The sequence below is a fragment of the Pseudoalteromonas luteoviolacea H33-S genome (assembly GCF_001625695.1).
Lineage (GTDB): Bacteria > Pseudomonadota > Gammaproteobacteria > Enterobacterales > Alteromonadaceae > Pseudoalteromonas > Pseudoalteromonas luteoviolacea_B.
Map to the genome: position 1 here is coordinate 57,672 of NZ_AUXY01000058.1, position 57,671 is coordinate 115,342.

Annotated in this window: 49 protein-coding genes (2 of these 49 cut by a window edge); 30 read left to right on the forward strand and 19 right to left on the reverse strand. The window is 41.5% G+C overall.

The window, feature by feature from the left end:
* Together N477_RS06920 and N477_RS06925 are read left to right on the forward strand one after the other, a co-directional pair.
* Positions 1-586 carry the 3' portion of a M23 family metallopeptidase gene (locus tag N477_RS06920; RefSeq protein WP_063361777.1) on the forward strand. It extends 530 nt beyond the left edge of the window, so only the last 586 of its 1,116 coding nucleotides appear in the window; its start codon lies beyond the left edge, outside the window; its stop codon occupies positions 584-586.
* Positions 576-962 carry a bactofilin family protein gene (locus tag N477_RS06925; RefSeq protein ID WP_063361778.1) on the forward strand — a complete coding sequence of 129 codons (387 nt, stop codon included), beginning with the start codon at positions 576-578 and terminating at the stop codon, positions 960-962. The genes N477_RS06920 and N477_RS06925 overlap by 11 nt, the downstream gene beginning before the upstream one ends.
* Here the strand turns inward: N477_RS06925 and N477_RS06930 are convergent.
* Entirely contained in the window at positions 959-1,426 is a 468-nt protein-coding gene (locus N477_RS06930) for a hotdog fold domain-containing protein (RefSeq protein ID WP_063361779.1), read from the reverse strand. The genes N477_RS06925 and N477_RS06930 overlap by 4 nt on opposite strands.
* 293 nt (positions 1,427-1,719) lie before the next feature.
* Here N477_RS06930 and N477_RS06935 point away from each other — a divergent pair, with 293 nt between their 5' ends.
* From N477_RS06935 to N477_RS06945, 3 genes are all read left to right on the forward strand, one after another.
* A complete protein-coding gene (locus N477_RS06935) occupies positions 1,720-2,898 on the forward strand; it encodes a multidrug effflux MFS transporter (RefSeq protein WP_063361780.1) in 1,179 nt (392 codons plus the stop codon).
* A 253-nt stretch (positions 2,899-3,151) separates the two neighbouring features.
* On the forward strand, positions 3,152-3,790 hold the full coding sequence (locus N477_RS06940) for a LysE family translocator (protein ID WP_063361781.1): 639 nt from the start codon (positions 3,152-3,154) through the stop codon (positions 3,788-3,790).
* Positions 3,791-3,798: 8 nt separating this feature from the next.
* A complete protein-coding gene (locus N477_RS06945; protein ID WP_063361782.1) occupies positions 3,799-4,257 on the forward strand; it encodes a methylglyoxal synthase in 459 nt (152 codons plus the stop codon).
* Here N477_RS06945 and yegD read toward each other — a convergent pair.
* The 6 genes from yegD to sixA form a co-directional block, all read right to left on the reverse strand.
* Entirely contained in the window at positions 4,254-5,615 is a 1,362-nt protein-coding gene (gene yegD / locus N477_RS06950) for a molecular chaperone (protein ID WP_063361783.1), read from the reverse strand. The two genes, N477_RS06945 and yegD, sit on opposite strands and share 4 nt — an antisense overlap.
* Positions 5,616-5,689: 74 nt before the next feature.
* The gene (locus tag N477_RS06955) at positions 5,690-6,532 is read right to left on the reverse strand and encodes a DNA ligase (RefSeq protein ID WP_063361784.1); all 843 of its coding nucleotides are present in this window, start codon (positions 6,530-6,532) and stop codon (positions 5,690-5,692) included.
* Positions 6,533-6,644: 112 nt separating this feature from the next.
* A complete protein-coding gene (locus N477_RS06960; protein WP_063361785.1) occupies positions 6,645-7,298 on the reverse strand; it encodes an HAD family hydrolase in 654 nt (217 codons plus the stop codon).
* Between the two features lie 23 nt (positions 7,299-7,321).
* Positions 7,322-7,621 carry a hypothetical protein gene (locus tag N477_RS06965; RefSeq protein WP_063361786.1) on the reverse strand — a complete coding sequence of 100 codons (300 nt, stop codon included), beginning with the start codon at positions 7,619-7,621 and terminating at the stop codon, positions 7,322-7,324.
* Positions 7,622-7,755: 134 nt separating this feature from the next.
* Positions 7,756-10,074 (reverse strand): TonB-dependent receptor, encoded by a 2,319-nt coding sequence (locus N477_RS06970; protein ID WP_063361787.1) that lies wholly within the window; start codon positions 10,072-10,074, stop codon positions 7,756-7,758.
* Positions 10,075-10,738: 664 nt separating this feature from the next.
* Positions 10,739-11,206, reverse strand: a complete 468-nt coding sequence (sixA, locus tag N477_RS06975) for a phosphohistidine phosphatase SixA (protein ID WP_063361788.1) — start codon at positions 11,204-11,206, stop codon at positions 10,739-10,741.
* Between the two features lie 144 nt (positions 11,207-11,350).
* Between sixA and N477_RS06980 the strand changes: the two genes are divergently transcribed.
* The 5 genes from N477_RS06980 (at position 11,351) to N477_RS07000 (ending at position 20,713) form a co-directional block, all read left to right on the forward strand.
* Positions 11,351-14,041, forward strand: coding sequence for an insulinase family protein (locus N477_RS06980; RefSeq protein WP_063361789.1), 2,691 nt, complete (start codon positions 11,351-11,353; stop codon positions 14,039-14,041).
* Between the two features lie 176 nt (positions 14,042-14,217).
* Positions 14,218-16,458: an EAL domain-containing protein gene (locus tag N477_RS06985; RefSeq protein WP_063361790.1), complete on the forward strand. Its 2,241-nt coding sequence runs from the start codon at positions 14,218-14,220 to the stop codon at positions 16,456-16,458.
* A gap of 801 nt (positions 16,459-17,259) precedes the next feature.
* Positions 17,260-17,658, forward strand: a complete 399-nt coding sequence (locus tag N477_RS06990; protein WP_063361791.1) for an MmcQ/YjbR family DNA-binding protein — start codon at positions 17,260-17,262, stop codon at positions 17,656-17,658.
* Between the two features lie 160 nt (positions 17,659-17,818).
* The gene (locus N477_RS06995) at positions 17,819-19,651 is read left to right on the forward strand and encodes a choice-of-anchor I family protein (RefSeq protein WP_063361792.1); all 1,833 of its coding nucleotides are present in this window, start codon (positions 17,819-17,821) and stop codon (positions 19,649-19,651) included.
* A 69-nt stretch (positions 19,652-19,720) separates the two neighbouring features.
* Complete coding sequence (locus N477_RS07000; protein ID WP_063361793.1) at positions 19,721-20,713, forward strand: 6-phosphofructokinase; 993 nt, start codon at positions 19,721-19,723, stop codon at positions 20,711-20,713.
* An 11-nt stretch (positions 20,714-20,724) separates the two neighbouring features.
* Here the strand turns inward: N477_RS07000 and nhaD are convergent, their stop codons facing one another.
* Together nhaD and N477_RS07010 are read right to left on the reverse strand one after the other, a co-directional pair.
* Positions 20,725-22,170 carry a sodium:proton antiporter NhaD gene (nhaD, locus tag N477_RS07005; protein WP_063361794.1) on the reverse strand — a complete coding sequence of 482 codons (1,446 nt, stop codon included), beginning with the start codon at positions 22,168-22,170 and terminating at the stop codon, positions 20,725-20,727.
* A 287-nt stretch (positions 22,171-22,457) separates the two neighbouring features.
* Positions 22,458-23,387, reverse strand: coding sequence for a DUF368 domain-containing protein (locus N477_RS07010; RefSeq protein WP_063361795.1), 930 nt, complete (start codon positions 23,385-23,387; stop codon positions 22,458-22,460).
* 130 nt (positions 23,388-23,517) lie between these two features.
* On the opposite strand from N477_RS07010, the gene N477_RS07015 reads away from it, so the two are divergent.
* Entirely contained in the window at positions 23,518-24,390 is an 873-nt protein-coding gene (locus tag N477_RS07015) for a DUF3530 family protein (RefSeq protein WP_063361796.1), read from the forward strand.
* Between the two features lie 5 nt (positions 24,391-24,395).
* Here the strand turns inward: N477_RS07015 and djlA are convergent, their stop codons facing one another.
* The 3 genes from djlA to N477_RS07030 are packed head-to-tail and all read right to left on the reverse strand — an operon-like array spanning position 24,396 to position 26,960.
* Positions 24,396-25,268: a co-chaperone DjlA gene (gene djlA / locus N477_RS07020; RefSeq protein WP_063361797.1), complete on the reverse strand. Its 873-nt coding sequence runs from the start codon at positions 25,266-25,268 to the stop codon at positions 24,396-24,398.
* Complete coding sequence (gene murU / locus N477_RS07025; protein WP_063361798.1) at positions 25,258-25,935, reverse strand: N-acetylmuramate alpha-1-phosphate uridylyltransferase MurU; 678 nt, start codon at positions 25,933-25,935, stop codon at positions 25,258-25,260. The genes djlA and murU overlap by 11 nt, the downstream gene beginning before the upstream one ends.
* Positions 25,932-26,960, reverse strand: a complete 1,029-nt coding sequence (locus tag N477_RS07030) for an aminoglycoside phosphotransferase family protein (RefSeq protein ID WP_063361799.1) — start codon at positions 26,958-26,960, stop codon at positions 25,932-25,934. Before N477_RS07030 ends, murU begins: the two co-directional genes overlap by 4 nt.
* Positions 26,961-27,056: 96 nt before the next feature.
* Between N477_RS07030 and lptD the strand changes: the two genes are divergently transcribed.
* The 7 genes from lptD (at position 27,057) to N477_RS07065 (ending at position 35,734) form a co-directional block, all read left to right on the forward strand.
* Positions 27,057-29,312 (forward strand): LPS assembly protein LptD, encoded by a 2,256-nt coding sequence (lptD, locus tag N477_RS07035; RefSeq protein WP_063361800.1) that lies wholly within the window; start codon positions 27,057-27,059, stop codon positions 29,310-29,312.
* A 14-nt stretch (positions 29,313-29,326) separates the two neighbouring features.
* The gene (surA, locus tag N477_RS07040) at positions 29,327-30,619 is read left to right on the forward strand and encodes a peptidylprolyl isomerase SurA (RefSeq protein ID WP_063361801.1); all 1,293 of its coding nucleotides are present in this window, start codon (positions 29,327-29,329) and stop codon (positions 30,617-30,619) included.
* Between the two features lie 12 nt (positions 30,620-30,631).
* Positions 30,632-31,624, forward strand: coding sequence for a 4-hydroxythreonine-4-phosphate dehydrogenase PdxA (pdxA, locus tag N477_RS07045; protein WP_063361802.1), 993 nt, complete (start codon positions 30,632-30,634; stop codon positions 31,622-31,624).
* Positions 31,621-32,427 carry a 16S rRNA (adenine(1518)-N(6)/adenine(1519)-N(6))-dimethyltransferase RsmA gene (rsmA, locus tag N477_RS07050; protein ID WP_063361803.1) on the forward strand — a complete coding sequence of 269 codons (807 nt, stop codon included), beginning with the start codon at positions 31,621-31,623 and terminating at the stop codon, positions 32,425-32,427. Before pdxA ends, rsmA begins: the two co-directional genes overlap by 4 nt.
* Positions 32,411-32,800: a Co2+/Mg2+ efflux protein ApaG gene (apaG, locus tag N477_RS07055; protein WP_063361804.1), complete on the forward strand. Its 390-nt coding sequence runs from the start codon at positions 32,411-32,413 to the stop codon at positions 32,798-32,800. Before rsmA ends, apaG begins: the two co-directional genes overlap by 17 nt.
* 2 nt (positions 32,801-32,802) lie before the next feature.
* Entirely contained in the window at positions 32,803-33,603 is an 801-nt protein-coding gene (locus N477_RS07060) for a symmetrical bis(5'-nucleosyl)-tetraphosphatase (RefSeq protein WP_063361805.1), read from the forward strand.
* 115 nt (positions 33,604-33,718) lie between these two features.
* Positions 33,719-35,734 (forward strand): methyl-accepting chemotaxis protein, encoded by a 2,016-nt coding sequence (locus N477_RS07065; protein ID WP_063361806.1) that lies wholly within the window; start codon positions 33,719-33,721, stop codon positions 35,732-35,734.
* Positions 35,735-35,859: 125 nt separating this feature from the next.
* Here N477_RS07065 and tkt read toward each other — a convergent pair whose 3' ends face one another.
* On the reverse strand, positions 35,860-37,851 hold the full coding sequence (tkt, locus tag N477_RS07070) for a transketolase (RefSeq protein ID WP_063361807.1): 1,992 nt from the start codon (positions 37,849-37,851) through the stop codon (positions 35,860-35,862).
* Between the two features lie 262 nt (positions 37,852-38,113).
* On the opposite strand from tkt, the gene metK reads away from it, so the two are divergent.
* Entirely contained in the window at positions 38,114-39,265 is a 1,152-nt protein-coding gene (gene metK / locus N477_RS07075; protein ID WP_063361903.1) for a methionine adenosyltransferase, read from the forward strand.
* A 43-nt stretch (positions 39,266-39,308) separates the two neighbouring features.
* Here the strand turns inward: metK and N477_RS07080 are convergent, their stop codons facing one another.
* Together N477_RS07080 and N477_RS07085 are read right to left on the reverse strand one after the other, a co-directional pair.
* Complete coding sequence (locus tag N477_RS07080) at positions 39,309-40,154, reverse strand: HDOD domain-containing protein (RefSeq protein ID WP_063361808.1); 846 nt, start codon at positions 40,152-40,154, stop codon at positions 39,309-39,311.
* 267 nt (positions 40,155-40,421) lie between these two features.
* A complete protein-coding gene (locus N477_RS07085) occupies positions 40,422-41,939 on the reverse strand; it encodes a CYTH and CHAD domain-containing protein (RefSeq protein ID WP_063361809.1) in 1,518 nt (505 codons plus the stop codon).
* Positions 41,940-42,267: 328 nt separating this feature from the next.
* Here N477_RS07085 and N477_RS07090 point away from each other — a divergent pair, with 328 nt between their 5' ends.
* Positions 42,268-42,891 (forward strand): TIGR04211 family SH3 domain-containing protein, encoded by a 624-nt coding sequence (locus N477_RS07090; RefSeq protein ID WP_063361810.1) that lies wholly within the window; start codon positions 42,268-42,270, stop codon positions 42,889-42,891.
* Between the two features lie 34 nt (positions 42,892-42,925).
* On the opposite strand, the gene N477_RS07095 is transcribed toward N477_RS07090, so the two are convergent.
* The 4 genes from N477_RS07095 to N477_RS07110 all read right to left on the reverse strand — a co-directional run bounded on the left by N477_RS07095 (position 42,926) and on the right by N477_RS07110 (position 46,762).
* Positions 42,926-43,291: a hypothetical protein gene (locus N477_RS07095; RefSeq protein WP_155731834.1), complete on the reverse strand. Its 366-nt coding sequence runs from the start codon at positions 43,289-43,291 to the stop codon at positions 42,926-42,928.
* A 66-nt stretch (positions 43,292-43,357) separates the two neighbouring features.
* Positions 43,358-43,837 carry an FKBP-type peptidyl-prolyl cis-trans isomerase gene (locus tag N477_RS07100; RefSeq protein ID WP_063361812.1) on the reverse strand — a complete coding sequence of 160 codons (480 nt, stop codon included), beginning with the start codon at positions 43,835-43,837 and terminating at the stop codon, positions 43,358-43,360.
* 8 nt (positions 43,838-43,845) lie between these two features.
* Positions 43,846-46,257 (reverse strand): Lon protease family protein, encoded by a 2,412-nt coding sequence (locus N477_RS07105; protein WP_063361813.1) that lies wholly within the window; start codon positions 46,255-46,257, stop codon positions 43,846-43,848.
* Between the two features lie 46 nt (positions 46,258-46,303).
* Positions 46,304-46,762, reverse strand: coding sequence for a zinc ribbon-containing protein (locus tag N477_RS07110; RefSeq protein ID WP_063361814.1), 459 nt, complete (start codon positions 46,760-46,762; stop codon positions 46,304-46,306).
* A 343-nt stretch (positions 46,763-47,105) separates the two neighbouring features.
* On the opposite strand from N477_RS07110, the gene leuS reads away from it, so the two are divergent.
* The 10 genes from leuS to N477_RS07160 all read left to right on the forward strand — a co-directional run.
* Complete coding sequence (gene leuS / locus N477_RS07115; protein ID WP_063361815.1) at positions 47,106-49,694, forward strand: leucine--tRNA ligase; 2,589 nt, start codon at positions 47,106-47,108, stop codon at positions 49,692-49,694.
* Positions 49,694-50,254 (forward strand): LPS assembly lipoprotein LptE, encoded by a 561-nt coding sequence (gene lptE / locus N477_RS07120; RefSeq protein WP_063361816.1) that lies wholly within the window; start codon positions 49,694-49,696, stop codon positions 50,252-50,254. The genes leuS and lptE overlap by 1 nt, the downstream gene beginning before the upstream one ends.
* On the forward strand, positions 50,254-51,312 hold the full coding sequence (gene holA, locus N477_RS07125) for a DNA polymerase III subunit delta (RefSeq protein ID WP_063361817.1): 1,059 nt from the start codon (positions 50,254-50,256) through the stop codon (positions 51,310-51,312). The genes lptE and holA overlap by 1 nt, the downstream gene beginning before the upstream one ends.
* A complete protein-coding gene (gene nadD, locus N477_RS07130) occupies positions 51,312-51,941 on the forward strand; it encodes a nicotinate-nucleotide adenylyltransferase (protein WP_063361818.1) in 630 nt (209 codons plus the stop codon). The genes holA and nadD overlap by 1 nt, the downstream gene beginning before the upstream one ends.
* Positions 51,942-52,028: 87 nt before the next feature.
* Entirely contained in the window at positions 52,029-52,346 is a 318-nt protein-coding gene (gene rsfS / locus N477_RS07135; RefSeq protein ID WP_063361819.1) for a ribosome silencing factor, read from the forward strand.
* Between the two features lies 1 nt (position 52,347).
* Positions 52,348-52,818 carry a 23S rRNA (pseudouridine(1915)-N(3))-methyltransferase RlmH gene (gene rlmH / locus N477_RS07140; protein WP_063361820.1) on the forward strand — a complete coding sequence of 157 codons (471 nt, stop codon included), beginning with the start codon at positions 52,348-52,350 and terminating at the stop codon, positions 52,816-52,818.
* 7 nt (positions 52,819-52,825) lie between these two features.
* On the forward strand, positions 52,826-54,697 hold the full coding sequence (gene mrdA / locus N477_RS07145; RefSeq protein WP_063361821.1) for a penicillin-binding protein 2: 1,872 nt from the start codon (positions 52,826-52,828) through the stop codon (positions 54,695-54,697).
* The gene (gene rodA, locus N477_RS07150; RefSeq protein ID WP_063361822.1) at positions 54,694-55,800 is read left to right on the forward strand and encodes a rod shape-determining protein RodA; all 1,107 of its coding nucleotides are present in this window, start codon (positions 54,694-54,696) and stop codon (positions 55,798-55,800) included. Before mrdA ends, rodA begins: the two co-directional genes overlap by 4 nt.
* Before the next feature lie 3 nt (positions 55,801-55,803).
* Positions 55,804-56,559 (forward strand): septal ring lytic transglycosylase RlpA family protein, encoded by a 756-nt coding sequence (locus tag N477_RS07155; protein WP_063361823.1) that lies wholly within the window; start codon positions 55,804-55,806, stop codon positions 56,557-56,559.
* 147 nt (positions 56,560-56,706) lie between these two features.
* Positions 56,707-57,671, forward strand: the 5' portion of a protein-coding gene (locus N477_RS07160; protein ID WP_063361824.1) for a serine hydrolase. Its footprint extends 199 nt past the window's final position; the window shows 965 of its 1,164 coding nt (coding positions 1-965); its start codon is at positions 56,707-56,709; its stop codon lies off the right edge, out of view.

Below are 57,671 nucleotides of genomic sequence, written 5' to 3' on the forward strand. Positions count from 1 at the left end.
CAGAAATCAAGTTTTACTCGCGGGTATGCAAGAAGCAGGCATCAAAGCAAACACCTCAAATGAAGCGCAAGGTGGTCCTTATCACCAGGTTCAAAGTGATAAACTGCCTCAATCGTACCTCAACGCAATTGACAGCTCTGTACAATTGAACCAGTTAGAGCGCTTAGTGCAAAAACTGCCAGCAAGCATGCCAGTTAAAGAAGACAAATATTATATTTCTAGTGCATTTGGTTATCGAAAAGATCCAATAAACGGTCGCCGCGCCTACCACAAGGGCGTCGATTTAGCTGGGTGGCACAAAACAGAAATCATCGCACCTGCAGATGGTAAAGTTATCAGAGCCGGAAAATATGGCGGTTATGGCAAATTTATTGAAATTCAACATGTCAACGGGATCACGACACGTTACGGGCATTTACATACAATTAAAGTAAAAAAAGGCCAAAAAGTTAAGCAATCAGACGTAATTGCATTAATGGGTAGCACAGGAAGAAGTACCAGTACACACTTGCACTACGAAGTATTACAGGATAAAAAGCATATTAACCCTGTTAAACTTGCAAGAGTACTCGAACGTGTTCAATAAATTAAAAAATAATAAATCCTCAGCGCTCTACGTCGCCATGATCTCTCCCAACACCAAAGTCATTGGTGACATTCACTGCGAAGGTGAAATTCAAATTGATGGCATTGTTTCTGGTAACCTCGACGTCGAGCACTTAGTAATTGGTGAGCAAGGGACCATTGAGGGTAATATTAAAGCCACACAAGTTCATGTGAAAGGCACTGTCAACGGTTGTATCACTGCACAACAAGTCCGTTTAGAGCCTTCAGCTAAAGTACACGGCGATATAATCCATGATACCTTGAGTATCGAGGCTGGGGCACATATTGAAGGTCAACTTACACACAAAACAGACCTTTCAAATGTCACCCCAATTGAAAAGCAAGAGCAGGCCTAGTTTCTCGCAGTTATATACATTGTGACATCGGCGTGAAACACTTTCACGCCCTCAGCATTAAACACTTCAACTGGTACGATTAAATCTTCTTTATCTTGCCACTGATGTGGCAATGGGATCACCGCTTCAGCTTTAAGGTCACTATCCGCTTTTTTTAGATATTGCACTGTCATCCCTTTGGGGATCCATCTATGGGTATTTACAGGAACTGTTGCGTCAGTCACAACCCCAGCACATAGCTCTGCCAAATTACACTGGGCAATGGCATGCACTGTACCAATATGATTATGCACCGCACGACGATTGGGCATTTGCGCGCAAATTCTACCACTACTTAAATGTGTGATTTTAGGTTTAATAGTCGCAAAGTAAGGGGCTCTCTTACATACCGCTTTGCTGAATAAGCAATTTCCAAAAGGTAGCCAACGAAATTTTTTATAAGTATTTAACAATGAACTTGCCATAAACTATCCTGCCTTTTTGATTAAACCTAACACATCAGACCAGTTAACTCTAGTATCATCAATATATAAAAATATCCATATATCTATATAGGCTATTCAAGAAGTAAGCGCCTTTTAGAAAAAAGTACAATAAACAACCTGGGTCGATAAAAGGTAAAGCACTGTTTTAATGACTATTATTCATTCATAATTCTTATTAAACCCTTTCGATTAATAAAATATTATTGTATTACGGCGATTTGTCCTGTCTTTTTTTTTTGCGCGCAATACAATAGCGTCGAAAAGGAGACAGCATGCAACACCACACCAGTAAATCACTTATTTTCATCCTCGCCCTATTAGTCATATTTTGCCCGCTTGGTATTGATTTATACTTACCCGCTTTTGTCGACATGCAAAATGCACTAGCAGTAAACGAGGCTCAAATTCAACAAACTGTCAGTATTTATATGCTTGCTGTGGGACTCGGGCAATTGATTGCGGGGCCACTGGCAGATAAGTATGGGCGTAAACCAATCGCCCTCTCTGGTGTCAGCCTATTTATGATTGGCGCAGCACTGGCCACAGTTGTGGATACATGGGAGTCAGTGATGTTTGCTCGAGTACTTCAAGGTCTTGGCGCATGTGCTACTTTTGTCAGTGCTTTTGCCGTTGTGCGAGATAGCTTTGGTAACAAAGGCAGCGGCCAAATGATTACATATTTAAATGGCATTGTTTGCTTTATTCCAGCATTAGCACCTATTTTAGGCGCATGGCTAACTGTGGAACTTGGCTGGCGCAGTAATTTTGCGTTTTTATTTGTCTTTGCGGTATTTGGCCTTATTTTATTGTTTTTCATTTTTAAAGAAACGAAACCTGAGGATTCCATTTACAAAGGCCACATCCTCGATCTTCGCCGTTTTGGCCCTATGCTAAGTAGCCCCAAGTTTATGTTTAACGCATCAATTACCATGGTGTGTATGTCGGCAATGCTCGTGTTTGTGGTCGGTGCACCTGGGTGGATAATGTCTCATTTAAACCTCCCTATGACGGACTTTACTTTCTGGTTCGCGCTTAACGCATTTATCAGTATTGTATCCAGTTTTGTCGCACCGCAATTTATTAAACGTCATAGTCGTCGCGCTTTGCAATTTGGGCTCACTCTATTTTGTAGTGCAGGTGCCATCATCCTCATACTGCCGCAAATAGCAGCCGCTTATTACATGCTGCCAATGTATGTAGCCTCAATAGGGTTTGCTTTTACCATCGGTGCAGCGGCAGGCAATGCGTTAGCAGAGTTCCCTAAACAAGCTGGTACAGCTTCCGCATTAATTGGCCTCATGCAAATGAGCGGTGCCGGGCTATTAGCTGTATTGACTCAGCCGTTGGGGCTGACTGCACCATTGCAATTAGCACTGCACCTGTGCATGGGATTGCCTTTTTTAATGTTGTTGTTCTCAAAACATCGCCAAGCGTTACACAGTGCAAATTAACGTGACACTTTTTGCTAACTAGTCGTAAAACTGTCACATCAACTCGGCATACTGTATCTAATAGCTGCACAGGCTGTTGTTGAGAAGACATAGGACTTCTTTTTTAGCATTTATTTATATTGAATCAAAATCCCCCAACCTTGTTATGCGGGTTCATTTGGCCCGCATAGTTTTAAAAAAAGCGCAATAAAGCATTTTCAACCTGTTCCCGAATGATTAAACTAGCTCCTAACTGTATTACATTTACTCTACTATGCTAAATCCTGAATTTTTGATTTCATTCTTGTTTGCAAGCTTCATTATTGCTATCGCACCCGGGCCCTCAAATGCATTTTTAATGGCGCAAACCTTTACCCATGGTAAAACAGCTGGGATGCAAAGTGCACTGGGCTTTGCGCTCGGTGGCGTGATACACACTATTTTTGCCGTCATTGGTTTATCTGCTATTTTAAAAGCGTCTGAAACGGCCTACACAGCAGTCCAGTACCTCGGTGCCGGATATCTTGCTTATCTCGGGATAATGACCTTTAAAGCAACCTTATCGAACACCAATGACGAACACTCTGAAGGGGATAATAGTACACCGAGCAAATCCAGTAAGAACGTGACTTTTCAGGCAATGATGACCGAAGTACTGAACCCTAAAGTTGCGCTTTTTTTCATCGCTTTTATCCCCCAATTTGTTGATACTAGTTTAAATACATCCACAACAGTTCAATTAGCATTATTTGGTCTACTCTACCCCATCTTGGCTTTTCCTGTTGATTGTGTATACGTCTATGGTGGAGATAAAATTGCAGGCTACTTTAGAAGTCATCCACAAGCGCCTATATGGATAGATAGAATATCCGCAGCCATTTTTATCGCATTAGCTGTTAATCTATTGCTCTAAGGAAACTTATGAAATACACACAAGCTAACATTCCTGCGACCAAGCGCATTGCTTTAGTTGCCCACGATGGCAAAAAATCAAGTATGGCTAATTGGTGCAAAAAACATAGAGCCGTTTTAGTCCAGCATATTTTGAGTGCGACTGGCACAACAGGCGCACTGATAGTGTCACAGTCAGAGCTAGAAGTAACACAGTTAATGAGCGGGCCCATGGGGGGAGATCAACAAATAGGCGCCAAAATTGCTGAACAACAAATAGACATGTTGATATTTTTTTGGGACCCTTTGTCATCTCAGCCCCATGATCCAGATGTGAAAGCGCTATTGAGACTGGCTGCTGTTTGGAATATTCCAGTTGCGTGTAATGAAGCCAGTGCAGATATGCTGCTGACTTCAACTTTGATGAATACTGAGCTGCCAAGAACACAGCCCGATTATTCAGCATATATTTCTAATCGTATCCCTTAACGATAAATACGCTCAGCCCACTTTGTTAAGCCAGCGGTGACACTACCAAAGTTGTCACCGTTCAACATTGGAATATCGCCTAATTTTGCCTGTAATGCACTTTTTAACAACGGTGATTGTGCACTGCCCCCAGTCAAATAAATGGCATCAGGCTGAGTCCCTGCATCTGAAATCGCTTGCTCGGCAAGTGCCACAACCTGTTGTAAACTCGACTCAACAGACTCGGTTAATTGAGTAAGATTGAGGTTTTGTACCAATTCATTTTCAATAAATGATAAATCAACTTGATGCGCGCTATCATCACTCAACGCAATTTTCGCAAGTTCAGCCTGCCTAACAAATTGATGTGTCATCTTGTTTTCCTGGATCACTTGCAAGCGCTTTAGCTTTTCAGGCTCACAGACATCACGGAGCATGGTATTGAGCTCACGGCCAAAGGCACTGCTGTAAAAATCACTCTGCAATTGAATGTCATTGATTTTGCATGCTTGCCAAAAAGCTTGCTTTGGTAAAGGCAAACCAGATTTAAATTGTCCACCTAAACCACACACAGGCATTAACTTATGAAACGCCAAAGCAATATCTAAATCGTTGCCACCAATCCGCTTTCCCGTATGAGCCAGGAAGTGGGCACTCCTATCTTCACAATCTCGATAGCTTGGGCCCATTTGTACAAATGAGCAATCACTTGTACCACCGCCAATATCAACTACGAGTACTTTTTGGTCCTGTTGCAGATCTGATTCAAAATCAATTCCTGCTGCCAGGGGTTCATAAAGAAACTCCACATCAGTGAAACCCGCACGTTTCGCCGCCGTGGTTAAAATAGATACAGCTTGACGGTTGCTATCCTCTCCACCGACCGCTTGGAAATTAACTGGGCGGCCAATCACCGTTTGCGTCAGTGCTGAACCTAAGTGTTTCTCAGCTCGCGTTTTCAGCGCCATGATCATAGCTGTGGCAATATCTTCAAAAAATGCGATTTGCTCAGGCTTGAGCCCTATTGCGCCAAAGAATGACTTAGGCGATTTAACGAAATAGCCCTCTTCTGGCATAGAGATGTATTCTTCAATCGCTTCTTGACCAACAAAAACACCACTTTCTTGTGGCATCAAGTCTAAGTCGCTACGAGCAAACTGTGCGCTTTTCAATATGCCACTTCTCTGTGCTCTATACTGAGACTGGACACTCTCTTGAATCCCTTTTGCAACATATTCAGAAATAAGCGAGTTATGTAGTGCATATAAAGTAGAAGGAAGGTAATACTTAGAGTTTTCCAAAGGGATCAACTCGACTACGCCTGCACGCATTACACCCATTGCACAATTTGAGCTACCATAATCAAACCCAACGACCATTCTTACCTCGCATCCGCTCGCAAAAAAGGACGAAATTTACCATAGCTCAGATCGATTTTAAAGGATATCCCTCCTTACAAAGCGTCACGCATTCGCAAAAAGCTCGCGAATCTCGGTTTACCGTATTTGGTAAACCCTTGGTATTGAAATGTAATTGTACTTCCGATGGCTGGCGGGGAGACACGCTGCTCGTCTGTAAACCCCGTCCCGATGTTAAATATGACCCCCTCCATCGTTTTAACCCTGATTGCCCCCATCATTCCCTGATACTTACCTCTTCCTGGTAAATGTGCGATAACAACCGCTTCAGCATCAAACTTAGGCTTGTATTTAAGTACTTGAGCGGTTCTGCCAGCCTGATGAGTAGCAGCCTTTTCATGTAGCATTACTCCCTCGCCACCACGCAACAATACTTGCGTATAAAATTCATCTAACTGCGCTTTATTAGTAAAATGGTGCTGAGGAATTGGCTTCACATGGATACTGTGTAAGCCATTGACGATACCTTGGTATTTCTCAAAGCGTTGCTCAAATGTCAGCAGTGGATCTGGGGCATCAAAAATAAGGTAATGAACCTGTTGCCAATTCTCATGATCAGGGACTTTTCTGCGCACCAAACTACTAACAAATGCAAAGTTGTTATACCCTGCCCATAATTCGCCATCCAACCACCGATTAGGTAATACAGCCGTAAACCATTTTGGCGCGTGAATAATATGCCCTGTTCGGGTTTTAAGCAACTTGCCATCCCAAACTGCACGTACGCCATCATACTTTTCACTTACCAAATAATCGCTGACGGGTTTTTGTTGCGCATACACTTTTGCGAGTTGAACATCAGGTGCAATACTAGAAAAAGAAGTGGGGCTGATGCAAATAATGACGGCTGTACACAGCCAAAAAAAGACGTGTTTCATGCTACTTTCCTTTGCAGATAAAAACAGACAATAAAGACCATCACAGCTAAAACACCTTGTTAGCGTTTCAATGGCTCTTTTTAAAGTAGCACCTTTATCGGACTTGTACAGTTTAACTTGGCTTTGCGATTTGCTGCCACATCGCTTCCAAGCTCTCACTTCGCCACGCAGCTTTTTTAAAATCTTGGCCTGCTGAGTGTAAGTGAGGGATCACAACCGTTTTCAATCCTGCAGCAGTGGCAGATGCTAGCCCTGTTTGTGAATCTTCTACGGCAATCGCTTCTTGTGCGCTAATATTGAGTTTAGCCATGGCCAAACAGTAGGGTTCTGGGTGTGGTTTAGGATTGGTTACATCATCTTTGCAAACAATATAGTCAAAAAACTCGTGCAGTTGATAATGTGCTAACACGGGAAGCGCTTCTGCTCGTGTACTGCCAGTAACCAAAGCCAACTTATAATGTTGTGAACAAAGAGAGAGCACGTCCATAGCGTGTGGCATCAGTTTAGGTTTCTCAGTAGCAGCAGTTTCTACAAACTGTGTATTTTTTAACGTTGCTAACTCCCCCCCCGAATAAGGAAGGTTGTAACGTTGCTGCAAAATATGGCCAGTTTTAACCGTAGGCACACCAGAGAATTCATCGCAAAACTCAGATTCACTGATGAAAATATTAAATGGTGAGAGTACTTTGCACCAACTGGTGTAATGGAGTGTCTCTGAGTCTACTAAGGTACCATCAAAATCGAATAATATTGCCTGTAAACCCATAAACACTCCTGATCATTTTTTATTTAGCCTTTCAAAGCTGCAGGTGGCTCAGCGTACGCCTCTTCACCCGTCTCCACTTCAACTAACTCGTAACCACGTTGCTTACGAACAACTTTTAATACTGGCTTTTCAAACGCTGATTTAAGTCTATCAGAATCCGCTTGTAACTCTTCAATCGTGTGACCAAAAGGAGCGGCACCTGTCTCTGACCAATTAGTCACTTTACCATTGATATTGTATTCAACTTCATGAATTTGGTATAGCGGTGATTCACTATCTTTACCTTCACAAAAAATCACGCGATAGTTCCAAAACCCAGACATGTTTAACTCCTCTTACTTAAACTACGATGCGACTGTATCAGCTAATTCCGACAGTTGCATTAAAGAAATAAAAAACCCGTGTTATTTATCCAATAACACGGGTTTAAAATTGACTAATTCATTTCAGTTACAAATTAAAAGAAACGAACCTTGAACTCAGCACCTATGAAGCGCTCTTCATTTAACATACCAGTGTTGTTATTGAAATCTACACCACCAATAACAACTTGTTCATCAAACAAGTTACGTACAAATACAGACGTTTCGTATTCGTTGTCACCAGACGCCCATGCATAACCTGCTCTTACGCCTGTTTCGAATAGTGCTTTGCCTTCAAACTCAACTGACTCATACAAGAAGAAGTTAATTTTGCTACGGTAAGAAGTATCAGCGTATACGAAGAAGTCACCGCCTTCTAACTCTTTAGTGTAGCGAAGCGTTGCGTTTGCAATCCACTCTGGTGCATGTGGAAGGCTATTACCATCCAAAATTGCACGTGCTTCAGGTCCATTAGGGCCTTCAACCATATAAGTAGGATCTGTCACTGTACATTGATTACATACCGCAACCGCTAAGTTTGCATCATCTAGTTCAGTGTTGTTATAGCTCAAATTAAACGTCGCGTTTAACTCATCTGTAAGTACCCACTCAGTATCCAACTCAAAACCATAACCGGTTGTTTTGTCAGCATTGATTAGGCGGTTAAAGTTAGAACCACCACCTACAGCCGTCAGCTGCTGATCATCCATTTGATAATAGAACACAGTCGCATTCACACGACCTTGACCATCAAGTACATCTGATTTAACACCGAACTCAATTGAGTTTGTAGTTTCAGACTCAGCTACAGTTACTTCATCACCAAATACAATACGACCTTGAACACTTGGCGCACGGAAACCATTTGCTAAACGACCGAATAAGTTAATATCATCCGTCAGCTTGTATGTTGCACTTAAATCCCAGCTCACATGGCTGTCACTAGGGTTTGCGCTGCCTTCTAGGAAGTCAGGAGAACCATTCCAAGGTGTTGGGTTATCAGTTCTTTTCGCATAGAACTCTTTTTCATCATCAGAGTAGCGAAGACCAAGAGTCACATCTAACTTTTCAGACAGTGTGTAATCAAAAGAACCGAATACAGCCCAAGCTGAAGTGTCTTGATTCTGGATAGCATAGCCATTTTGTAAACCATATTGGCCCGCTGCTGTATCAAATACACCAGTGTCAAAGCTGAAGCTTTCAATGGTCATTTCTTCTTCAAATAAGAACACACCTACTTGGTAATTGAAATCACCTGAGTAGTTACTTGAAAGACGTAATTCTTGTGTATATTGGTCATGATCTGGAAGCGCATCTGCTGTTTCAGATGAGAAAGGGATTTTACCCGGTCCCATTGCTGGAGCAAACGCATTACCATATGCACCATCAATGTCCGCGCGCGAGTATATCTCAGCACTTTCCCAAGCAGTAATTGACGTCACAGTGTGCTCTGCAAGATCCCACTCAAGCTTTAAGCTTAAGCCCTGCGTTTCAACTTCTTGTGTCGCACGAGACGCTGCATCATGATAAACAACATCATTATCATAAATAGGGTTAATGTTATTCGAACCTTTCTCAATCAGATTTGCACGGAAAGGGATTGGGCGGCCATCAAGGTCACGAACGTGATAGTTTAACAAACCTGTAAAGTCATCACCTTCGTATAAGAATTGAATACGTGCTGCTTTTTCGCTGTAGCCACCTAGTGAATTATCTTTTGCAAATTCATTGGTGATGCCTTCAGGAGAACGAACATCAATGTAGTCTGGCTGCTCTTGCCATAATACAGATACACGTGTAGAAATTTTGTCAGTTAGACCAGTACCTACAGCACCTTCAAAGTCAACAGACTCGCGGCTACCGTATGCAACTGATGCGTAGCCATCAAATTCTTGGCTTGGTTTTACAGAGTCAAATTTAACTAGACCAGCTGGCGTGTTACGACCAAATAAAGTGCCCTGTGGTCCACGTAATACTTCGATACGCTCAATATCAAAAACAGGGAAACCTTTTAAGATAGGATTTTCTTGAACGACTTCGTCAACAACTAAAGAAACCGGTTGAGATGCATTCAAATCGAAGTCTGTGTTACCAAGACCGCGAACATAAAAGCGCGGGAATGTGCGTCCAAACGAAGATTCAACCGATAGGCTCGGGATCTTAGCGTTCATAAAGCGGATATCCATACCAGCAGAACTATAGGCGTCTAAATTATCACCTTGTAAGGCAGACACTGAAACTGGCACTTCTTGTGCATTTTCAACACGCTTACGCGCAGTAATTTGAATCACTTCCAGTTGATTGCTTTTCGCTTGCTCTTCTTCAGCTAGCGTAGTGAATGAAGTACCTGCCACAGCAGAGAACAACGTCGCATTGATTAAAGTTGCTAACGTAGATCTTTTCATTGCTTTCATGTTGGTTTTTGACCTTATTAATGCACTCTTTGAGTTCAACGGTATATTTGGGCGCCGTATCACATTGGCTATGGCGTTCAATTTTGCGCGTTGATGACAAACAACGCGGACCTCGATCTCGAGAGTGCAAAACGTTAAAACGAGGCTGAACGCAACGGGCGTAATTATAGCAGCATATTTTTAAAATGCTTCTAATAAACACATAAATTACACACATTTTTACAACGTTCGACGACGTTAGGTAAAATATTACAACTTTTAGCTACAAAAAGCGGACATTTGTCCTTATAAACTCATCAATACTATGTTCAAGGAAATATTTTTTACCTAATTAATATACAAAAGATCAATATTTCGTTGATAAAGAAAAAAACGCAAAATTTAGACTTTGCTAAAAACAACCGAAATAAATTTAAGTTACAAAGGTTACCATCGCCCAAAATGGTAACCGGTGTCATGAAAGCATATCTATATTAACTAACTGCTCTATAAGATAAGAGGACATTAGACCTCATTAAGCAGATAGCAATAGATATGTGATTTGAACGTGATATTTAAAAAAGGTTCCGTAACAGGGTTAAAATAAATTTAACCCTCCCAATAAGAGAAGTTCTAAATAATAGTGGCAGTAATTACTCCGCCCCAAATACATGTCAAACTGACACTATACACTTGGAGCTTGCAAGCCTTTATAGTTTGATTTGTGTGTTTTTGGACAATATTCAACAATAGCAACGCCAGCAGTTGGAAAAATAGGCATTTCTCCCGGCACTAGTTGATCTATCATATAACTTACAATAGGCATATGAGCTATCACTAGCCACGTGTCTATTTCGTCATGCATACTGATGAGTGTTTCTAAATAATCGATGGCAAAAGAAGCACTGCCGCTCGGGATAATATCAGAACACGTCTCTTGATAAGAAAACTCATTACTTTGCTTTACAGCATCTGCGGTTTGTTGTGCGCGTAAATATGGGCTGACAAGCAATGCATTAGGCTTATGGTTGTTAGATAACCACTGCCCCATGTTTAATGCATCTAATTGGCCGCGTTCAGTCAATAAACGCGCAGCATCATTTGCTTGCATTGGACCGGCTTCACCATGACGCATTATCAATATTGTTTTCATAGCTCTCCGAAAAGTATTGGCTTTTTATCTCGATTCAGTAGTAAACCTAGCTGCAAGTCCGCTATATTAAAACAAATTACTTAGAACTGGTAAGCGGTTTACTGCTTTTAAGACTGTCTCACTTATTATATCGGCGGCGTTAACTTGAAATTAAGCAACAATGATAATAAACAATATAAGCACGTTACACTGGACAATGGTCTTAAGGCTTTACTCATAACAGACCCTAGCAGTGAAAAATCCGCAGTCTCTTTAACGATAAACGTTGGCCACTTTGACGATCCAGTTAATCGCCAAGGTATGGCTCACTTTATTGAGCATATGCTGTTTTTGGGTACAGAGCAATACCCAATCAAAGGGGAGTTTGCTCAAATCGTTAATCAGCACGGTGGCAATAGTAATGCTTGGACAGGCACAGAGCATACTTGTTACTTTTTTGATTGCATAGCAGCCGAACTTGGTTCTCTGCTCCCTCGCTTTGCTGACTTTTTTATAGCCCCAAGCTTCGAACAAAGCGCACTGCTTGATGAGCGTAATGCGATAGATGCTGAATTTAACCTAAAAGTAAAAGATGATAACCGCCGTATCATTCAAGCGCATAAGGAAACAGCAAACCCGGCGCATCCATTTACCAAATTTTCAGTTGGCAATCACGATACCTTAGGTGATAAACACGGTGATATTCACAGTGAAGTCATTCAATTTTTTAAACAACACTATCAAGCTCAATGGATGACACTCGTCGTTGCAGGCCCACAAACATTAATCGAGCTTGAAAAGCTTGCTCGAGTACACTTTAATACCATTTCTGGTGACAGGAATCTGCCAAAACCCAAGATTAAAGTGCCGTTTTATCGACAACAAGATCTTGGATTAAAACTACAAATTAAACCAAGAAAGCATCTACAAAAGCTGATCGTCAGTTTCGCCATGCCAAATATAGATGAGTTATATCGCTATAAAAGTCTCAGCTTTCTAGCTCATTTATTGGGATATGAAGGAGAAGGCTCACTGTATGCAATTTTAAAAAAAAATGGTTGGATCAACGCCCTATCTGCCGGTGGCGGTGTGAATGGCAGTAATTTTAAAGATTTCAACATCAGCTTTGCGCTCACAGATTTGGGCATTGAATTTTATGAAGACATCGTTGAAATGTTATTTGAGTATATAAGTCTGATTCAAGTACAGCATCACACTTTGCCAGCTCTTTACGCAGATAAGAAACGTCTGATGGAACTAGCTTTCGACAATCAGGAAGTCAACAAACTTATTGACTGGGTCAGCAATGTCAGCGTAAACATGCATCACTACAGTGAAGAGTACACCCTCTACGGCGACTATTGTATGGAACGCTTTAATCAAACTCTACATACTGAACTAATGGGCTATTTAACGCCTAATAATATGCGCCTTGTACTTATTCACCCAACAGCAACAGATGAAACTGATGCTATAAACAAAATTGCACAGTGGTATAACACGCCATATCAAGTCGTGAAAATCAATCAACAGTGGTTAGATGCACTTGCACGAATAAATGAACCATTACCAGAGATGCGTTTACCTAATGTAAACCCTTATCTTAGCGAAGAAAATACGCTATTTGACATCGAGTCAACAACACATATCCCTACTCGACTGCAAGAACGACCGGGTTTTGCCTTTTGGTTTAAACAAGATGCAACATTTAGGGTTACCAAAGGACACTTTTATCTAGAGATAGACTCTGAGACCTCTATACTAAATCATACATCAATGGCCCTAACACGATTGTTTGCCGATTTATTTATGGATAGTGTTGCTGAGCAATTTTACTCGGCTGAATTAGCAGGATTAAGTTACCACCTGACATCACACCAAGGCGGATTAACATTGCACACAGCTGGGCTCTCAGCATCTCAACTTAAACTTGTATCTCAACTTGTTGAAGCTCTGCAAAAACAGCCTATCAGTGCGGCAAGGTTTGCTGAATATAAAAAGCAGCTGATCCGACATTGGCAAAACCACAATAAAAATAAGCCAGTTAGCGAGTTATTCAGTATTTTAGGTGCGAAGCTTATGCCCTGGAACCCAACTCCAAATGAGTTAGCAAGCGCGCTGAAAAATGTGTGTTTTAACGAGTTTAATGCGTTTAGGGACTCATTTTTCACTTCAATACATGCAAAAGCTTTTTTACATGGTAATTGGCAAAGTCAACACGCAATTGTAACTGAGCAACAGTTACTCTGTAGCTTTGCGAAAAGCGAAATATTAGAAGATCTCAAGAAACCACTTGAAACAATTAAGCAACGCCAAATTGAGCACTTTGAGAGCGCAAACAATGAGCACGCCTTTGTACACTACATTCAAGCACCAACACCCAATGTACAAGATAAAATAAAAATCATGGCTTTCAACCAGCTTGTAAGTCAGCATTATTTTGAAAAGCTTCGTACCGAACAGCAATTGGGTTACTTAGTAGGTGCTGGCTATGCGCCATTTAATACTCGAGCCGGTATCGCTTTTTATATTCAGTCTCCGAATTACCACAGCGGAGACTTATTAAAGTACCACCAGCAATTTTTAAATGACTTTGTCTCGAATATTGATGAGTTTGATGGGCAACACTGGTTAGACGTGAAATCTAGCCTGAAGTCACAAATAGCAGAAAAAGATAAAAATTTACGTCTACGATCACAACGCTTTTGGATAGCAATCGGAAATGATGATCATACTTTTTCAATGCAAGCTCAATTATTAGATGAGCTCAATAAGCTTACATTCAAAGAATTGAGGCATTTTATTTGCCAAATCTCCAACAAGGAGTTTCCAAGTATTACTTTAACCATTAATTAGTTTTGGATTAGGTCTGGAAGATTTGAACTGGATAGTAGAAAAGCTTACTGACTACCAGAGTGAACAGCCATAAAACAACCAACTACCGCAAGTGTTTCCATATTTCATCAATTATGCTTTGACTCAGGCTGGTTGTTTCGATTAGATTAACGGTGAATGTATTAATCTTGTACACTATGGTATATAAAAACAATATAAGAATTTTATTGGCTCTTATTTATCTTTTTGCTTTGAGTACCCCTGTACACGCATCAGCATTTTTAGAGCCCCTTTTAAGTACTCCTCAGACTTTTTTGGCTGTGGCTTTAGCCTGTTTGGCTCCATTTTTCATCACTCTGCTCCTAAATCGAAATGCTAAGCGCAAATTGGACAACCTTCGTATGTCTGAAAAATGGCTGAAAAGTACCGTCGAAGGCAGTGGTGACACACTGTGGGATTGGAACATTCAATCTGGTGATATTATTCGTATTAATGATAAATACGCATTAAATGAAGAGAAAAGTAATCACTTTATTCCCAATGCTAAGCGCATACATCCACAAGATATTCCACTCGTTGAGAAACAGCTTAAATTGCATTTCGCTGAAAAAACCGCTTTCTTTGAAGCTTCTTATCGTTTAAGAGACAACCTTAACCAATACCACTGGGTACTAGATAAAGGGAAAGTAATTAGTAAAGATGACAATCTCAACCCGCTAAGAATGACGGGTACAGTGAGAGATATAAATCACTTAAAAAGTACCGAAGAACGTCTGAATTTATTTGCTAAATGTGTAGAGTCACTGACCGATGCCATTGCTATTTATGACCATAACTTCAAGCTAGTCGATCTTAATCCAAGTTATTTAAGAGTATTTGGCGGAAAACGGGCACAATATATCGAGTCAGAATTTCAGCTACCTGGATATGACAGTCGCTTTATAAGACAAATAAAGTCCGCTCTAAAAGAAACTGAGCATTGGCAAGAGGAGCTGAAAATTTATGATCATAAAGGTAGTATGCTACCCATAGAGGTAACGATTGATGAGATTAAGAACAGCCATGGTCATGTGACCAATTATGTTGTTGTCTTCTCAGATCTCACAGAGAGAAAAAAAGCAGAATCGCAGCTGCACAATCTTTCAAATAGAGACAGAATCACAGGGCTGCCTAATCGAAATTTATTTTTTACCAATTTAAAAAAGCTCTCTCAGCAAGGTACTCATCACGCTTTGTTGGTTTTTGATTTGGACAACTTCAAAAAGATAAACGACTCTCTTGGTCATCAGCTGGGCGATAGCTTACTTTCTAAACTCTCCATGAGATTAAACAAATTATGCCGCCAGCAAGATACATTCTATCGTTTAGGCGGTGATGAATTTGCACTCGTCATGTCCGGCACAAATGACATACATACAATCACAAAGGTCGCTAAGCAGTTTCTAGCAGCCATTGCAACCCCGTTTAAAATGGCAAACCATGAATTGGTGATCACCTCTTCAGTTGGTATTGTGCTCTTTCCTGAGGATGGAAAAACGCCTGAAATTCTTCTGAAAAACGCAGATACTGCAATGTATCATGCCAAGCAAAAAGGCAATCACTATTTATTTTTTAACGATTCAATGAATGAGCAAGCAGTCAAACGTTTGCAAATTGAAAACTTGATGCGCTTTGGCCTAAAAGAAGATCATTTTATAGTTTACTATCAGCCCAAGATGGACATAAGAACCGGAAAACTCGTCGGTATGGAGGCACTTGTTCGGTTTATTACACCTAAGAAAGGAATTATAAGTCCAGGAGTGTTTATACCAATTGCTGAAGAAACCGGACAAATTATTGAAATTGGCGAAGTAGTACTTGATAAAGCATGTAAAGATGTAAAACGATGGGTAGACAAAGGACTTTTCAATGGCCGAGTAGCCGTGAACTTATCTGCGAAACAGTTTAGCTTACCTGATTTAACTGCCCGCATTGATATTATCTTGCAAAAAAATCAACTTCCTTCATATTTTCTTGAACTTGAAATTACAGAAGGAACAGTTATGGACGATCCTCAAGAAGCAATTTCAATTATGAGATCGCTAAGCTCCCGTGGAATTCACCTTGCAATGGATGACTTTGGTACGGGATACTCGTCATTGGCCTATTTAAAGCAATTTCCGCTTAATACACTCAAAGTTGATAAGGCCTTTATAGATGATATGGGCAGCGAGCGAGGTCGCAATATGGTAGATTCTATCGTTACTATTGCACATAACCTAGATCTTCATGTCGTTGCTGAAGGTGTTGAAGAAGAAGAGCAGCTGGCTCTACTAAAGCAGTTAGAGTGTCAAACAATACAGGGTTACTACTATTCCAAACCGCTTTCTAGTGACGAGTTTGAGCACTTCTTACAAGCGGAAAATGATATAAAACCAAGCCTACAACTCGTTAATTAATTGCTAAATAATCTAAATTTAATCACATTTTACTATTTCAACCTATCTTAAGCTCTCAGCGAGTTAAATTAAGCCTGTAGAGGTAATGTCACAAACGCAGTCTTAAAATCGGACAAAACCATCATTTTACGGATAAAAACCAATCAAAAACATAAAATTGTTGCAAAATATTGCATTATTTAATTTAATACCAGCCTTGAAGAAACAAGTTATTGCAGAATATTTAGTGCTAAAATAGGGACTACATGGTCTTTGAAATGAAAAACTCTTTAATAAACAGTTTATTATTAGAGTTTAGTCATTAATTACCGCTTTATTGCATCATAAAAAAGTGTAACCAGATACAATTTAGCTGCAAATTGCGGTTAGGGCAGTGACATACATTCACTATTTCACCATGTAAAACTAGGTTTGGTAAATCGTAATAGTGTATTTACGAATACTAGACTAAAGTTAGTAGTAAGTAGTTCAGGTAGTACTTGTTAGATCAGTCGGTCATGGTGTAGTTTGCAGCTACCCCAAAAGTAGCGCATTTAATGCCTACTTGAGATAGTTTAATGATGAGAAAAGTCTATTAGACATATTTTTCGAACTTATCTTCTCTAATTTAATAAATTTCAATGGATTGTAAATTTGATTTATGTAATTAGGTGGATAGTATCGAACCTAGATTTGTCAACTATGTTTGTTATTTCATGACATTTTGCATAAGAAGTCTTACTCATTACAGAATTCTCTCAATAGCTGCTAAAATTAGCCCCATGTTGTTTTAATTAATATAGTTTTTCAAGGACACGGGCTATGGATCAGAAGAGTGTACATAATTATTTACAGGCAAAGCCTGGGACCTTTATTACCAAGCCATTTGCACAAGAAGTAGATGTGTATAAAGTGCAACACAAAATGTTTGCAACACTTTATGAAGGTAAAGAAGGCCAAACAAACGAAAATGGTGAGCCAGTTTGGTGGCTAAACTTAAAGTGCGATCCAGATGAAGCATTGTTACTGCGTGACAAATATTCGTCGATTGTACCTGGGTACCATATGAACAAACGTCTTTGGAACACCATCGTGCTTGATGGCAGCATTCCCGAAGATGAGTTAAAAAAGTTGATTGATGACTCATACAACATTGTTGTAGACAACCTGCCTACAGCGCAACGTGAAGAGTTGAACCGTATCACCGCTGGTGGTAATTAATTGGCCTCCCTCGCACTCAGTGCGAGGGCCATTTAACTTATATCAACTCCCCCTTCAAATATGTATTTTTTGTGTCTAAACGCTTCTTTGTCACTTAGCTGTAAATTATTTATGTTTAATTATGTTCCTAAATTCAATAATATTTTGGGACTAAACGAAAATGAAGCAACTTGTACTTCCATTACTTATCTCAGCTTTACTAACAGGCTGTACTTTTGATGGCGAAGATGGCAGAAATGGAGTCGATGGCAAAGATGGAAGCAACGGCCAGATCGGAGAGACTGGTAGCACTGGCGACAAGGGAGATAAAGGGGACCCGGGTACAAACGGTGTGGATGGTGCAGCAGGATTAGACTCACTCCAACAAATTACTCCAAAGCTTATTGGCCGAGCAGTGCTCAACGCAGAAAGTCCAGAAGGCGCTGCAGAGATAGTTGCTTACCACGCTCAAGGTCAGCGTATCTTTGCCCTAAACAGCTCTTCTTCACCAGCTACAATTGAAATAATCAATATTGCAGACATGGATCCACAAACACTGACAAAAAATGCAGAAGGTGTGGTAACCAATACCAATTTACAGAGCAATACCAGTATCAACCTGAGTGAATTTGAAACTGGCGATGCAAACAGCCTAGCTATTCACGATAACTTACTCGCTGTCGCAATCGCCAAAGACACAGGCCAATCAGGTAAAATCGTATTTTTCGATATTGCTGACACGCCTAAGTTTATAAAAGCGGTGACTGTTGGCTATCTGCCAGACATGGTTACATTTAGCCCTGACGGGCAAAAGGTCGTAGTCGCAAATGAAGGAGAACCCAAAGGGGATTATAGTATCGACCCAGAAGGTAGCATCGCAGTCATCGACATAAATAACGATCAAGTATCCGATACCGCAAACATTCTAAATTTCAATCAGTTTGATAGTCAGTTAGCTGTGCTAAAAAACCAAGGTGTTGTATTTGCAAACCCGACGGGGCGTACAATCAAAGGCAATACCATTAATACGACTGTATCGATGGACCTAGAGCCTGAATATGTCACCATCAGCAAAGACAGTCGCTATGCCTATGTTTCGCTACAAGAAAATAATGCAATTGCCAAAGTCGACTTAATTGATAATAGCCTGTCCATACTTGGTCTTGGCTTTAAAGACTGGGGTAAATCGACGCTTGATGCATCAGATAAAGACAACGCAATTAACTTCGCAGCATACCCTGGGTTATACGGTATGTATCAACCAGATACGATTGCAGCCTACCAGTGGCAAGGCGCCAACTTCATTATTTCTGCTAATGAAGGCGATGGTCGGGAATACTTTTTTGATTCTCCTGACGAAGCAACTTGTTTAGCTGAAGGCGGGCTGGAATTCGACAATGATGACGGCTGTCTAGCTTACACTGATGAGATAAGAGCTGAAGATTTAACACTCAACAACAACTTCGACTACCTAAATAATGATGATCAAGATATCGGCAGACTAAAAGTAAGTACCGTACTGGGTGATTCAGACAACGACAATCAATATGAAGCGCTTTACACCTATGGTGCCCGCTCATTTTCAATCTGGGATCATCATGGTCATAGAGTATATGACTCAGGTGATGACATTGGGAAAATCACAGCATCCATCCATGGCGAAGCTTTCAATAATGATGAAGATGAAAACAAGGGTGATACACGTTCAGATGCAAAAGGCGCCGAACCAGAAGCGCTTGCAATCGGTCAAATCAATGACCGTACTTATGCATTTATTGGCTTAGAAAGAATGGGCGGCATCTTAGTCTACGACGTTAGCAATCCATTTAATGTCACCATGCATACTTATATGATCAACAGAGGGCTAGAAGCAGGTGCGCAAATAAGTGGAGACCTCGCCCCAGAAGGCATGGTATTCATTGATCAAGCACAAAGCCCAACAGGAGAAGCTTTGCTAATTGTAGGAAATGAGATTTCAGGTAGTGTGTCAATTTGGTCTTTATCCAGCCAGTAGACAACTTTGACATTTATGCATCGCTGTCTAGGCTAAAATTTGCATGCTCCTTTTTTATCGGGGGAATTAATGAACCGCATAGCAATTATCACCAGTGGCGGCGATGCGCCTGGCATGAACGCTGTAATACGCGCGATTGTATTTTCATGTCATGAACAACATATCGAATGTTTCGGCTTTTACCATGGCTATAATGGCCTTATAAATGATGAGTTCATACTTCTAACGCCCGAGCTTGTTTCCCCTATTATCCAGCGCGGGGGCACAATTTTAAAAAGTGCTCGCTGTAAAGAGATGCATCAGGATGCAGGGGTAAAACAAGTTGCCAATACGCTCACAAAACACAAGGTAGATGCACTTATCGTCATCGGCGGGGATGGTTCGTTTAGAGGCATGATGGCACTACAGAATTACTGGCCCGGTAACCTTATTGGTGTACCCGCAACCATAGATAATGATATCGCTTGTACAGATAAAACGATTGGCTTTGCCAGTGCCGTTAATACGGCAACACAGGCTATAGATAAGATTCGTGACACAGCCAATGCATTCGAACGCGTTTTTATTATCGAAGTCATGGGTCGTCGCAGTGGCCATATCGCATTTAATGTCGGCTTGGCAGCAGGTGCTGAAGCAATTCTTTCATTTGAAAACTGCAACCTCAAGAATTTAGAACAAGCTAAATCTCACCTGATAGCTCAAATACAATCGCAACTAGTAGAGCAACATACAGGCTTTGTGATTGTATTAGCTGAAAACCTCTGGCCCAATGGGCCCCATGGACTGCAACAAGCTTTAAAAGACACAGCTAACATTGAAAGCGCTGTATGTGTATTGGGCTATATACAACGCGGTGGAAGCCCCTGCCCTGAGGATCGTATCTTAGCCACAGAGTTAGGTATTGAAGCGGTGAGAGCAGCAAAAAATAGTACAGGGATCATGGTGGGGAAAGTCAGTGGTCAAATCTCGCGGCATTGTATTATCAGAGCTACTGAGCAAAACAAGCCAGTAGACCAAGCACTACACTCGGCCTACCACCATATATCTAAATTAAACAACTAAACAGACATGTGCTAGCCATAAATAGTGAATAAATCAGCATTTAACCAAAGGTGTACTGCAATGCTGGCAGCATAACCGAGTGCAATGACTGGGGTCCATTTTAAGTGACCAAAAAAGGTGTAGTTACCTCTAGCTTGCCCCATTAAGGCAACTCCAGCTGCGGATCCGATAGAGAGTAGGCTCCCGCCCACACCTGCGGTCAAAGTTATCAGTAACCATTGTCCATGAGACATTTCAGGTTGCATCGATAATACTGCAAACATAACAGGAATATTATCAATGACAGCAGAAATAACACCCAAGAAAACATTCGCCCCTGTTGCAGACCAGCCGCCATACAGCACATGAGACATGAGATTTAGATACCCTAAGAAACCAAGTCCCCCAACACACATAACAATGCCGTAAAAGAACAGTAAAGTATCCCACTCAGCCCTTGATACTTTACTGAAGACATCAAAAGGAACAACACTACCGAGCTTTTTCAATCGCTCTTTATCGCCTTCACGCTCTGCCATTGCCATTTTACGAGCCAGAGATCCGGGTAATGTCACTCTCAAGAAATATCCGAAAAACTGTAAATACCCCAACCCCATCATCATGCCAAGTACAGGAGGTAAATGCAGTAAGCTATGGCACATTACTGCGGTAGCGACAGTAAGTAAAAAGAGCGTAAGAATACGCAGCGCACCGCGTTTAAGCTCAACACTTTCGCAGCTTGCGGCAGGCTTCTTATCTGCAACAAAAAAGCTCATAATCGCCGCTGGAACTACATAATTGGCAATAGATGGCACAAGCAAGACAAAAAACTCGTTAAATTTAACCATGCCTGCCTGCCACACCATCAAGGTGGTAATATCACCAAAGGGACTAAATGCACCGCCAGCATTTGCAGCCACAACGATGTTTATACAACTCAAATTAATGAACTTTTTATCTCCCTCTGCAACTTTCATCACCACAGCACACATGAGCAAAGCAGTCGTTAAGTTATCTGCAATCGGGGAGATAAAAAATGATAGAAATCCAGTTAACCAAAATAGGGTTTTATAATTAAATTCTTTTCTCACCATCCAAGCACGCAGCGCATCAAACAATCTGCGCTCTTCAAGCGCATTGATATAGGTCATCGCAACCAGTAAGAACAGCATCAACTCAGCAAACTCGAGTAAGTTATGACGAAACGCATGCTCAGTCGCATCTGGCATGCCTTGCTCGATATAAAATGCACCAATTAAAATCCAGATTAAACCTGCAGCGACCAAGACAGGTTTGGATTTACGCATATGCAGCTTTTCTTCAAGCATCACCAGTGTATATGCAACGACAAAAATGGCGATACATACAAACCCTAGTGTATTAGCAGTTAAGTCAAGTTGGGTGGTAGAAGCGAACGCTGAAAAATTGATCCCCAGCAAACAGAACAATAGCAGGCAACTGATCCCTACAAGTTTCATTTCAAGGTGTTTCCTTGTTTAGTGAGTACATCTTCGCCAGAAAGTAACACACTTTTTACACTTGCGACATTGTACTCTAGTCTAATTTTACAGCTAGTTTACGAAACTACAGGTTAAAGCATGGCATTTTGTCTTGTATTACATGATAAACCACAAATGTGATTATATTGTTACCTTGAATTTATTGCATACCACAAAATAAGTATTGCGATGGGGTTAAAAATAAAGGAAGTAGTAAGGGTAGCACGTTGCATTTGAGCCCGATGAGCAACGTGCTGATGACTGAGTTAATCCTGATGACTAAGTTTATCCAGAGCAAGGATCAAGCAGAGTCCAAATACAGCGAGTGCAATACAAATGCCTAATTGCGCATCTTGGCCTGTCAACTGAGAGAACTCCATAGGCGAGATATTTTTTTGCGTCAATGGTTTCTCTACTCCACTTGAATTGACATAAGTAGAAACTACTTTTTTCCATGGCCACAACATATTTAGCGAGCCAATTAAAAACCCAGCCAACAATGCAAAAGTTACTTGTTCAAACCTTGCTAATAACCAAGATAAAAACCTTGAAAAAATCATCAGTCCACATACACATCCCAGCAAAAACAAACCAATGAGCATAAACTCTCGTTCATTGACCGCAGTTAATACATGGCCGTACATACCCAGTAACAACAAAATAAAGCTACCTGAGATACCTGGTAATATCATCGCGCAAATAGCGATGCTGCCCGCAGCAAAATAGAACCATGGCTGTGCTTGTGCTTCTGCAGGACTTAACGATGTTATCATTACCGCAATGATCACACCCAATGTGCAACTGACAATATGTTGTAACTGCCAACGTTTAACTTGCTTGGCAATGTAAACGAATGAGGCAATTATCAATCCAAAAAAGAACGACCAAACAAAAGTTTGGTGGTGCTCGAGTAAATAAGCAATGATTTTTGATAAAGCTAAAGCACTTGTAAATAATCCACCAAATACCGCAAGCAGAAAGTTACCATCAATATGCGACCATGCTTCCTTAATTTGGCCCTTTAAAATCATTTTTAATACTGTAACATCCACGCTTTTAATGGCTGCTAATAGGCGGGCATATATGCCTGTAATAAATGCCACAGTCCCGCCAGAAACACCGGGAACCAGGTCAGCAGCCCCCATGCCAGCTCCTTTAAAAAACAACCAAATGTAATCGCGCTTACTGTCTGCCATATTTAGACATCCTCTCATTTCCATTACTGCATATTTGTCTATTGTATCAAATTCACAAATTAAAATACTAAAGCTCAAGGGCTTTTAGTCGATAGATAAACTAATCAATACATTTTTATTCGCTGGCACCATGAGAAAACAGACCAAGTTAAGTTTGACACTTTATTTCAGCGTCATGTTTGCACTTAACAGTTTAAGTCAAGCAGCAGAGCATATTGCTCCCCAGCCAAAAACAGAGATCATCAAATCTGATTTAGGATACTGGCTAGCTAATGACTCGTTTATAACCATCAAAGATGACGAACGAGAGGTCCCTGTGCTGTTTTCTGAGTATATGAGTAGCAGTAAGCGCGGTATTATTGTAATGCTCCCTGGGATTGAACAATCACCACTGCATGGCAATGGATTAAGTTACCTAAGAGAAGCACTTAACGATGATGGTTATGATACATATGTTATCCCATCCCCAGATCTGAATATCAACGTAAATATGATACAAGACGGTATAGTCGATACAGAGCAAAACCAACCGAAATCGAGGCAGCAAAATGTTGTTTCTTCTGTCAGTGAATCAGCGCTCAATGATTATAAGATGGAGCTAGTAGCGCGCTTCGATGCACTTTATAAGACACTGGCGCTGAGAGAAAACGAACATATCGCCATTTTAGCTTTTGGTAACAGTGCAGGTCTGTTTGCAGAGCATCTCGCAACCTTGCCACAGATACGAGTAGATGCTTTGATCACTGTCAGTGCACAGCTTGCCAACCCTAACAGGAACAAGCACCTTGCAGCCAGTCTCTCTTTAGTGAGTCCAGCATTATTGGATGTATTTTATTCTTATGATAACCCTGCTGTGCTCCATACAGTGAAAGATAGGCGCCGTTGGGCAAAAAGAAACAGTAAATACGATTACCGTCAAAGGCAGTTATTTGGTCAAAATACACAAGAAAGCCAACATTACCGACTACAAAAAGAGTTGTCAGGTTTTTTGCGACAATTATAACAACACTACTTTTTTAGGACCTCATAAGCTGCTTGTATATTTTGCGATTTTACTTTTGCCACTTCCATCATATGCTCAGGTAAACCCTGCGAAACCAATTTATCTGGGTGGTGCTGGGCCATGAGTTTGCGATATGCACGTTTTATCTCCTTCTCGCTAGCTCCTTGTTCTAACCCGAGTACAGCTAATGCTTGAATTCGAGAAATTTCAGGCTCAGGTGCCACTGTGTTGTGGTGCGACTGTTGATATCCACTTTTGTGTGATTGATTAGACTGCCGATTATTCTGCTGAGACTGCCACTGAGCACGCTGTTGACGAAACTTAAATTCTGCCTGATAGCGTTTCAAGACAAAATTAAAATGCTTCCCGCCAATACCTAAGTACTTACTTACTAACTTCAAAAGCTCGAGCTCTTTGGCTGATAGATGACCATCAGAAAAAGCCATTTGGATTTGGATTTCCAAAAACAACTGCAGTAAATCGTATCGCCTAGCAAAAGCTTCTTTAAAATCGTGCACCGACTCTTTAATAGAAAATTCTGCCTGTTTGCCGGCATTAAAAGCACTTTGCGCTTCTCTTCTATCATCTCCGTGTAAGGCCATTTCATCCATAAAGGCAGATGCGGCTTGAATATGCACTTCACTTACTCTACCGTTTGATTTTGCAATATGCCCCATCACAGCAAAACAGCTGGAAAAAAACAGTGCTTGGCGCTCGTTAAGGTCATCTCCACTAAAAAAACCTTGAAACCCGCCGGCTTTATCGAAGTCTTGTTTTAAGCTTTTATCAAACAGATGACCCAGATAAAAACCTAAAATCGCACCTAACCATTTGCCAAACAAAAAGCCAAAACCTGCACCTATCAGCTTACCCCACATCACTAGACTCCATCACGATGTTAATTTCCTTAAGTCTTTCAGGTGTCCCAATATCATGCCACTGACCCAAAAACAGCTCACAAGATAACATATGCTCGTCTATCGCTGCTCGTAACATCGGGCCAAGCGGCCTTTTTGAAATCATCACATCTCTAAAAAAATCTTTGTGATACAAACCTATGCCAGAAAATGTATAGGTCTGTTCATTGAGTGGCTGATGCGTTAAACGAAAATCGCCATCAGGGTTATGTGCAGGGTTTTCTACCAGTACGATATGTGCCTCACCACACATAAGCTGCAATTGAGTCAAAGCATGCAGGTCATAATCGGTAAAGATATCACCGTTAATAACTACAAAAACATCTTCCTCTGTGCATAACTTGGGTAGTGCCATCGCAATACCCCCAGCTGTTTCAAGCCCGCCTTCAGGTTCATGGCTATACTCAATGTGCATACCCAACTGGCTACCATCACCGAAATGTTGTTCGATCTTTTCACCTTGCCACGCTAGATTAATAACAACGTGATCAATACCTGCACGCTTTAATCGCTCAAGGTGATACGCAATCAAAGGCTTGCCTGCCACTGTTAACAAGGGTTTTGGTATCTGTGCAGTTAAAGGCATCATACGTTGGCCTCGCCCAGCAGCTAGGATCATTGCTTTCATAAAGACTCTGCTAGTTTATCTTGTACCATCGGTATTATCTCGGATTGAAGCCAAGTTGCAAGCCATTGATATTCAGCATATGCACCAGCAGCTTCCACAATATAATCTAGGGTAGGTAAAATATTGGGTAAGTATCCGGGCTTGCCATCACGTAGATTTAACCGAGCAAAAATGCCCGCAGCTTTCAAGTGCCTTTGAAGACCAGTAAGGTTAAAGTAATCAACGTACTGCTCATATGCAATACCCTCTAGAAGCTCATGACTCGACAGTTGCTGATAACTGGCTTTTTTTAAGCTTTCAAACTCGTCTTCAGGTAACTTTACGTAACAGTCTTTAAGTAATGAAACTGCGTCATAACACACAGGACCTACCACCGCATCTTGATAATCTATTAAGCGACCTTCTCCTTGATGAAACATCACATTTCGACTGTGAAAGTCACGATGCATTACTACTTGTGGTTGAGCCAACATACACTGCGTTAGACTTTCGGTTAAATGCTGCCACCTGCCCGCTTTTTCATCGTCCAATGCGTAACCAAGCCATTTTTCTAATAACCAAGATTTAAAAATCTCCATCTCTTGTACTATAAATGCCGAGTCATATTCTTTCATCCATCGCGATACGGGTAACTTAGCTATTTTAGGCAGCCAAGATAACAGTGTCAGATAATGTGCTTCTCTGTGCTCTGATTCGATAAGATCAGCAAGATGGATCACCCCTAGATCTTCAAGTAAAACAAACCCTAGTTTATCATCAAAAGCCAACACTTTTGGCACAGTGAGGCCCCCTTCTGCGAATACTTCATTTAAATGCACAAATTCACAGACAGAGCCTTTTTCAGGTGGCACATCCATCAAAATAAAATCAGCCTTAGCTGTTTGAATACGGAAGTAATGCCTAAAGCTTGCATCACCTGTGATAGCGGTAATATCGATCTCATCAATTCCTCCAAATTGGGTTTCAATAAACTGTTGTCTGTGATGTTCTCTTTCTAATCTGTCCAATGGAGTAAAACTCGCCATATTTTCACCAATTACTGATCTTAATTACTGTATTTAACACGGTTTTCATTTATCATGTCTTGCTGAATCGTGGTGCAAGGTAGACAAGGTCGATAAATGAGCAAAAATTGGGGCATTTTGGTCCTACCCCTTATTAGTACACAGGTTTTCGCTAATTCGAACACTGTTGGCGGACTCTGTAAAGACTATCTGCAACCAAAAGACTGGCAACCTATGGAAGGTATACTGCCAGACACCATCGATATTCAAGCAAATAAAGTTGAACTGCAAGGCACTGACAGTGCAGAATTTTCTGGTGATGTTGAGGTCAATACTAATACGATGTCCGTCACAGCACAAAGCGCATTAGTCGATAAACGTAAAGGCCTTCTAAATGCCTCAGGGCCATTGCTATTTCAAGATGATTACACAATAGTCGATAGCACAGGTATGTATGCAGATCTCAACAGAAGCGAATTTAGCTTGCTCGGCGCACAATATCAATTGACCGAACAGCAGGGTAAAGGAAAAGCCGAGAAGTTGCGCGCGACTAGTACTCAAGTGGATTTATTTAACTCAAGCTTTACGACATGTCCAGGCCAGTCACCATTTTGGCAAATTGAAGCAAGTACAATCACACTAGATAAAGAAAAAGGTTGGGGCGAAACGTATAACACCGTATTAAAAATATTAAACACCCCTGTCGTCTATGTTCCTTATTTTACGTTTCCAATCGATGATAAAAGAAAATCGGGACTCTTAACGCCAACTTTATCAAGCTCAAACCGCTATGGCATCGAAATCGTCACCCCCTATTACTTTAATCTGGCAGAAAACTACGACGCGTTACTCACACCCAGGTATATGTCAAATAAAGGGCTGCAATTGCAAGCTGAGTTTAGGTATTTGACCGAACAACATACTGGTACGCTAGCAACAGAAATACTTACCAACGATAAATCAGAACCAAACCTAGATGAGCGGTACTTAGTACACTGGCAACAGAAAAGCTATTTCAATGACTTTTGGCGTGCCAATTTTGATGTAACCAATGTCAGCGATGACAACTACCTCACCGATCTTGGGTCTAGTTACGCTAATCAGACAGATACACAGTTAGCTAGAAAAGGCCAATTAAGTTACCTTGGCGAAGATTGGCTCGTCGACATGCAATTGCAAAATTTTGAAGTGCTGGGGAATCATGCTGAGTCTTATTCTGCATTTCCAGAAATTACGATTAAAAACCGTATCCCAGAAGAATACCTTGGTCTGGACTGGCAATTTACTGGGCAAATGAGTCACTTCAAAAACAGCGATGCGACAATTACTGATGCAACACGTGTTCACCTTGAGCCAAGTGTTACCTATAACATCAGTGACTATGCATGGTCATTTGATTCAAAGTTAGCATTATTACACACGCATTATGAGCAAAATGGTAATTTTAATGACAGCGAATTTAAAGACTCAACGTCCCGTACATTGCCACAGGTGAGACTGCATGGACAATTAAACTTAGAGCGCAATACGCACTTTCTTCTGAACGATGGGACGCAAACTTTAGAACCACAGATCCAGTATTTATACACACCAGACAAAGACCAAAGTAAAATCGGCTCCTACGATACGGTGAAAATGCAAGATGACTTTTTTGGTTTATTCAGAGAACGCCGCTTTTCTGGCGTTGATTACATCTCAGAAGCAAACCAAGTTACCTTAGGTGCAACCACTCGCTTGTTAGACGATAAAAATACTGAGCGCTTTAGCTTGAGTGTCGGCCAAATTATCTATTTAAGTGACTCAGTAAAACCAACTGAAAATACACTTAATAACCGCTTTGGCGATAACAATTACAATGCATTGTTCGCCGCAGAAACCAAAATTCACTGGCACCCAAGATGGTATTTCTCTGGTGGAATACAGTACGACGCAGACGAAAAAGACGTGATCCGCTCACATATGACAATTGATTATCGTGGTAATAATAAAAAGCTGGTACAGTTGAACCATCACTACGTTAACGATGTCTCAGGTAATGAGATTGATCAAGTCGGCATATTTACCAGCTTACCCATTGACGATAACTGGCAAGTTGTTGCGAGCTATCATCGTGACTTAACAAGTAAACGAAGCGTAGAAGTATTTGCTGGTCTACAGTACGAATCTTGCTGCTGGGCTATTCAAATTACAGGAAATAGAACGATTGAGACTGATTTGAATCAATCCACTAATTTTCATGACCCTATTTTCGACTCAAGCATAAACTTTAATTTTGTGCTAAAAGGGTTGGGAAGTAAGTCGAGATATGATGCGAGCCATTTACTTAAACAAGGTATATTTGGCTACCGTAGGCCCTATTTTTTAAATAATTAACAACAAAGACTCTTATGAATTTCAAAAAGCTGTTACTCATTCCGGTATTAAGTGTTGCGCTATGTCAGCCAGCATTTGCAGAACGTATACAAATTGACAAAGTCGTTGCCACAGTGAACGATGGTGTCGTACTTCAAAGTGAAGTTGATCAGATTGTAAATCGAGTTAAAGAGCAAGCAAGCCAACAAGGTACTGAATTACCGTCAGATAAAGTTTTGCATATTCAGGCAACTGACAAACTAATCGATGAAACCCTTGTATTGCAACTTGCTAATCGCATGGGCATGATCATTTCGGATGCTCATCTAGACCAAACCCTAGCAAACATCGCTAAAGAGCAAGGCGGAACTATCAGTGATCTGCGTCGCTCTGTTGAAGAGGCAGGTGATAGCTTTCAAGCTTATCGAGAAGAGATAAGAAAAGAGATCACAATAAGCCAAGTTAAGCGTAGTGCCGTAGATAGAAGAGTATATATAAGCCCGCAAGAGATAGATAACTTAAATAAAATTTTAGAACAACAAAGCGGCCAAAGTGAAGAATATAATATTGGTCATATCCTCATTAAGATTGATGGAAAAGCAAATCCAGAAGAAGTCGAAGATGCAAGAGAACGCGCAGAAAACGTGATTAAATTCTTAAATGAAGGAAAAGAATTTAAGCGTATCGCAATCGCTTCATCGGGTGGTGCAAATGCATTAGATGGTGGTCAACTTGGTTGGATGGGTATCAATGAAATGCCAACATTATTTGCTGAAGCAATTAAAGGGAAGAAAAAAGATGAACTAGTTGGCCCTCTTCGCTCTGGCGCCGGTTTTCATATTGTTAAGGTCCAAGATGTGCGTGGCCGAGAAGTTGTAGAGACGGTTGAAGTACGCTCTCGACATATTTTGTTGAAGCCATCAATCATTTTAAGTGAAGAGAAAGCTCGCGATATGCTTGCTGGGTTTGTTAAAGATTTAAGAGCAGGCAACGCTGATTTTGCAGAGCTGGCAAAAGAACACTCTGAAGATCCTGGCTCTGCGTTAAAAGGTGGTGAATATGACTGGACAGACCCATCAACTTACGTACCTGCTTTCAGAGACACTCTACTGGGCCTTGAGCAAAATGAGGTAAGTGAGCCATTTCGCAGTACATTTGGTTGGCATATTGTAGAACTTCTAGACAAACGCGTAGCTGATAAAACAGAGCAAGCGAAAATGAACCGAGCTCACCAGTTATTATTTAGAAGAAAATTCAAAGAAGAAAGCTTCAAATGGATGAGAGAAATGCGAGAGCAAGCTCACGTTGAAGTTCTTGATAGCAAATAAAGAAGATCATATATGAGCTTGAGAATAGCAATTACGCCTGGTGAGCCAGCTGGAATTGGCCCTGACTTGGTGATCAAATTAGCACAACAATGCTGGCCCGCCCAGCTTGTTGCTGTTGTTGATCGCACCATCTTAGAACAAAGAGCAAATGAGCTTGGGTTAGAAATTGAGTTAATTGCATTTGACCCTCAAGAACCCATTAAGCCTGCTGCAGAAAAGCAACTGTATTATCTTCAGGTAGATAAAGGCTGTGACGTCGTTCCTGGGCAGCTAAATGAACAGAACGGGCAGTATGTTTTAGATACATTGCGTATTGCCTCAGAAAAAAATATGGATGGTACCTTTGATGCAGTTGTGACAGGCCCTGTTCACAAAGGCATTATCAATCGAGCTGGCATCTCATTCAGTGGCCATACAGAATATTTCGCTCACCAATCAAATACACCCGATGTTGTCATGATGCTTGCAACAACAGGTCTAAGAGTCGCACTGGCAACCACGCATATTCCGCTCGCGTATGTTTCTAAAGCAATTACACAAGAGCGACTCACCAAAGTCGCTAATATCTTATACCATGACTTACAAACTAAGTTTGGTGTACAGGACCCGCGTATACTTGTTTGTGGATTAAACCCACACGCAGGCGAAGGCGGACATTTAGGTAATGAAGAAATCGATACCATCTCACCAGTGTTAGAAAAGCTTAACAATGAAGGCAAGAACTTCATTGGTCCACTCCCTGCAGATACGCTTTTCCAAGCTAAGTATCTTGATAATGCAGATGCGGTACTGGCGATGTATCACGATCAAGGATTACCTGTGTTAAAATATAAAGGATTTGGTAACTCAGTTAATATTACTTTGGGATTGCCTTTTATCAGAACTTCCGTTGATCATGGCACAGCCCTTGACTTGGCAGCATCAGGAGATGTTGAAGTTGGTAGTTTTGAACTGGCAATTCACGAAGCAATTAAGCTTGCAAGCAAGAAAATACAGAATTCATGACAGATAAAGTACATTTGGGCCACCGCGCCCGCAAAAGATTCGGCCAAAACTTTTTAAATGATGACAACATCATCGATAAGATAGTCACGGCGATAGATCCAACACCAAATGACAACCTGGTTGAAATTGGCCCAGGTCTTGGGGCAATCACTGAGCCAGTTGTTGAACTTAGCGGCAAGTTGACGGTTGTTGAGCTAGATAGAGATCTTGCAGAGCGTCTAATTGCTCACCCAACAATGGGCAGTAAGCTCAATGTTCATCAAGGCGATGCAATGAAGTTTGACTTCTCTAGCCTAGTTAGTGAAACAGCAAAGTTAAAGATATTTGGTAATTTGCCATACAACGTCTCAACGCCTCTATTATTTCACCTTTTTGAGTTTGCAGACCATGTCGAACACATGCACTTTATGCTCCAAAAAGAAGTTGTAAATAGAATGGTCGCAGGGCCAGGTTCCAAAGCCTACGGTAGATTAAGTGTGATGACACAATATTACTGTCATGCTATGCCAGTCATTGAAGTGCCACCCACCTGTTTCAAACCTGCGCCAAAGGTTGACTCTGCAGTCGTTAGGCTGATCCCTAAAGATGCAGGTCAACGCAGTGCAAAAAGCACAAAAATACTCAATACCGTTTGTCTTGAGGCATTTAACCAAAGACGTAAAACTCTGCGAAATAGTCTTTCAAATTTACTTACAGTAGAAGAGATAACACAGCTTGGGATTGACCCGTCACTGCGTGCGGAAAATATCTCCCTTTCTCAATTTATTGAAATCGCAAACTGGATCTATGACAACAAACAGTGAAATAGGCACACCAATAAAAGTCTCGGTTGAGACATTTTATGTGGAAGCACAATCTCAGCCAGAAAAAGACAAATACGTTTTTGCTTACACCATTACCATCAAGAACCATAGCCTATGCAGTGCAAAGCTTGAAAGCCGTTATTGGTTAATCACTGATGCAAATGGCAAAGAAACAGAGGTTGAGGGAGAAGGTGTTGTTGGTGAGCAACCAACGATTCGTCCTGGAGAAAGCTACCAATATACCAGTGGTGCCGTTTTAGACACTCCTGTAGGTACTATGGAAGGCTACTACTTGATGCGAAATGAATTTGGTTCTGAATTCAAAGCACCTATTAAAGTGTTTAGGCTTAATCGTCCAGATATATTGCACTGATAATGGCACACTACGTAATTGGTGATTTACAAGGGTGCTATACGCAATTTAAACAGCTTTTAGCACTTGTAGACTTTAACCCAAGTAAAGATCACTTGTACTTGGTTGGGGATTTGGTTGCACGTGGACCTGATTCCCTAGCCTGTATGCAATACGTATATTCATTACAAAGCTCAGTCACCGTGACCTTAGGTAATCATGACCTACACTTGATGTCGACCGTGCTCAATGCCAAAAAAGCCAATCCCAAAGACAAGCTAGACGCATTAATTTCGAGTACGTCACTGACAAAGTATTTAACTTTTTTGCAGTCACAACCTCTATGTACATATTTGCCAGAGTTCGATTGCTTCATTTCACATGCAGGCATACATCCTCATTGGGATATTGAGCAAGCAATCAAGTTGTCAAAATGGGGACAATCTTGTTATCGAAGCGCTAATTCTGCGCAGTTTTTAGCAGACATGTATGGTAAAAACTCAAATATTGATTTACCAGATGACGATCCACAAATTAAGTTTAATACCATAGTCAATGTGTTCACACGAATGCGTTTTCTAACACCAAATTGGCTGCTTGATTTTGATAATAAAGGCACACTCAAAGACAGTGAGCAATTACAGCCTTGGTTTACTCATCCACGCTTTAAAACAAGCCAAACTCGTTTCATTTTTGGCCACTGGGCAGCATTAGAGGGAAAAACCTCCCTAGATCAAGTTATTGCTTTAGACACAGGATGCGTCTGGGGTGGTCCAATGACTTTGCTTAATTTGTCTACAAACGAACAAATTACAAGCAATTAATTAAAACCTATCCGTTTTTACTGAATTTTATATTCACATCTGCTATAAAATACTTAACTAATGCGCAATAAATCCGATAAGTGGTTGTACTGCTTTAACTTGATGGTATGTTTGTATGAATTTAACCGTTAGCCAACGTATTTGGGGTGGCTTTATAATAATTACCCTACTTTTATTGTCCATCGGAGTGAACTCGCTGCTCAGGATCGCAAATATCGATAGTTCAACTCAGCTGGTCAACAATCTTTCTCTTCCCGCGCTAGATAGGAGCGCAGCTTTACAAATTGAATTTACTCAAATGAGTAAAATCGCCCAAGCTAGTTTTTACACACAATCCAGTGACGAATTGAGTGGTTTAAAATCTGCTTTTAATACACGTCAAAAAACCTTTGAGCAAAGTTATTCTGCTCTGAACCAGATTGTCCAAGACGAACCGACACTGTCCGGAAGCAGTCAGGATGTCGCTAAAAGTTTCGGTACGTTCTCTAAATCGGTTACTTCCCTATTTGCCGACAAATCACTAGAAATGAGTTTGAATAAACAACTTATAGCGCAATTAGAGGAAGCAGAAATTGCCGCTGACGATGCCGCTACGGTTGTGGTTGATATCTTAGACCTGGATGGCTTTGAGTCGATAAACTCACGCGCATATCAAGCCGCTAATAAATTAGAAAACTCGTTTAGTTCATTGGCTACCAGCAGCGCTGATATACTCACTATCAATGAGTCAAGCACCTTGGATATCGTCAAAAAAGAGCAAAGCTACGTATTTGAGGATATTGATCGTAATATTGAACTAATGCGCTCGACCGTTGCGCAACTGGATGAAGACTTGCTCAATGACCTTGACTCATACTATGGAGCGCTCAAAGAGCAACTTCAGGGTAGTGACAGTATTGCAAACAATCGCCAACGCTTAATCACCGCCCGTATCAATACACAAAATGAGCTTAATAGCGCAGAGCAGGCAACTAAAAAAGCTCTTGAACAACTCGGTGAGCTTGTTGCGCAATCTAAGCAATTAGCCTTTGAAATTCAAAGCGAAGTAACCGAAGATGTGTCATCTGCCAACATCGCTACTTGGACAGGTATGATTGCCGCTACTCTGCTAGCGATTGGTATTGCTTATTTCACTGTTAGCCGCATCACTAAACCACTTGCTGAAGTAAACCGCGTACTAGATATCGTTGCCAGAGGTGATATGACACACTCCCTTGATGCCTCTGCAAAAGATGAATTTGGAGAACTCGCACAAAGCTGTAATACGCTCATCGCCAGCTTAAAAGAGTTAATTACAGGTATCGTGTCACGCTCAACGCAATTAGCAGCTGCGTCAGAGCAAACCTCAGCAATTACTTCAGAGTCTAGTCACGCAATTAAGAGCCAACAATCTCAAGTTGAACAAGCCGCCACAGCAACAACAGAAATGAGCAGTACGGCACACGGTGTGAGTAACAGTGCTCATCAAGCACTTGATGAAATTAAAAACGCAGATCAAGAAGCTGAGCGCGTTAAAGGCATTTCACATGACAACAAGAGAACGATTGAGCAGCTGGCACATGAAGTGGAAGAGGTTTCTACCGTTATCAATAAGCTCCACCATGATAGTTCTGCCATTGGCGGGATCTTGGATGTTATTCGCGGTATTGCTGAGCAAACGAACTTACTCGCGCTCAATGCTGCGATTGAGGCTGCTCGTGCAGGTGAGCAAGGTCGTGGCTTTGCGGTAGTTGCAGACGAGGTACGTTCTTTGGCAAGTAAAACACAAGAATCAACACAAGAGATCCAATCAATGATTGAATCACTGCAAGCTGGGGCTGAAGAAGCGGTTACCGCCATGTCAAAAGGACAACAACAAGCAGAATCATGTGTGGCTCAGAGCGATATCGCCAACGAAGCACTAAACTCTATCACTGATGCGGTTTCAAGGGCACACGACGTAAGTGAAGAAATTGCAACTGCAGCAAACGAACAGCAACAGGTATCTCAAGAGATAAGCGAACGCCTTGAGTCAATCGTAACGATTGCTGAGCAAACAGCTGAAGGGGCAAATCAAACCTCTACTTCGAGCTCAGAAGTCGCAAAGCTTGCTGAAGAATTACGTCAATCTGTATCACAGTTTAGAGTGTAAATAGACTGACTTGATTATGCGATAAGTCCACTTTTGTCATTTGGGCTTATCGTTTAAAAATAAAAAGTAAAACTTATGCACAAAAAAACCGCCCTACTGAGCGGTTTTTAATTGCTTTAACGCTATTAGAACAAAGCGTTTGCTTTAGCAACTACGTTTTCAACAGTAAAGCCAAAATGCTTAAATAGTTCACCAGCTGGTGCAGATTCACCAAAGGTGCTCATGCCAACAATTGCGCCGTTCAGGCCAACATATTTGTACCAGAAATCTTCAATACCCGCTTCAATTGCAACTCGACGAGTAATCGATGCAGGTAATACTGACTCTTTATACTCTGCAGATTGCGCATCAAATACATCTGTTGAAGGCATTGAAACAACACGTACTTTTTTACCTTCTTGACGCAATTGCTCTGCTGCTTCTACAGCCAATTGAACTTCTGAGCCAGTTGCGATTAGGATAACCTCAGGGTTTGTATCACAACTTAACACATAGCCACCGCGCTTAATTGCAGCAACTTGTTCTTCAGTACGAGCTTGCTGTGCAAGGCCTTGACGCGTAAATACTAAAGAGGTAGGACCGTCTTTACGCTCAATCGCTTGCTGCCATGATACTGCTGACTCAACCTGATCACATGGACGCCAGCTAACTAAGTTAGGTGTCAAGCGCATATTAGCAAGTTGCTCTACAGGTTGGTGTGTCGGTCCATCTTCACCTAGACCAATTGAATCATGCGTATAAACAAAGATACTTGGTTGCTTCATTAATGCAGCCATACGCACGGCATTACGTGCATATTCCATGAACATTAGGAATGTAGCACCGTAAGGAATAAAGCCTTTATGTAGGGCAATGCCATTCATGATTGCAGACATACCAAACTCACGCACACCATAGAAAATATAGTTGCCTGATGCATCATCCGCAGTTAGGCCTTTAGAGCCTTCCCAAATTGTTAGGTTAGAACCTGCAAGGTCCGCTGAACCACCCATAAACTCTGGTAAAATTGGACCAAATGCATTTAGTGCGTTTTGCGATGCTTTACGTGTGGCAGGGTTAGCAGGGTTTGCCTGTAACTCAGCAATATAAGCTTCGGTTTGTTCAGTCCAATTAGCAGGTAATTCACCTTTAGTACGACGCTCAAACTCAGCAGCAAGCTCTGGATAATGCATCTGGTACTCTGTAAATTTAACCAACCATTCGCTTTGAATTTGTTGGCCGTGTGCCGCACCATTCCATTTAGCGTAAACATCTTCAGGGATATCGAAAGCATCATGCTTCCAACCTAAAAACTCACGCGCTGCTTTAATTTCATCATCACCTAATGGCGCACCGTGACAGTCATGGCTACCTGATTTGTTAGGTGAACCGTAACCAATAACAGTTTTACAACAAATCAATGTTGGCTTGCCTGTTTCAGCTCGCGCAGCTTCAATTGCTTCTTTAATTGCTTCACTATCATGACCATCTACAGCTGGAATGACATGCCACCCATAAGATTCAAAGCGCTTAGGTGTATCATCACTGAACCACCCTTCTACTTCACCGTCAATTGAAATGCCATTGTCATCCCAAAATGCGATTAACTTGCCTAGCCCTAGAGTGCCCGCTAGTGAACACGCTTCGTGAGAGATACCTTCCATCAGGCAGCCATCACCTAAGAATGCATAAGTAAAGTGGTTTACAATATCGTATTCGTCACGGTTAAACTGTGCCGCCAGTGCCTTTTCGGCAATCGCCATACCAACAGCATTTGTAATGCCTTGCCCTAGAGGGCCCGTGGTAGTTTCAATGCCTGGTGCATACCCATACTCAGGGTGGCCAGGAGTTTTAGAGTGCATCTGACGGAAATTTTTCAAATCATCAATCGATAACTCATAACCGCTCAAGTGTAATAAAGAATAAATTAACATCGAGCCGTGGCCATTTGATAATACAAATCTATCTCTATCTACCCACTCTGGATTATTCGGATTGTGCTTTAAATAATCGCGCCAAAGTACCTCTGCGATATCTGCCATGCCCATGGGTGCCCCTGGGTGACCTGATTTAGCCTTTTGTACAGCGTCCATGGATAGAACGCGAATTGCGTTTGCAAGTTCTTTGCGAGATGGCATGGATTCTCCTACCTTTAAGTGTTTGCACGGTGGTTTTTAAAGGCCCATTCTTACCTAATAAAATTACCACTGCAATTAAAATCATAAGAAAAACGATAAATTCACATTGTTTTTAATGACTAAATTGCAAGTAGATAAAAATAGACGTCTAGGCGTAAAAAAACTATGCATACAACCCTGTTTTAGTTAGAATAACGCCCTAGATTTTTCCAGCGCTGTTTTACGCATGTTCGCGAAGCGCACTTTTTGTGAGTATAAAATAATGGCGAAACACTTATTTACTTCAGAGTCAGTTTCTGAAGGCCATCCGGATAAAATTGCGGATCAAATTTCAGATGCAGTACTAGATGCAATTCTTGAGCAAGACCCGAAAGCACGAGTAGCGTGTGAAACCTATGTAAAAACAGGTATGGTCATGGTTGGTGGTGAAGTAACCACAAGCGCTTGGGTAGATATCGAAGAGCTTACTCGTAAAACAGTTCGTGAAATTGGTTACACGCATTCAGACATGGGTTTTGACGCCGATTCATGTGCTATTTTGAATACTATTGGTAAGCAGTCACCTGACATTAACCAAGGTGTAGACCGTTCTCGCCCAGAAGAGCAAGGTGCTGGCGACCAGGGTCTAATGTTCGGTTATGCATGTAATGAAACGGACGTTTTAATGCCTGCGCCAATCACTTATTCACATCGCTTAGTTCAGCGCCAGGCAGAAGTGCGTAAAGACGGCACTTTACCTTGGTTACGTCCAGACGCTAAGTCACAAGTAACATTTGCCTATGAAAATGGCAAACCTGTCGGTATTGATGCAGTAGTGCTGTCTACTCAACACTGTGATTCAGTGTCTCAAGATGATCTAGTAGAAGCGGTAATGGAAACCATCATCAAACCTACTCTACCAAAAGAGTTGATCACTGACGCAACTAAATTCTTTATCAACCCAACTGGTCGTTTCGTCATCGGTGGCCCAATGGGCGACTGTGGTTTAACTGGTCGTAAGATCATCGTTGATACATACGGTGGTATGGCTAGACACGGCGGTGGGGCTTTCTCAGGTAAAGATCCATCTAAGGTTGATCGCTCAGCAGCTTATGCAGGTCGTTATGTTGCTAAAAACATCGTTGCTGCAGGTCTTGCTGACAAATGTGAAATCCAAGTTTCATACGCTATCGGTGTTGCAGAACCAACGTCTATCAGCATTGATACATTTGGCACTGGCAAAGTAGATGAAGCTCGTTTAATCGAACTAGTTCGTGAACACTTCGACCTTCGTCCATATGGCCTTATCACTATGCTTGACCTAGAACGTCCAATTTACCAGCCAACGGCTGCATATGGTCACTTCGGCCGTGAAGAATTCCCTTGGGAAAAAACAGATAAAGCAGAAGCACTTAAAGCAGCTGCTGGTCTTTAATAAGTCATTACTTATTATTATAAAGGCGCCTTTGGCGCCTTTTCTATCCTATCAGATATTCTTCTACATCTTCTTTTATATCTGTGTAGTCATCATCGCTCAAATCTAAAGCAAGCATCACATCATCTTTAAATGCATGCCAATCAGCACAACTCCTAAAGTGCTTTATTTCAAAACAAAAGTTTTCTGCAAGCTTCAAGGTCGCCATGATTTGTTTTTCGACGCTAGAATCACTCTCTTGAAAAAATGACGAGTCATGATGTCGCAAGATAATTTGACATACTCTTTTTGGCAAATGCCAAGAGCTTGCTAAATAATATCCTACAACCGTGTGGTTTGTTGGGTACTGCTGACCTTCATACTCTATCAACGAGTGTTCTGGACGTTGTGCGGCTCGCATAAGCACATCATTATAATCTTTAAAGCGCATCGCCATTGCTGGGATCCCGGCATCATGGAACAGGCCGAGCAACTGCAAATCTTCAATTGGAATTGCCGAGTTTACTTTTTTTCCGATAAGCATAGCAACTTGGGAAATATCAGATGCACTATCCCAAAAACGCTGCAATGAAATGCAACAGTCGTCTTGCGCAAATGCACTTTTTAGCAAATGCCCAGTCACCACTTGAGTAATACAATTCATCCCCAGAAACATCACAGCCTGCTTAATGTCTGTCACAGTTCTAGACATGCCATATGCAGGAGAGTTGATAACTTTTAATACAGCAGCAGACGTAGCGACATCTTCTGTAATAATGCCAGCTACTCGATTTAATTCAGGTTCATCTCTATTTAATTCATCTTGGAGACTTTGTAAGATCTCTGGCTTAGCAGGTAAACTAAAGCCTGATCTCAAATCTGCTAAAACTTTGTCATCAATATCTATCATAGGTCACCTATGTGGTGGCTTTGATTTTAGTGTAGTAGATGAATTTTGACCTGTCGCGACTATTTAGTAATCTCTAATAGTCATCAATTTGGATCTGATTAAGTGACATAGCTCGAGTGATTGATTGTTGAACTTGGTAACAAAATAGTAGCTGAAGAAAGAAAAGTGCTTTGTGCTACATTTTTTTTAATGACTCGTATTTTTGGATTAAAGAATCACATTCAGGACGCTTTTAACACCCTGAATGTAGCAGTTTTTACCCAAACCTTACCAATAAGGCTCACAACTAATTGACGCGTCTCGGCTCTGATCCATTGCACTAATTAAAAAATCCGATTTTTGCTGCAACCAAACCAAAATATCAGACAATGGTTGCGCTTCTTGCCCTTCACAAAGCTGCTGTAAGTAATGCAACGTCTCCAGCTCATAAATACCTGCGAGAATATCCATCCAAGGTGCTCTAAAACTTAACCTGAGCTCTTCATCAAATAGCGAACCTAAACAACTACCGCTGAGTAACATCTCTTCAATACTTGAGCGTGTTTGCACATATTGCTCAAGCGACATTGAGCTTTTGTTAAGAAACATAGATTTGAGCTTTTTCCACTCTAAGTCAAACGTTTTTTTAGCCATCGAACGCACATTGCTCTGCGCTGATTTTATTGCATTTTGATCCCACTGCTGTCGCCAACTTTTTTCAATTAACCAGCGAGTTAAGGACAATAACAGCTTATTATATCGTGGGCAGTGGAAGAGATCTTCTAAGTCCGTTTTGGTAGGCTGTACGCTTTTCAGGTCATCAATCACCTGAGACAGCTCCGGCGCACCGTGAATGCGCTTATAGTAGGCATGACGTTTAGATGTGTAAGTCTTTAAATAAATGGCGCTCTCTACCCAATCAAGCTCTCCTAACAACCACTTTAGTTCTTTACGTAAGCTGTCCGTGGTTTCTCGTGCGACAAACTCTTCGAATAACCAAAAAGCATGCTTAATTAAACGCACACCATCAATGATGCGTTTAAGCGTTTTTAAACTTGGCTCATTAACATAACATTGCTCATGTTTTTGAACCAGTGCAATTGCATAGTTAATTGTTTTTATAAACGCCTGCTCTTGATTCATATCACTAGATAATGGTACAAATCCAATTTCTTTATTAGCTTTCAATGGTTTGTCGTCAGCTAAACGATACCCTCTGGCGGCTTTAGAGTAGTAACCTAGTCTTACCCCAATTTGTGCAACGAGTTGCTCTGCCAATAAAAATAAATCAACACGATCTCCTTCAACAAGCTCTATCTCCAGCTCAGAAATCGCCTCAGACTTTCCACTGGCAGATACTTCACCTTTATCTAAGACCACTTCAATTAAACTGCCTGATTCAGTCTCTATCAGCCAAGTTCTTCTAATAAAGTTCGTGCTAAATATTGGAAATAAGTTTTCAGCGATTGACTCAAGTTGCATGCCCATGGGCCAAATATTCGAATCGAAAGCAAAGATATCTGGTTTTCTTGTTTTTAATGGTAAGTTATATTCTGGGCGTTGATGAAGACCCCCTAACACTTCACCAGAGAGCTTGATTGTCTGCTCGCAGTCGTCGTTTTGGCAACGTGTGCGAAGCCCAATATCTAAAGCCCTTAACTCTCTACTCGGCGTATCATAATATGCATTTTCTAAATTTTTAGCCGGTTTGTTATTCACCCGCTTCGCAAATTGTGTGATCAATGCTGGGATAAGCGGAACTTCATTATCTGAAACCAAAAACTTCAGTTCTATTTCAGTGTCCATCAGGGGGTAGGTTACCTATATAATATGAGAAAGATCAAAATATACAATGACACCTATTTTTGCAATCTTTTTACCATAAACAATGGAGAAATGAAGATAAATCACCGTATCTTGTCAAGTACCTTAAATAATACCACTCCATTTACTTACAACCCTAGTGAAGGCATTATTTCGCAAGATCTAAATGAGCCATGTTCAGATCGAATTCATTTTACTGCTTGATTTGAAATAAAAAATGACGATTAAGCTTTAAGCCCTTGCCAAGCGCTTTTTAAAGCCATACTATTTTCATAAATTCATATAAACCTTAAAAAATAAGGGCTCGCGAATGATAAAGTACCTCGCATTGCCACTTCTGCTTGTTTTATCGCCCCTTACGCTCAGTGCGCAAGATGACGATAGTACAAGCAACACCGAACAAGCGGCACAACAGATAACACCTAACGGCTTTATCGTTGATAACCTCTACCTGTTTTTACACTCCGGCCCTGGAAAAAATTACCGTATTCTTGGCTCTGTAGAGGCAGGTGCCTCTATTCAGATAACCAATGAGCAGGAAAACAATTTTGTCAGGATTATTGATAATAAAAACAGAAGTGGTTGGGTTGAATCAAAATTTGTGACTGCTGAAGCTGGACTTCGACAGCAAGTGATAGACTTAAATGCTTCTTTAGCGAGCGCACAGCAACAGCTTGATAGTTTAGAAGAGTCAGTGCCTACTTTACAAAATGACTATGCATTATTAGAAACTCAAAATATTGAGTTACAAAACACCATAAAAGATCTCAATACACAATTACAACAGCAAATCAAATCAAATCAAAACAAAGTAGAACAAGAACAACATAAACTGCTTTCGTATGGTGGGGGAATTGCGTTATCGGGCTTAATATTAGGCGTGATTTTGACTTTGTTTTTATCCAGACGAAAAAGGTATGATGGCTGGAGCTAAGAAAAACCCACTTTGGTAGCCAAAGTGGGTTTTATTATTTACCTAAAACCATAATTGATAAAAAAAGCGCCGAACCAACAGAGAAAAAGATCACACCTATGTCGGCCAAATACAACTCAAAAACATGTTCTTTTAACTTTGCATCGTTTAGATTTTGTAATTCGCCCGCCGATGAAAACTCAGCTAAGTTATAAACAAACGAGTATTTTCTACCAATGTCAAATTTATCAAGCGAAAGTCGCTTATAGAAGCTGGGATAAGCAGAAGAAAAGTAGCCCTCTATTATACTTAATTTATGGCTGCTTACCTTCCTACAAATCAAAGCCACTGCAAAATTGGCTAAAATCAAAAACAGATATGTCAAGTACCACCTCCTTGCCATGACGATACCTGTTCCCATTAAAATAACAAATTAAGCAAATTGCAAGTATAAATTAACAAAACTAAAACATTCCATATCTTAAACTTAATTTATGGCAATAAGTTCTACGTCAAAGATAAGTAACGATCCAGCGCCAATTTTACCGGCAGATTTATTCCCATACCCCAAGTCTGGATGAATGTAGAGCCTAAATTTATCACCCACAACCATCAGCTGAAGCGCTTCTTTCCAGCCTTCAATGACCTGCTTGGGAGTGAAGGTTATCGATTTTCCGCGCTCAATTGAGCTGTCGAACACAGTGCCATTTAGCAATGTGCCATGATAATGCACACGTACACTATCGTTCATTGTGGGGGAAACATCCCCTTCCCCTTTTTCGATCACTTCATATTGCAAACCACTATCAGTGGTAATGACACCTGCTTTTTCAGTATTTTCTTTTAAGAAAGCTTGCGCATCTTGTCGGTTAATTTCTGCAATTTGTTTTTGTTTTTGGTTTCCACTATAAATAAACCATGCCAACCCAAGCACGAAAACAGCAACTGCAATACTTGTTAAAGACATAACTACTCCTATTCACTGTCTTCAGGTGACTCTTTATCATCACCATTTACAACTTGTGCTATTTGCTCAAGCCTTTCTAACGCCAACTGATTGATTGTACCTTGAGGGTACAAGCCATCAATTAATTGTCCTGCTTCCTCTCCCATCAAAATCTCGAGTGCCTCATCAACACTTTTAACTGCAAATAAATGAAATTTTTTACGCTCTATAGCTTCTACAACTTCATCCTCTAGAACCAAATTAATCAAATTAGAATGAGGTACTATCACCCCCTGACTTCCGTTTAAGCCTCGCATTTTGCATAGCTTAAAAAAGCCTTCTACTTTTTCGTTCACGCCACCAACAGCTTGTACTTCACCATGCTGGTTAATAGATCCCGTCAAAGCCAAAGATTGATCTATTGGGAGTTGCGTGATCGCAGAAATCAAGCCACATAATTCCGCCAAAGACGCACTATCACCATCGATGTAGCCATAACTTTGTTCAATCGCAATATTTGCACTTAAAGTTAAACTGAATCGCTGCGCGTATTTATTCCCTAAATAGCCAGTAAGCAACATAACACCTTTAGAGTGAATTGATTTACCCAACTCGGCTTCTCGCTCAACATCAATGACGCCATCAGAGCCTGCATAAACTGTCGCAGTGATCCTCGCTGGGGTACCAAAAGCTGTATCGCCAATATGGAGTACGGTCAAACCATTGACCTTGCCAACCGCCTCGCCCTGTGTGGCAATCAAGGTATGGCCCTCTTCAATATCGCTCAGCATATTTTCGCTCAGCTGCCCCGTACGGTATTGCTTTCCAACTAATGCTTCATTGATATGATGCTCGTCAATAACGTCCGTATTGTCCTGCCTTGCATAGTAACTGGCTTCTGCTACGAGCTCTAACACATCCGCAAAACGCGCAGATAATTTGCTTCTATGCTCAGCTTGACGGTAGCTGAACTTTAGCAATCTAATCAACGCTTCGGCTGATAAGTTACAGTTCAGAGTTTGCTCACAATATTCTTGTACTTTGCTGACAAACTGATATTGCAACCGATCGCTTGACGGCAAGTAATAATCAAAGTCAGCAAGCACTCTAAATAGCTCCCCAAATTCTTCATCATACTCACTTATGGTGTAATAAAGATCTCTGGAGCCAAGCAAAATGATTTTCACATCCATCGGAATTAACTGTGGCTTCAGTGTAAAGCTACTGCCAACGGAGCTATCTTGAAATGGTAAGTCATTTTTTATCTGATGTGTTTTCAAAGAGAGCTTCAACCCATCCCATACTTGTGGCGATGATAGAACTTTCTCCGCATCCATAATTAAGTAACCGCCATTTGCTCGATGCAAAGCCCCAGCTTGAATAGAGCGATAACTCGTAATTAAGGACCCTTGAGCGCTTTCATACTCTATTTTGCCAAAAATATTACCGAATGTCGGATTCGGCTCATAAACAACCGGCGCTGGTGCACCTTCTTTGTATTCGATTAATATATTCGGCGCAAAAAAGTCTGTGAGCATACCTTTAGCATCAAAATCATCTTTTTGCTCGTCCGTACCAGCGGAATCATCATCCAACCAATCTAAAACAGCCTCAACTATTTCAACACGCAAATCTTTTAAATACCGAATAACACCTATGTGGCTAGCATATTTATGTTCAAGTGCCTTTAACAGAGGTTTCGTTGCCAGTTCAATCGTGGTTTTTTTTAACTTTCTAAGCTTTTCAGAAGACTCTCTTTTCCATCTAGGAAGTTCAATTAATGCCTCAATTAACCCATCTTCTAACTCGTCAATCGCATCGTAAAACTGTGTCTGCGCCTGTTCACTCAAAGCGGCAAATTCATTATCATCGAGCTGCTTGCCATTCACCACAGGAACAAAGCTCACAGCACCATTTTCTTCAAGCATTACAACGCTTTTTTGTATAGCTAACTGCTCAACGGCTGTGAGTGCTGCATTATATTTATTATCAAAATCTCTATCGATTGACTTTTTCTTGCGCTGATAACCAGGGTTATCAAAAGCTGCGGGGAACGTATCAATCACTTCATCTAAAAATGCATCAACATCATCAGCGAGCTGCCGACTCTCGCCAGGCTGCATAAACATTGTTATCGGCTCACGGTGATCGTCGTAATTATTTACGTAAAGCCACTCTTTGGGCGTCGGGCGAGTTTTACTGTGCGCCTCCAGTTTGTCTTTGACCATGGTAAAGCGCCCTGTGGCCGCTTCACCCATGACAAAAACATTATAACCGGGTAGCTCCATACCAAGCGCAAAGTCAAGCGCGCTCTGCGCGCGTTGCTGGCCAATAAAAGGTAAAGACTCTGGATAGGGGTTTTGCATACATGAACGTATATGCTGCAAAGAGACTGTCGGAGTTAATTGCTCCGAACTCAGTGGCTTATTTGTTTTAGTCATTCCTGATTTCTTTATTGTTCACCTTAGTAAAATCAAAGCACTTTGGCTAAGGCGTGAGCGCTTTTCTTGAAAACGTATCATGTCCACATTCGCTGCACGCTTTTATTTCAATAGAGTGATAAACATCGATTTTATTGCCGCAATTCTTACACACTAATTGCCCCAAAGCTATCCATTCCCCCTCTTTATAAATACCATCATGAGCAAAATCATTCATCAGTGCATGCCACTCAAGCTGCGTCCTATCTTCTAAATAAGCCAACTCATATAAAATTGACTCTTTGAACTCTTCCCACGCCACGCCTTCATAATGGTCTTGAAACTCAGAAACATGGTGTAAGTCACGTTTAAAATAGTGCCGATAATCACTTAACTTGTTTTTCCCAAACTGCCGCCACTTTTCCTCTTCTTGTAAAAAGTCATCCATCAACTTTTTAAGCTCATGTTCTTTTACATCTTTACACCATTTAGAAAAGTCACTTAGCCATTGTTGATAATCCGCCATGCCGCCCCCTACTCAACGACACTTCACAATTAATTGTCTACGCTACTCCGATAAAAATCCGAATATCATGCTAATAAGCTGTTGAAGCAATTGACTTGTGAAGTCATCACAACCAATGTTGGATAGTTTTGCATATATAAATCAAGTATAGAGCACCTTTGAGAAAGGGCCATTGAGCCTGCATCAAGTTACTTCTTAACATGCACACAGCGAAAATAATCGAAATCCACTAAAATCGAATTAATCGGCTGAAAATGCTTATCCGACGCTGTGATCAAGCTTAGTTTTCGGGTATGCTATTGACCAATTTTACAATCAGTTTGCAAGAAGTCTGGAAACGTCAATGCAAGAGCAATACAACCCACAAGAAATCGAACCCAAGGTTCAATCCTATTGGGAAGAAAACAAAACATTTAAAGTAGTCGAAGACGAAAGCAAAGAAAAATACTACTGCTTATCTATGTTCCCTTACCCAAGTGGTAAACTCCACATGGGCCATGTCCGTAACTATACGATCGGTGATGTTGTGTCACGCTTCCAGCGCTTGCAAGGCAAAAATGTCATGCAGCCAATGGGTTGGGATGCATTCGGCCTACCTGCAGAAAATGCGGCAATTAAAAATAATACAGCACCAGCAAAATGGACCTACGAAAATATCGATTACATGCGTGGCCAGTTAAAGCAATTAGGCTTTGGCTACGATTGGGATCGTGAGATTGCGACATGCCACCCAGAATACTACAAGTGGGAGCAATGGTTCTTCACTAAGCTTTACGAAAAAGGCTTAGTATACAAAAAAATGTCTACAGTGAACTGGGATCCCGTTGATCAAACAGTACTTGCAAACGAACAGGTTATTGATGGTCGCGGTTGGCGTTCAGGTGCACTCGTTGAACAAAAAGAAATTCCTCAGTGGTTTATTAAAATTACTGATTATGCACAAGAGCTATTAGATGATTTAGACAAACTAGATCACTGGCCAGAGCAAGTAAAAACCATGCAGCGCAACTGGATTGGCCGCTCTGAAGGTTTAGAGATCGATTTCAAACGCGCTGACAACAACGAAAGCTTCACCGTATACACAACTCGTCCTGATACATTCATGGGTGTAACCTATGTTGCTGTTGCGGCAGGTCACCCAATTGCTTTGGAAGCTGCACAAAATAATGAAGCTGTTGCTGCATTTGTTGATGAATGCAAAAATACCAAAGTGGCTGAAGCCGATTTAGCAACAATGGACAAAAAAGGCATCGCGACAGGCTTTACTGCTATTCACCCATTAACAGGCAAAGAAGTACCAATCTGGATTGCCAACTTTGTATTGATGGATTACGGCTCTGGCGCGGTAATGGCTGTACCTGGTCATGATCAACGCGACTATGAATTTGCGACCGCTTATGGCCTTGAAATCAAGCAAGTCATCAGCCCTGCTGCAGACGCTGAACAGTCAGCTGATTTAGCCAAAGAAGCATTCACTGAAAAAGGCGTGCTTATCAACTCTGGTGAGTTTGATGGTCTTGACTTTGACGAGGCTTTCAATGCAATTGCAGATAAGCTTGAAGCTCAAAATGCAGGTAAGCGCAAAGTAAACTTCCGTCTTCGTGATTGGGGTGTAAGCCGTCAACGTTATTGGGGTTCTCCAATCCCAATGCTAAATAAAGAAGATGGTTCTGAACTTGCTGCAACTGAAGATATGCTGCCAGTTCGCCTACCTGAAGATGTAGTGATGGATGGTGTAACGTCACCGATCAAAGCAGATCCTGAGTGGGCAAAAGCAACTGTGAATGGTGAGCAAGTATTCCATGAAACAGATACATTTGACACCTTTATGGAGTCTTCTTGGTACTATGCGCGTTATTGTAGCCCTCGTTATGATGAAGGTATGCTAGAGCCAGGCGCTGCTAATTACTGGTTGCCTGTTAACCAGTATATCGGTGGTATTGAGCACGCGATATTGCACCTACTTTACTCTCGCTTCTTCCACAAGCTACTAAGAGATTTCGGATTAGTTAATTCTGACGAGCCGTTTGAGCGTCTACTATGTCAAGGCATGGTGCTGGCTGATACTTATTACCGCAAAGACGAAAAAGGTGGTGATATCTGGATTTCTCCACTTGATGTGGAAACTGAAAAAGACGATAAAGGCCGTATCATCAAAGCATGGCACAAAGACGATGGCGAGCCTGTTATGTCTGCGGGCATGGGTAAGATGTCTAAGTCTAAGAACAATGGTATTGACCCACAAACTGTAATTAAACAATACGGTGCAGATACTGTTCGCTTATTTATGATGTTTACAGCGCCGCCTGAGCAAACGCTTGAATGGTCTGATTCTGGCGTTGAGGGTGCACAGCGATTCCTTCGTCGTGTATGGAAATATGCAGTTGATGTGAAAAATGCTGGCCAAGCAGACCTTGACTTAAGCAAACTTTCTAGCAACCAAAAAGCACTGCGTCGTGAAATACATAAAGCCATTGCTAAAGTTTCTGATGATGTTGAGCGTCGCCAAACGTTCAATACAGCAATTGCTGCAATCATGGAACTATCAAACAAACTGCTTAAAGCGCCACTTGAAAACGAACAAGATATCGCGCTTGCAAATGAAGCGCTCAATGCAATTATCATTATGTTGGCGCCTATCACGCCACATATGTGTCACGAGTTATGGCTACAACTAGGCCATGAAGGTGATGTATTAGATGCGTCTTGGCCTGTTGTCGATGAAAGTGCTTTAGTTGAAGATGAAAAGCTTATCGTTGTTCAAGTTAACGGCAAGCTTCGTGCAAAGCTCACTGTCGCAGCTGATGCAACTCAGGAGCAAGTAGAAGCGATTGCATTTGCCGAAGAAAACGTAACTAAATTCACTGACGGCAAAACCATCCGTAAAGTAATTTATGTACCTGGCAAACTACTCAATGTGGTTGCAAACTAATGATTGGCTTTGTTCAGCAAGTCATTTCAACAGCGGGCCAAATTGGCTCCGCTGTTCGCTCGCTTGCAGACATTAAAAACGGACTGGCAATTTTGCTGGTCTGTTTTGCTGTCTCAGGCTGTGGTTTTCACCTCAAGCAAGCATCTTATATCCCAGAAGATTTAAGAATGTTGCACCTCACTGGAGATGATCAGAAATCAGCATTATTCGAGCAGCTAAAGTACGAGTTACAACGTTCACAAGTAAAAATTAACGACCAAATTGAACATCAGAACACAAAGTACACCGCCGAGCTGCACTTATATCAAGATGAGCTAAATAGACAAACATTAAGTCTGTTTCCAAATGGCCAGGTTGCTCAGTATGAACTTGCCTATAAAGTGTCATATCGTCTCGTACGCCCTGATCAAGACCCTATTGAACAAAGCTTTGAGTTATATCGTAATTATCAAGATGATCCTACTAACTCACTTGCTAAATCAAAAGAATTAGAAATTATTCTTGGTGAAATGCGCAAGCTTGCCACCAAACGAATTATTCGAGAACTATCACAACTCTAATGCGCTGTTATGCAAATCAATTAGCAGGTCAATTAAGTAAAGACCTGCATCCATTCTATCTGGTATTTGGCGAGGAGCCATTCCAAGAAAATAACTGTGTAATCAACATTCGTCAAGCGGCTAAAAAACAAGGGTTTGACGAGGTAATTAAGTTTGCCCTGCTGCCAGGCTTTGACTGGCAAGAGTTAATCGCACAATACAATAGTATGTCTTTGTTCAGTGCTCGAACGATCATTGAACTCGACCTAAACCAACAAAAGCCGCCAACGCAAGGCGTGAACATACTCAAAGAACTTGCTGCGAGTATCAATCCAGATGTTATCCTCATCTTAAAGGGCGCAAAAGCCAGCCAAGATATTCAGCGTTCCGCATGGTTTAAAGCGCTCGATAAAAAAGGCTTATTTGTCCCTTGTTATGCATTAACTGGCTACCATTTAGAGAAATGGCTAGATGAAGAATGTAAGCGATTAAAAGTGAACCTAAAAAGCGATGCCAAACGCAGTCTTCTGCTGGCAACCGAAGGGAACTTGCTCGCAACTTCTCAAGAACTAGAAAAACTGTCTTTGCTTCATAAAGATGCACTTATCGACCAACAGCAGTTAATGAACGGGCTGTTAAACCAAGCTAAATTTGATATTTTTGACTTAAATGATGGCTTACTCAAAGGTAATGCAAAATACATTATTAAAATACTGAACAAGTTAGCCAAAGATAATGTCGAGCCAACCAGCGTTGCATGGACCATCCAAAATCAAACACAAACGCTTCTAAATATTAAACGCGCGTTAGTCGAAGGTCAGCCAGTTAATCAACTATTTAAGCAGTATAATATTTGGAAAAATCAGCAAGCATCAACGCAACAGGCGCTGGATAGATTACCAATAACCCAGCTAGAGACCATCATTGGCTTACTGGCACAATTTGATTCTGCATATAAAAGTAACTTGCTCAGTGCACCCTATCAAGGTTTGGCACATATTGCGTTGAGTTTTTGTCAACCTGTTAACTTCCCAATGCCATTTTCTGATGAGAGCAAGCAAATTGGAGCTGCAAATTAATGATAGCACTATTTGGTGGTACCTTTGATCCTATTCATTTAGGCCATATCAATATGGCAGAGCAGTGCTTGAAAGAACTTTCTTTAAGCACTTTGTCCTTTATACCTAATGCAACGCCCGTTCATAAACAAGGGCCAAGCATCACCACAGAGCATCGTCTAGCCATGTTAAAACTGGCTACAGACACTGAGCCAAAGTTCACTATTGATACCAGAGAAATTGTTAGAACAGAGCCTTCATATACAGTTTTAACACTGCAAGAACTAAGAAATGAGCACCCAAATACCCCTATTGCCTTTTTAATGGGCATGGACTCATTCAACAGCTTACATACCTGGTATCAATGGCAAGCAATCACCCAGCTTTGCCATATTGTTGTTTACGCAAGACCTGGGGATACATATGCGCCTTGTGAACAATTGGCATCATATTTAGCAAAGGCACAAGTATCCGCTCCTGCATCTTTGCACCAAGCTACAGCTGGTAAGTGTTATTTTTTAACTGGTCAAACATTTTCTGCGGCATCTAGTGAAATACGCTTAGCAATAAAATCTGGTAAATCCATTGAACCTTGGCTGTCACCGAAAGTCATAACTTATATTAATAAGAATGGGTTGTACGCGCATTAATCGCCGCTGATCCACTTGGGAATTCTGTTGGAAATCATGTTAGAATTGCGCCCTTATTTGAAGTGTATTTTGTAAAGAGACCCTGATTTGGATTCAAAACAACTATTAGACTTTGCGCTTGATAAAGTCGACGATATGAAAGCCCGTGATATTGTAAAGCTAGATGTGCGAGAAACATCTTCCATCACAGATTATTTGGTCATTTGTTCTGGCAACTCAAAACGTCATGTTCAATCTATTGCTGAACACGTCGCAAAAGAGGCGCGTCACGCAGGTGAAACTCCACTTGGTCACGAAGGGCAAGACAGTGGTGAATGGGTGCTTGTCGACCTAGGTGATGTTGTTGTACACGTTATGCAAGACCAAACGCGTGATTTTTACGACTTAGAAAAGCTTTGGGGCTAGAGTGAAAATTCAGTTAATCGCTGTTGGTACAAAAATGCCTGCATGGGTTGAAACGGGGTTCAAGGAATATCAACGCCGTTTCCCCAAAGACATGCCACTAGAGCTGATTGAAATTACTGCGGGTAAACGCGGTAAAAACGCTGACATCAAACGGATCTTGCAACAAGAGGGTGAAAAAACCCTCGCAGCAATCCCAAAGGGAAATCGGATCGTTACCCTAGAAGTTACTGGCAAACCTTGGGATACACATCAATTAGCAAACAACATGGAAAAATGGCAGCTGGATGGCCGTGATGTCAGTTTACTGATTGGTGGACCTGAAGGACTGGCACCAGAGTGTATTGCAGCATCAGAGCAAAAGTGGTCACTCTCCAACCTTACTCTGCCACATCCGCTGGTTAGAATTGTCGTAGCTGAAAGCCTCTATCGTGGCTGGAGCTTAAACAACAACCACCCTTATCACAGAGAATAAGTATTTCATGATAAAAAACCGGCCAACGATCCGCGACCACAGCGCTGAAGCCAATTTATTTGCGCGCCGCGCGTTTGTTGGCTTTGTTTTTGTCGTGATCCTTATCGGAGTCCTTCTTAATAACATCTATACTCTGCAAGTTGAGAAGCACGAGACCTATCAAACACGTTCGAATGATAACCGAATAAAGGTCATTCCTATCGCGCCAAATCGTGGTTTAATTTACGACAGAAATGGCGTCTTACTTGCTGAAAACCGGCCAGTTTATAATCTTGAAGTGATCCCTGAGCAAGTAACAGACTTAGAGCAGTCTTTAGAACAACTCGGTGCAATCATCAGCATTACCGAGACACAAAAAAACGCTGTCTTAAAAAGTAATCGTCGCTCTAGACGCTTTAAAAGCCAAGTTTTAAAGGCTCGGCTAAATGAACAAGAAGTGGCAATTTTTTCCGTTAATCAGCACCGCTTCCCCGGCTTTAGCGTTGAGGCCAGACTTGCCAGACACTACCCATACGGTGATGCGCTGACACATGCGCTGGGCTATGTCTCCAGACTAAACAAAAAAGAGCTCAGTGAACTAGAGTCTCAAGGGCTTGCTAAGAATTACCGTGCCACACATGATTTTGGCAAGTTAGGTATCGAAAAGTTCTACGAACAACGCTTGCATGGCCAAGTTGGCTCACAACGCGTCGAAGTGAATAACCGCGGTCGAATTATTCGCTCCCTCAGTATCGAGCACCCGAAGCCTGGGGAAGATTTAGTGCTCACCTTAGATATTGGTTTACAGAAAATAGCTCAAGAAGTACTTGACGGCGTTAGGGGCGCAATCGTGGTGATGGACCCTAAAGATGGCGGGATTTTAGCCCTATATTCAAATCCAAGCTACGACCCCAATTTATTCGTACATGGCATTAGCAGCAAAGACTACCGAGCACTGCTCAACCCTGACAGACCTTTGATCAATCGCGCAACCCAAGGTAGGTACGCACCTGCTTCTACCGTGAAGCCTCACCTTGCCATTTTGGCATTAGAGGAAGGCATCGTAAAAGAGGAAACCAAAATTTGGGACCCCGGCTTTTTCCAAATTCCTAATGTAGAGCACCGCTGGCGTGACTGGTTAAGGTGGGGACACGGACATGTTGATGTATATGAAGCGATTGAACAATCTTGCGACACCTATTTCTATGAGACCGCTTATAAGCTTGGCATCACAAAAATCAGTAACTTTATGAGTCAGTTTGGCTTTGGTGATCTATCTGGTATTGATATTCATGAAGAAACGGCTGCCATCATGCCAACCACAGAATGGAAACGCCAACGCTTTAAAGAATCTTGGTGGCCTGGCGACACGATATCAGTCGGCATAGGACAAGGCTATTGGACGGCTACACCAATGCAAATTACTAACGCTGTTTCTATTTTAGTTAACAAAGGGATACACCGTCCCCCACACTTGGTGCAAGTTGCAAAGCAAGACAATGATGTTGAGCAAATGTACACAGAAGAAAAACCACCTGTCGTATTAAAAAATCCGCACCACTGGAAGATAGCTTTGGATGCGATGCACAACACAGTGAAAAAAGCCCGAGGCACAGCTCATAAGGCTTTCTTGGGGGCGACTTATGACCCGGCAGGAAAGACAGGCACAGCCCAAATTGTCAGTATCGCACAAGGTGAAAAATACGACGCAGAAAGTCTTAAAGAAAAGCACCGAGATAATGGTATTTATGTTGGCTTCGCTCCATACAATGACCCACGTATCGTCGTTACCGTGATTGTTGAAAACCAAGGTGGCGGTTCAACCATTGCGGCACCAATTGCGCGAAAGCTCATGGATTATTATTTCGAAACTTACCCAAGTCATACGGAGGGTAAATGAATCAATTAAGACAACGACGCTCGTTCTGGCAACGAATTCACATTGACCTGCCATTACTTATCGCACTGCTTGTCATGATGGCTGGAAGCCTTGCGGTCGTATACAGTGCCAGCGGTCAAAATATGGATATGATGGCTCGCCATGCAACTCGTATGCTCGGTGCTATTATTGCACTGTTTGTCATGGCTCAAATTTCACCGAATACGCTCAAGAGACTTGTATTTCCGCTCTACACCGTGGGGTTGATAATGCTTATCGGCGTATTCTTTTTCGGTATTACGATTAACGGAGCTAAGCGCTGGTTAGACATTGGCATTACCCGTTTTCAGCCTTCAGAAATTATGAAATTGGGCGTACCCATGATGGTAGCATGGTACATTGGTAGGCAGCAGTTACCACCCAAAATCTTACATATCATTATCGGCTTTGCCATTGTGTTGGTGCCAACCATCCTCATTCAAAAGCAACCAGATTTAGGGACTTCTCTGCTCATTGCAAGCTCAGGCATCTTTGTTTTATTTTTATCTGGTCTAAGCTGGAGATTGATCGGCAGTAGCGTCCTATTGGCCATCCCCGGTGCATTTGCCATGTGGCACTTTGTCATGCACGAATATCAAAAGCAGCGAGTCTTGACCTTACTCGATCCCGAGAGCGACCCTCTCGGCGCCGGTTACCATATTATTCAGTCAAAAATTGCCATCGGTTCCGGTGGCATTGAGGGAAAAGGCTGGTTGCATGGCACACAGTCCCAACTTGAATTTTTACCTGAGCGCCACACTGATTTTATATTCTCAGTGCTAAGTGAAGAGTTCGGCTTGCTTGGCGTCGTTATGCTATTGAGTGTTTATCTATTTATCATTGGTAGAGGGCTATACATAGCAGTCAATGCTCAAGAGGCATTCAGTAAATTGCTCGCTGGGGCGCTCACACTCACATTTTTCGTCTATATTTTTGTCAACATTGGAATGGTCTCAGGATTATTACCCGTGGTTGGCGTACCTTTACCGCTTATCAGCTATGGCGGTACCTCAATGGTTACACTGATGGCTGGTTTCGGTATCATCATGGCAATAGCAACAGATAAAAAAATGCTACTAAAATAATCTATGAAAAAAACATTACTTCTCCCTTTAAGTGCCATTTTACTTTTGGGCGCTTGTAGCAGCAGATACCATACAAGCCAAGATAAGGCGCCTTTACGCGCGCCGACTGAACTTGAAATGCAAGATGCAAAAGTTACCAACGAACCAAAAAGCGTCAGTGCGGGTCGGCCTTATACTGTACTGGGCAAGAGTTATACGCCTATCTCAGATGAAAAAGACTTTACACAGACAGGGACAGCGTCCTGGTATGGGCGCAAATTTCATGGTTACTACACCTCCAATGGTGAAACCTTCAATATGTTTGATATGACAGCTGCGCACAAAACACTCCCTTTGCCTAGTTTTGTTAGAGTCACTAACTTGGCAAATAATGTGAGCGCAATTGTCAGAGTAAATGACCGCGGCCCATTTCATGACGACCGAATCATAGATCTCTCTTATGCAGCCGCTTACAAGCTTGGATATCATTTGCAAGGTACAGCGGAGGTTAAGATTGAAGCCATTACTATTGACCGTAAAAATCCACGTTTGACGTATGTACAAGTTGCAGCTGGTAGTAACATGGAAAATGTGAAGGCGTTGGCTTCTCAGTTGTCTAATAAATTTGAATTAGGTACTCCTATCGCATTTGAAGATAATCTTTACAAATTGCGACTTGGACCGATTTTAGATGACCAGACAGCACAAAAGGTGCTAAAAACCTTACAAGAAGGTGAATTTAACAAAGCCTTCTTGCTTTATAGCGAATATGAACTTTAAAATATTCGTAATCTGAATTACGTAATTTTTGTTCCGCGACTTAAAGCCAACATGTAAGTATACTGAATGGCATGTAGAACAAAAATCAAACCTGCTGGGCAGTGCAAAGGCAAGTCATTGCCCAAACTAAATTAAAAAGCGAGCATGATGACAGTATTTAAACCAAAAGTAGTTAAAAAAATCCTTGGTGTCGTGTGTTCTTTGTCATTATTTTCGGCAAGCGCACAGATCATACCTTCTCCACCGCAAATGAGTGCAAAAGGTTATTTCCTCGTCGACTTTACAACCGGTAAAGTGATTGCAGAGGGTGAAGCAGATACCAAACTTTTGCCTGCTAGTTTAACAAAAATGATGACCAGCTATGTTATTGGTACTGAGATTCTAGCTGGCAACATCGCGCCAACAGATATGGTGACCATCAGCGAAAAAGCTTGGGCGAAAAATTTTCCTGAATCATCAAAAATGTTCATCGAAGTCGGTAAAAAAGTCAGTGTTGACGACTTAAACCACGGTATTATCATTCAATCTGGTAATGATGCGTGTGTTGCCATGGCTGAACACATCGCTGGCAGCGAGAGTGCATTCGCAGACTTGATGAATGCACATGCTGAAAAGCTAGGTATGACCAACAGCTTCTTTATCAATAGCCATGGCTTAGATGCGCCAGAACAATTCACCACTCCAAGAGACATGGCCACCTTAGGTGCAGCGCTAATTCGCGACGTACCAGAAGAGTATGCACTATATAAGCAAAAGTCATTTACCTTCAACGGCATCAAACAGTACAACCGTAACTCACTATTGTGGGATGCAAGCTTAGATGTTGACGGTATTAAAACAGGCCATACAGCGGAAGCGGGTTTTAGCTTAGTCACTTCAGCAACCAAAGGCGATATGAGATTGATCGCAGTTGTTATGGGTACTGAAAGTGAAAGAGCCAGAAAAGTCGAAAGTAAAAAGCTTTTAAACTACGGCTTCAGATTTTTTGAAACAATCACACCTTACAAAGCAGGTGACAGCTTCGCCGATCAGCGCATCTGGATGGGTAATAAAGAGACCGTCTCTTTGGGTATCACACAAGATACGCCAATTACTATTCCACGCGGTCAACG

Excerpts from the sequence above, each read along its gene's own strand:
- N477_RS07105 (WP_063361813.1), bottom strand. The coding sequence starts at position 46,257 with ATGACTAAAACAAATAAGCCACTGAGTTCGGAGCAATTAACTCCGACA.
- surA (WP_063361801.1), top strand. The coding sequence starts at position 29,327 with ATGAATTTCAAAAAGCTGTTACTCATTCCGGTATTAAGTGTTGCGCTA.
- N477_RS07080 (WP_063361808.1), bottom strand. The coding sequence starts at position 40,154 with ATGATAGATATTGATGACAAAGTTTTAGCAGATTTGAGATCAGGCTTT.
- N477_RS06960 (WP_063361785.1), bottom strand. The coding sequence starts at position 7,298 with ATGGGTTTACAGGCAATATTATTCGATTTTGATGGTACCTTAGTAGAC.
- murU (WP_063361798.1), bottom strand. The coding sequence starts at position 25,935 with ATGAAAGCAATGATCCTAGCTGCTGGGCGAGGCCAACGTATGATGCCT.
- N477_RS06955 (WP_063361784.1), bottom strand. The coding sequence starts at position 6,532 with ATGAAACACGTCTTTTTTTGGCTGTGTACAGCCGTCATTATTTGCATC.
- N477_RS07010 (WP_063361795.1), bottom strand. The coding sequence starts at position 23,387 with ATGGCAGACAGTAAGCGCGATTACATTTGGTTGTTTTTTAAAGGAGCT.
- nhaD (WP_063361794.1), bottom strand. The coding sequence starts at position 22,170 with ATGAAACTTGTAGGGATCAGTTGCCTGCTATTGTTCTGTTTGCTGGGG.
- pdxA (WP_063361802.1), top strand. The coding sequence starts at position 30,632 with ATGAGCTTGAGAATAGCAATTACGCCTGGTGAGCCAGCTGGAATTGGC.
- N477_RS07100 (WP_063361812.1), bottom strand. The coding sequence starts at position 43,837 with ATGTCTTTAACAAGTATTGCAGTTGCTGTTTTCGTGCTTGGGTTGGCA.
- N477_RS06940 (WP_063361781.1), top strand. The coding sequence starts at position 3,152 with ATGCTAAATCCTGAATTTTTGATTTCATTCTTGTTTGCAAGCTTCATT.
- N477_RS07015 (WP_063361796.1), top strand. The coding sequence starts at position 23,518 with ATGAGAAAACAGACCAAGTTAAGTTTGACACTTTATTTCAGCGTCATG.
- nadD (WP_063361818.1), top strand. The coding sequence starts at position 51,312 with ATGATAGCACTATTTGGTGGTACCTTTGATCCTATTCATTTAGGCCAT.
- N477_RS07155 (WP_063361823.1), top strand. The coding sequence starts at position 55,804 with ATGAAAAAAACATTACTTCTCCCTTTAAGTGCCATTTTACTTTTGGGC.
- N477_RS06970 (WP_063361787.1), bottom strand. The coding sequence starts at position 10,074 with ATGAAAGCAATGAAAAGATCTACGTTAGCAACTTTAATCAATGCGACG.
- N477_RS06985 (WP_063361790.1), top strand. The coding sequence starts at position 14,218 with ATGGTATATAAAAACAATATAAGAATTTTATTGGCTCTTATTTATCTT.
- N477_RS06990 (WP_063361791.1), top strand. The coding sequence starts at position 17,260 with ATGGATCAGAAGAGTGTACATAATTATTTACAGGCAAAGCCTGGGACC.
- N477_RS07065 (WP_063361806.1), top strand. The coding sequence starts at position 33,719 with ATGAATTTAACCGTTAGCCAACGTATTTGGGGTGGCTTTATAATAATT.
- N477_RS06930 (WP_063361779.1), bottom strand. The coding sequence starts at position 1,426 with ATGGCAAGTTCATTGTTAAATACTTATAAAAAATTTCGTTGGCTACCT.
- tkt (WP_063361807.1), bottom strand. The coding sequence starts at position 37,851 with ATGCCATCTCGCAAAGAACTTGCAAACGCAATTCGCGTTCTATCCATG.
- djlA (WP_063361797.1), bottom strand. The coding sequence starts at position 25,268 with ATGTGGGGTAAGCTGATAGGTGCAGGTTTTGGCTTTTTGTTTGGCAAA.
- N477_RS06935 (WP_063361780.1), top strand. The coding sequence starts at position 1,720 with ATGCAACACCACACCAGTAAATCACTTATTTTCATCCTCGCCCTATTA.
- lptD (WP_063361800.1), top strand. The coding sequence starts at position 27,057 with ATGAGCAAAAATTGGGGCATTTTGGTCCTACCCCTTATTAGTACACAG.
- apaG (WP_063361804.1), top strand. The coding sequence starts at position 32,411 with ATGACAACAAACAGTGAAATAGGCACACCAATAAAAGTCTCGGTTGAG.
- leuS (WP_063361815.1), top strand. The coding sequence starts at position 47,106 with ATGCAAGAGCAATACAACCCACAAGAAATCGAACCCAAGGTTCAATCC.
- N477_RS06965 (WP_063361786.1), bottom strand. The coding sequence starts at position 7,621 with ATGTCTGGGTTTTGGAACTATCGCGTGATTTTTTGTGAAGGTAAAGAT.
- N477_RS07085 (WP_063361809.1), bottom strand. The coding sequence starts at position 41,939 with ATGGACACTGAAATAGAACTGAAGTTTTTGGTTTCAGATAATGAAGTT.
- sixA (WP_063361788.1), bottom strand. The coding sequence starts at position 11,206 with ATGAAAACAATATTGATAATGCGTCATGGTGAAGCCGGTCCAATGCAA.
- N477_RS07090 (WP_063361810.1), top strand. The coding sequence starts at position 42,268 with ATGATAAAGTACCTCGCATTGCCACTTCTGCTTGTTTTATCGCCCCTT.
- N477_RS06995 (WP_063361792.1), top strand. The coding sequence starts at position 17,819 with ATGAAGCAACTTGTACTTCCATTACTTATCTCAGCTTTACTAACAGGC.
- holA (WP_063361817.1), top strand. The coding sequence starts at position 50,254 with ATGCGCTGTTATGCAAATCAATTAGCAGGTCAATTAAGTAAAGACCTG.
- N477_RS06945 (WP_063361782.1), top strand. The coding sequence starts at position 3,799 with ATGAAATACACACAAGCTAACATTCCTGCGACCAAGCGCATTGCTTTA.
- N477_RS07095 (WP_155731834.1), bottom strand. The coding sequence starts at position 43,291 with ATGGGAACAGGTATCGTCATGGCAAGGAGGTGGTACTTGACATATCTG.
- N477_RS07110 (WP_063361814.1), bottom strand. The coding sequence starts at position 46,762 with ATGGCGGATTATCAACAATGGCTAAGTGACTTTTCTAAATGGTGTAAA.
- N477_RS07030 (WP_063361799.1), bottom strand. The coding sequence starts at position 26,960 with ATGGCGAGTTTTACTCCATTGGACAGATTAGAAAGAGAACATCACAGA.
- metK (WP_063361903.1), top strand. The coding sequence starts at position 38,114 with ATGGCGAAACACTTATTTACTTCAGAGTCAGTTTCTGAAGGCCATCCG.
- yegD (WP_063361783.1), bottom strand. The coding sequence starts at position 5,615 with ATGGTCGTTGGGTTTGATTATGGTAGCTCAAATTGTGCAATGGGTGTA.
- N477_RS07000 (WP_063361793.1), top strand. The coding sequence starts at position 19,721 with ATGAACCGCATAGCAATTATCACCAGTGGCGGCGATGCGCCTGGCATG.
- lptE (WP_063361816.1), top strand. The coding sequence starts at position 49,694 with ATGATTGGCTTTGTTCAGCAAGTCATTTCAACAGCGGGCCAAATTGGC.
- mrdA (WP_063361821.1), top strand. The coding sequence starts at position 52,826 with ATGATAAAAAACCGGCCAACGATCCGCGACCACAGCGCTGAAGCCAAT.
- rodA (WP_063361822.1), top strand. The coding sequence starts at position 54,694 with ATGAATCAATTAAGACAACGACGCTCGTTCTGGCAACGAATTCACATT.
- rsmA (WP_063361803.1), top strand. The coding sequence starts at position 31,621 with ATGACAGATAAAGTACATTTGGGCCACCGCGCCCGCAAAAGATTCGGC.
- N477_RS07060 (WP_063361805.1), top strand. The coding sequence starts at position 32,803 with ATGGCACACTACGTAATTGGTGATTTACAAGGGTGCTATACGCAATTT.